Genomic DNA, 57,072 nt, shown 5'->3' on the forward strand with positions numbered 1-57,072 from the left:
TCAAGCAATCCAGAGACCGAATAACCGGACATATATTTCTCATCGGCATCGTCCTGCTCGCCCTCGCGCTCGCCTCCCCGCCGGCGGCGGCGGCGGAGGTGCCGGTCACCCCCGGCGCGAGCATCCAGGACGTGGTCGACATCGCCGCCCCCGGCGACGTCATCACCGTCAACGCAGGCACCTATGACGAGGATGTAACGGTGGACAAACGCCTCACCCTCAGGGGCGAGGGAGATGTGATCGTCAACGGCGGTTTCGTCCTCACCGGTACCGCCGACGGTACGACGGTCGAGAACTTCATCGTGAATCAGGGTACGGATTCTGTGGCCATCAATGTCAATTCTGTCAACGACGCCGTGGTGCGGGGGTGCACGGTCTCCGGCGGGATATATGGGATCTATATCCAATCTGCGACGAACTGCACGGTGGAAGGGTGCACGGTGAGTAATGTCGAAAATAACGGCATCCACCTAGAATCCGCAGGTCAGTCCCAGGTCCTGGACAACCAGGTGAGCGGATGTGGGGGGGGATTTAGTGGGTTTGGCATCTTACTCTATACCAATTCCCCAGACTGTCTTATCTCTGGGAACACCGTCCAGGGCTGCACAGATAGAGGGATTCAGATCCAGTCCGGGTGCCAGGGCGCTGTGATTGAGTCAAATATCTGTTCAGGGAATAACGGTGGTCTCCGTGTCAGTGGGTGCACCGGCACGCCCACCGTCCTGAGAGACAACACCGTCCTTGGAGACCACAACACCGCGGTCAGTCTGGAGGGGGTGGACTCTGTCATCGTCGAGAATGTGACGGCGAGGGACGGGAAAAGCGGTATTTTCCTTACCGATGCCGAGAATATCACGCTCACCAACAGCACCTTCACCGGGTTCACCGGTTATGGACTGTTTGTTTTCTCCGGCTCTTACGCGACGAACTCCCTCATCGCAAACAACCTCTTCAACAACACCCAGAATGTCTTAATCCCGGATAAATCCGTCACGACCGGCACCCGCTGGAACACCACACAGACCGCCGGTGAAAATATCCGCGGCGGTTCCTTCCTCGGCGGCAACCTCTGGCTGACGCCTGACGGCACCGGGTTCTCCCAGACCCGCGCTGACTTCGACCTCGATGGGATCTGCGACGAGGGCTACGACCTCGGGAATGGGTGCACCGACTCCCTCCCGCTCCAGAACGGCGGGCCGTCGGCGTCCTTCAGCGTCACGCCGTCGAGCGTGATGACCGGCATACCGGTCTCCTTCAACGACACCTCGGTGGGCGACCCCGCTTCATGGACATGGACCTTCGACGAGGAGGACCCCATCACCATCACCGACCCGGCCGACCGGAACGTCACCCGCACCTATGATACGGCGGACACCTACCAGGCGACCCTGACGGTCAAAAACGAGTTCGGCACCAACACCACGACCCGCACCGTCACCATCGAACCCTTCAGCATCCAGGGCGCAGTGAACGCCGCCGCCCCCGGCGACGTCGTCCTCGTCCCGTCCGGCACTTATGAGGAGGACGTGACGGTGAACAAGAACATCACCCTGCGGGGGAGCGAGAATGCGGTCCTCAACGGCAGGATCACGATCATCGGTGTCGATGGGGCGACGGTCGAGCACCTCACCGTGAACGGAGTTGAGGGCGACTCGGCCATCGAACTCTTCAGTGTCAGCGGGTGCACGGTCAGGGACAACACCGTGACCGGCGGGAGATACGGGATCAGTCTTGGCTGTGGGTCTTCGGACTGTCTGGTCTCGGGCAATCATGTCGAAGGGTATAGTAACGGCGGCATTGTCCTCTCCGGCTGCGGTTCAGGAAACGAGGTCGTTGCCAACACCTGTTCGGGTGGGAATTACGGTTTCGAGGTTAAATCTTGCACGGGACCAAACACCCTGCGGGACAACATCGCCCTCCATACAAATAGAGCGATCCAGTTGAATTATCCCGGTTCTGTCGTCATCGAGAATGTCACGTTGAAAGGAGGTACCGATGGCGTCGCCCACTATGGAGAAGACGACCTCACGCTCACCAACAGCACCATCGTCGGGTTCAACCATGGACTGTACTTTCAATCTGGGTCCTGCCAGGATCACGCCCTCATCGCAAACAACCGCTTTAACAACACAAATAACGTCAGGATCGATCCCGGCGCCGACCTCTCCAACGTCCGCTGGAACACGACAAAGACCGCCGGTGAAAATATCCGCGGCGGTTCCTTCCGCGGCGGCAACCTCTGGCTGACGCCCGAGGGCACCGGGTTCTCCCAGACCCACGCCGACTTCGACCTCGACGGGTTCTGCGACGAGGGCTACGACCTCGGGAATGGGTGCACCGACTATCTCCCGCTCCAGAACGGGGGGCCGTCGGCGTCCTTCACCGTGGCTCCGCCGACCATCATGACCGGCGTGCCGGTCTCCTTCAACGACACCTCGGTGGGCGACCCCTCCTCATGGACATGGACCTTCGACGGGGAGACAGAGACCACCCGGAACGTCACCCACACCTACGCGACCGCGGGCACCCACCAGGCGACCCTGACGGTCAAAAACGAGTTCGGCACCAACACCACGACCTGCACGCTCGACGTCACCCCCTACACCATCCAGGGCGCAGTGGACGCCGCCGCCCCCGGCGACGTCGTCCTCGTCCCGGCCGGCGAATATACCGAGAGCGTGAGGGTGGACAAGAACATCACCCTGCGGGGGAGCGAGGGTGCGGTCCTCAACGGCAGGATCACGATCACCTCCGGTGCCGACGGTGCGACCGTCGAAAACCTCACCGTGAACTGCGGAGGCATCACGTCCATCACCCTCTCCGGGGTCAGCGGGTGCACGGTCAGGAACAACACCGTGACCGGCGGCTACAGCGGGATCTGTCTTGATTCTGGGTCTTCGAACTGTCTGGTCTCAGGCAATCGCGTTGAAGGTTATAGTCAGAACGGCATCTGTATCAAAATGTGGAGTTCAGGAAACGAGATCGTCGCCAACACCTGCTCAGGTGGGTTTTATGGTTTCCATATCGAGAATTGCAGGGGACCAAACACCCTGCGGGATAACACCGTCCTCAATGCAACAAACGGAATCAATCTGCCTAATCCTGGTCCCGTCGTCATCGAGAATGTCACGATGCACATAAAACCCGGTGGCCAGGGCGTCATCTTCTCTGGGAACGATGCCCTCACGCTCACCAACAGCATCATCACCGGGGCCTCTGTGGGACTGAGTCTTTCACCCGATTCCGGCCTCGATCACATGCTCATCGCAAACAACCTCTTCAACAACACACAGAACCTCTATATCGGGTATGGTGCCGACCTGAGCGGCGCCAGGTGGAACACCACAAAGACCGCCGGTGAAAATATCCGCGGCGGTCCGTCCCTCGGCGGCAACCTCTGGCTGACGCCCGAGGGCACCGGGTTCTCAGAGACCCACCTCGACCTCGACGGCGATGGGATCTGCGACGAGCGTTACGACCTCGGGGCGGGATGCATCGATCACCTCCCGCTCCACACCTGCCTCCCGACCGCGAACTTCACCGTCACCCCCGCCGGCGGCAGCACCCCGCTCGAGGTGCAGTTCGCCGACGCCTCCTCGGGCGTCAACCCCCGCACCTATTCCTGGGACTTCGGGGACGCCACCTCCGACCAGGCCGCCCCCTCCCACACCTTCACGACCAACGGCACCTACCAGGTGAGCCTGACGGTCACCAACGACTTCGGGAGCGACACGACGACCAGGACGGTCACCGCCCTCGACCCGCCGATAGCCGTCATCTCCACGAATCTGACGGAGGGCAATGCCCCGCTGACCGTGCAGTTCACCGACGACTCGACCGGGTGCGTCTTCACCCGCCTCTGGGACTTCGACGACAGGACGAACGCCACCGCTGCCGGGGTCTCGCACACCTTCGAGAACCCCGGCACCTACAACGTCACCCTCAACGCGAGCAACCCCTACGCCTCCGCCGAGGCGGCGGTGAAGGTCGTGGTGCTCGCCCCGCCGGAGGCAAACTTCACCTTCACGCCCACGGCCGGGAACACCCCGCTGACGGTGACCTTCAACGAGACCACGACCGGCGACGTCGATACCTGGGCGTGGGACTTCGGCGACGGCACCCCGACCGTATCCGGCCGGAACGTCACCCATACCTTCAATGAGCGCGGCACGTTTCCGGTGACCCTGACCGCAAGCAATGCCTTCGGATCGAACGCCACGACCCGGACGGTGACGGTGCACGCCGCACCGGCGGCCGGTTTCGACCTGAACGTCTCTGAGGGCAACGACCCGCTGACCGTGCTCGTCACCAACACCTCGACCGGCGACTTCACGAAATGTGTCCTGGACTTCGGCGACGGTACCGGGACGGTGGTGATGTCCGGGGAGACGGCCGCCCATACCTTCGCCAGACCCGACACCTACACGATCACGCTCAACGCGAGCAACGCGTACGGGTTCAACCGCACCACCTCCACGGTGACGGTGCACGCCGCGCCAGCGGCCGGTTTCGACCTGAACGTCTCTGAGGGCAACGACCCGCTGACCGTGCTCGTCACCAACACCTCGACCGGCGACTTCACGAAATGTGTCCTGGACTTCGGCGACGGTACCGGGACGGTGGTGATGACCGGGGAGACGGCCGCCCATACCTTCGCCAGACCCGACACCTACACGATCACGCTCAACGCGAGCAACGCGTACGGGTTCAACCGCACCACCTCCACGGTGACGGTGCTCCCGCCACCGGTCGCGGCCTTCACGCAGAATATCGACGAAGGCAATGCACCATTGACCGTTGCGTTCACCGACGGATCGACGGGCAACGTGACCGCGTGGCAGTGGGACTTCGGCGACGGCAATGTCTCGACCGAAGAGAATCCATCGCACGAGTACGTGACGCCAGGGACGTATCCCGTCGTGTTGAACGCGAGCAACGTCTACGGGTTCAGTCTCTCTGACTCGACCGTGACGATCCTCGCCCCGCCGAAGGCGAACTTCACGCAGAGTGCGGACGAAGGCAACGCACCTCTTGCGGTTACCTTCACTGATGGATCGACGGGCAACGTCACCTCATGGCAGTGGGACTTCGGCGACGGCAATGTCTCGACCGAAGAGAATCCATCGCACGAGTACGTGACCGCCGGGACGTACACTGTCCAGTTGAACGCGAGCAACGCGTACGGCTTCAGCCTCTCAGAGTCCAGCGTGACAATCCTCGCCCCGCCGCTCGCCCGGTTCGGCAGCAAGGTTGGTGCCGACGGTAACCTGCGGGAGGTCGCCTTCACCGACCGGTCGACCGGGAACATCACCGCGTGGCAGTGGGAGTTCGGGGACGGCGCCTCTTCGACCAACCCGAACCCGGTCCACACCTATGCGGAGTTTGGGACCTACAACGTCACCCTGAGCGTGCGGAACGCCTACGACGCAAACGCCACCACCGCCGCCGTCACCCTCACCACTCCCTCATCTCATGGCGGTCGCTCGCCCGCATCGGCCGGTGCGGCAAGCAAGATCCCGGCCGGCGGCCACGCCTCCTTCGGGGTGCGTGAATCGGCGATCCATGAGGTGACGGTGACAGCCTCCGATGCGATCTCGCGCGTCCTGGTCACCGTCGAACCGACGACAAAGCCGAACAGTATCGAAGCTCCGGCCGACGCCGTCTACGAGTACGACCAGGTGACGCTGTACCATACCACCGAAGATGCCCTTGCCGGCGCCGCCTTCGACTTCACCGTTCCAAAAACGTGGCTCGATGAGCAGGGCGCCGGTCCCGATGACGTGGTGCTGTACCGCTACCACGACGGTGCGTGGCACGCCCTCCCGACCAGCGTGGTCTCGGAGGATGAGAGTGGATACTCCTTCACCGCCGAAAGTCCGGGCTTCGCCTTCTTTGCAATCGGAGCCGACGGCAGGGGGGTGCATCCCTCTGCAGGCACGAACGTCACCCGTCCGACACCCGACGTCGTTGAGACGGTGACGACCGCTGCCGCCACGACCGCCCCGGCCACCACCCCGCAGCAGCAGACTCCCCTGCCCTGGTGGCTGGCGGCGGTTGCCGCCGGTGCAGCCGTCGCCCTCCGGCACCGCCGATAAAGGAGAAGCATCTCACCATCATTCATTTTTTCCCTGCTACAGGAACAGATCCCCGGCAACCTTATCCTCCCTGCCGTTCACCGGTGAGGAAGACAGCATGGTCAGACCCACCCGCGTCGTTCTCATCGCAACGTTCATCGCCCTCCTTGCCCTCGCCGCAGCCTTCTTCCTTGCGGCCTCGGCCGAGGCGGAGAGCCTCACGGTCACGCACCTGCAGGTCGAAGGGGTGCCGGGTGAGATCGTCTTCGTCGCCGACCTCCACCTCAGAGAGGAGACCGCCCCGCTGATCGGGCGAGCGGTGGAGGAGGTGAATGCTCTCAGGCCCTCCCTGGTGCTCATCGGAGGAGACTGCATCTCTTCGGGGCGGCAGGACCTCCCGTACCTCGACCTCCTCGCCGGGATCGAGGCACCGGCCTATGCAGTCCTCGGCAACCACGACTACGGACGCTCCACCCGTGACCTCGACGAGACTGCCCTCGCAGCGGTGAACCTCACCATCGCGGGCTACGACCTCTCCCCCCTCGACGACGGTGAGGCCGACACCGTCCTTGCCGATGCCGTCGCCGGACGACTCGAAGCGGCCGGGGTGAAGGTGCTGCGAAACGAGTACGTCGTGGAAGAGATCGACGGTCGGACCCTCCTCATCGTCGGCCTCGACGACGCCCTTGCCGGCCGGACGGCGTATCCCGACGACCTGCCCGCCGCCGACTATACTGTCGTCCTCCTCCATGAACCAGAATACCGTGCGGCATGGGAGTGCGACCTCCTCCTCTGCGGCCACACGCATGGCGGGCAGATCGACCTCCCCATCATCGGCAAACCCGCCGCATGGCTCGGCCACTGGCCCTTTGCCGGGCGGCTGGACGAGGAGGGCCGGACACTCTATGTCGGCCGCGGCGTCGGGACCACGCCGTTCCTGGGGATGGGGTTGAGGTACAACTGCCCGCCCGAGATCACGGTCATCGAGACATAGCGGCACGTCATCACCGAAATGTCGGATGTTTGGTTTTGTGGCTCTGTAGAAACCATTTTCTTTTCATCGCCTCACCCCCCCGGTGAACTGAATCCATCGCCTTCCCTCATGCTCACGCTCGGGGGGAGAGTCCCCGAGACCCTCAGGATAGGAGTGGGAAGGCTGAGAAGTGGCGATGAAGAGGGGGTTGCCGTCCACTGCCCATCTTCGCGCGGGGGGTTGCTGGGGGCGGCAAGCCCCCCGTCGAAGAGAACCATCAAGAGGATTTACCATGAAAAATTTTTGATGCGGTATGCCTGAGGCGTGTTCTCGACTCATGCCCGATTCTATAGAACTGGTTTTGTAGAATTGCCCATGAACCCCGGGCTCGAGTATACGCGATGAAAATTTATCTCCGCTTGCTCTCTCTCTTTTCAAGACAGGAGAATCGGTGGGGATCGTGTTCCATCGCCGCCCTTCGGCTATCTTCGTCGTGGGGGCCTGAGATCGGCACCGGGCATGAGGGATCGAGCGGTTGCGATCCCGGTTCAGTCGATTTTATCTCTCATGAGAGAAGAGAGAGTGAAGTAGATATCGGGACTGGCGGTCCGGGACGCCCCGAGATGTCTCTTGCAGCAAACTCTTCTGTTTTACAGCCGTTTACAGCAGTTTGCGGAAGGTGCCGTCACTCAACGGGCGGCGTGGCGCGGATTGATCCGTTTTTTCTCTGCCAGACGTCGAGATCGTGGATCAGTTACAACATTTCGGGTTTCGCACCCACCCACCCACCCGCAGACCCATGAGTCCCCCGGCTACCGGGTGGGTGTGGGTTTTGCTGTAATATAGTACTAAGAGAGAGACGCGTCTCTCTATCTGTACTAGTACTGTACGATCGAACACCTCTCCTCGCCGTTTGATCTTCGCGGCACCTGCTGAAATTCTGCTGAAAACCTGCTGCAATGCTGTAAATGTCGTGGGTGATCCTGACCGTTGCCCCTATCGAGAGTGCGTTCCGTGCCGTCTTGCGGGATGATAAAAACGGGGGACCGCATGCCTGGATCAACGTGCCTTCCTCAACGCTCGTGCCGGGGGGGCGCTGCCCCTGATCCCGGGATGACGAGGGGGTCGGGAACCGTCCGCTTTCGTTCCCGTGGCGACCTTCTGTTCCTGACGTCCTACCGGTCGTCTTCCCGGACACAATAGAGATACTCCTGCGCCCACCCGGCGTACCGCCCGAAGTGCCGGCGGGCGAAGGAGGCGATCTCCTCGTACTCCCTGGGGCTCATCCCCCCGCTCTCGTTGAGGTGGGGGAGGTAGGCGCGGCGCATGATCCGTCTGATCCAGACGTCCACCGGGAAGGCCTCGTACTGCTGGAAGGCGAAGAGGAGAATACAGTCCGCGGCCTTGGGGCCGACGCCGGGGAAGCGGAGAAGTTCGGTCTTTGCCTCCGGGTACGGGAGGTCGGCGACCTGTGCCGCCCAGTCGGGATCGTCTGCACACATCCGTGCGGTCGTGCAGATATAAGGCGCCCGGTACCCGAGGACACATGCCCTGAGGGCATCCTCGCTGCAGGGCGCGAGGGTCACTGCGTCCGGGAAAGCATGGGCTCCACCAGGGAGGGGCGTTCCGTACCGCTCGGAGAGGAGACGGACCCGTTTTTTGACCGTCGGGATGTTGGTGTTGGTGGCGCAGATATAGGAGATGAGGGTCTCGAAGGGTTCCTGCCTGAGCAGGCGCAGGCCGGTGCAGGAGGTGACCGCCCGGTGGATTGCCGGGTCGGTGTCGATGGAGGCGAGGATCTCGTTCAGGTCAAGGTCGAGGGCGAAGTAGTCGGTGACGAACGCTTTGTCAGCACCTGAGAAGGAGAGCGTCTCTTCGTCCTGCCTGATCCTGACCGCCCGGCCCCGCGCCGTGCCCGACCAGGTGCCGTCCGCGTCCTTCTCCCACCGAAACGCCTGCCCGCACCCGAGCGTGGCGTCGAGGTCGAAGGGGGTGTCGGCATCGAGGACGATGGAATCGTTCATCAGAAAAAAAGGAGTTATTCTTTGCTCTCGCCGCAGCCACTCTCGCCGCAATAGATCCGCGACTGCACGTCGTGCCCGAGCCTCCCGATGGCGTCGGAACGGCACCGTGCGCAGTGGCGCATCTGTTTGATGAAGGGAGCGCACCGGTCCTGCATCGCCCGCTTCTCCGCCGGTGTCGGGGGGGTGATGTGGGCCAGTTTGTACTGCGGGATGAGCGGGATGAGGTTGAAGGAGAAGGCACCGAGTTCCCCGACCTTCTTTGCGATCGCCGGGATGTGCTCGTCGTTGACCCCCGGGATATAGACGCAGTTGACCTTCACGAACATCTTGCGTTCGACCGCCATCCTGATCCCCTCGAGCTGGTGTTCGAGGAGGACCTCCGCGGCCTCCCGCCCGGTATAGTGGGTGCCACGATAGTTCACATATGAATAGATCTGCTCGCCGATCGCCGGGTCGATGGCGTTGAGGGTGACCGTGACATTGCCGACATCGTATTGCTGGAGCTCGTCGATCGAGTCGGGGAGGAGGAGGCCGTTTGTCGAGAGGCACATGATCAGGTTGGGGAAGGCTTCGTGGACCAACCGGAGAGTCTCGAAGGTCTCCGGGTTTGCAAGGGGTTCGCCCGGACCCGCGATCCCGATCACCTTCACGTACGGGAACTCGTCCATCACCTGCTTCACCAGGTCCAGGGCCTCGTCCGGCTTCACCACCCTGGAGGTCACCCCCGGCCTGCTCTCGTTCACACAGTCGAAGTCCCGGATGCAGTAGTTGCACTGGATGTTGCACTTCGGTGCGACCGGCAGGTGACAGCGCCCGCAGGTGTGATGGGCCTTTTCACTGTAACAGGGATGTTCCTGCACCTTCCGGAGTTGTTCCGGGTCATAGGGCACCTCCTGCCCCTCTACATTTGCTTTCCTGTATCCTTCGTCGGCCATGTCAAACAAATCACATATCTCTCCGTCTCTATATTACAGTTCGGTTCCCGGACCCGGACAGGGGGAACGGTTATATCGTGACAGATATACCCTGAATAGTATGACGAATCGTGTATCTGTCCTTATGCTCCTCTGTCTCTGCATATCAATGCTTGGAGCCGGGTGTACCTCCCCGCAGGGGCCGCAACCCACGCCGACCCCGATGGTGACCCCGGACGCCACGACCCCGGTCCCGGCCGTCGAGAGTCCGGTCCTGATCGTCGACCCGCGGCTCGACGAGATGACGATCACCCTTGACGCCGTCGAACGGGAGGACGGTCAGGGCGTGATCCTCAAACTCAAGGTAGACCCGAAGGGCGCTGCGATCTCAAGGGACGGTGCCGACATCCTCACGACCTTCTTCGCCTACAACTCTGCAGACAAACCTGCAGGGTATGCACCTGCATCGGCCGATAATGTACGGTCTGCAATGATCCCGTACAGGAGTATATTTTTCACGGTCTATGATGCATCTGTTGAGTTTACCACAGACCTGCCGCGGGACTCGGAGATCAAAGGGCTCGACATCTCGCAGGACTATGTCTATGGGGCGGTCGTCTGGATCCGTGACTGAAAAAAGGATGGCGATAATTTCTTCAGGTTCTTTGATGGGCCTTCCATGCCCAATCGCAGCTGCGGGGGTTTGGGGGCGGATCCCCCGGCGTGAGATGGTGGGAAGGTGTGAGATCAAAAATGCCGCCCCCAGAGAAGGATGAGGGATCTGAACATGCTCTCTTCTGCCGGGTGGGGATCCCCCGAGCCCTCCCATGGCAAGGATAGGCGGGGGCGATGATGTCTGGTGTGTCCCGTCACCCGGTCCTGAGAGAGTCTGAGTGTATCCAGTGGAGTTGAAAAAAGAGGTCAGGTGTCGCAGCCCGGCACTGCCATCACCTGAAAGATTGCCCGACCCTTTGCTGTGAGTGAGATTGTGGTGAAGAGATAGGTCTCCCCGGACGTGCGGTGGTGGGCCTCCACTGCTCCCATCTCTTCGAGTTCTCCGACTGCCAGGTTGATCTCATGGGATTGAAGCCCGGTCATCCTCTCCAGATCCCTGCCGGTATACTGGCGCATCTCGCTCCCGACCAGGGCGTACAACATTTTTTCGGCATTTTTTCCCGGTTTTTTCATTTAGTTCCTCCCTTCTTCGTAGTCTGCTGTGTGTTCTCATCCACACATCTGAGAATAAAACCTTTGTATGTCAGTGGGGGCGGTTACGGGTTTCACGAATCATGGGGTAAGAGATATAATCGAGTATGGATATTATACCCTTGCCATGAAAAAGATCACCTTTATTATGCTTGTCGTGATCATGGTGGCTGCTGCCGTCATCTGCGGCTGTACAACGCCGGGAGGTGGGGAGGCGACACCGACCCCGACACCGACGGAGACGACCGCAGCACCGGGAGGGACTCAGACCCTGCTGATCGCGACGACAACCAGTCTCCAGGACACCGGCCTTCTGGATAATCTCAGACCGATCTTCGAGGAGCAGTACAACGCTGATGTGAAGATCACCGCAAAGGGGACCGGCCAGTCTCTCGAACTCGGGAGAGCGGGCGACGTGGATGTGATGATGGTCCATGACCGGGTCCGTGAGGATGAATTCGTAGACGAGGGCTATGGAGCCAACCGGCGGGTCTTTGCCTACAACTACTTCACGATCGTCGGCCCTGAGTCAGATCCGGCCGGGATCGCAAACATGACCCCTGAAGAAGCATTCACCACGTTCCGGGAGAAGGGCCTTGCCGAACCGGGAAGCATCGTCTTCGTCTCGCGGGGCGACGACTCAGGGACACACGGGAAAGAGAAGGCCATCTGGGAGGCTGCGGGCTTCAATTACACCACCGACATCCAGGGCTCGGGCGAGTGGTATGTGGAGGCAGGGACCGGGATGGGCTCCACCCTGGTGATGACCGGTGAGAAGCAGGCCTACACCCTCAGCGATATCGGAACCTATCTGGCCTACAAGACCGAGACCGGCCTGGTCCCGCTGGTCGATCAGGGAGATATTCTCCTGAACATCTACAGCGTGATGGAGATCAGTCCCGAAAAGTATCCTGACGTCAATAGCACCCTTGCGAAAGAGTGGATCAACTTCCTCATCTCGCCTGAGATCCAGGAGGAGATCGGGAACTTCGGTGTCGAGGAGTATGGTCAGCCACTCTTCAACCCGTCGCAGGGTGCCTGGGAGGTACTCGGGGTGGAGCGTGCGGAGACCGAAGAGCCGGTCACCTGAGGTGGCGAGTTCAGGGTTGTGCGGCTGTTTCAGCCTCTCATCCCCATTTATTTCTTCCCCGCGGCCGGTCCGTCCCGGTCGTGACCTCTTTCAAAAGACCGCGAGCGTGCGATATGACAGGGCTTTTTGAGGGACTCGATCCGATCGGGCAGGGACTCTTCCAGGCGATCGAGTTGATCCTCACTCTCGACCCGGCGGTGATGGAGATCACCGCCCGCAGCCTGATCATCACCTTCTCGGCCGTCCTTATCGGTTCGCTCATCTCGCTCCCCATAGGCGCTGCCATCGCTTTCAAGGAGTTCCCCGGAAGAAAGTCGGCGATCAACCTGATCCAGACGATGTATGCGGTTCCGACCGTCGTCGTCGGGCTGGTGGTCTTTCTCTTCATCCGCAGGACCGGGCCTTTCGGGTCTCTCGGCCTCCTCTTCACCCCGGGCGGGATGATCATCGGGCAGACGATCCTGGTCCTTCCCATCATCGTCGGCCTCACGATCTCGGCGCTGATCGCGGTGGACACCACCATCAGGGACACCATCATCTCCCTCGGGGCGACGAAGGTCCAGTTCTTCTTCTCGGTGCTCAAAGAAGCGAGGTTTGCGATCGTCGCCGCCGTGGCCATGGCCTTCGGGCGGGCGATCTCCGAGGTCGGGGCGGCGATCATCATCGGCGGGAACATCCAGGCCAGTTCGTTCTGGAGTTCGACCAGGATCCTGACGACCGCCATAACCCTCGAGACCGGGCGGGGGGACATCGCCCTCTCCATCGCGCTGGGGATCATCCTCCTCTCCATCGCGCTGGTCGTGAACATCCTGATGAACTTCGTACAGCAACGGTGAACCCCATGATCGAGCTCCGGCATATTGCAAAATCGTTCGACGGCACCACCGTCCTGCGCGACGTGAATGCCGTCATCCGGGACGGGGAGATCTTTGCGGTGATCGGACCCTCCGGCTCAGGCAAGTCCACCCTCCTGCGGATGATCAACCTCCTCGACAGCCCCACGAACGGCCGGATCCTCCTTGACGGCACCGACATCCATGGCGAACATTCGCAGCCCCTGGAAGTCAGGAGGAGAATGGCGATGGTCTTTCAGCGGCCGGCGGTTTTCAATATGAGTGTCTATGAGAACATCGCTTATGGTCTCAGGCTCAGGCATCTCCCTGAGGAGGAGATCAGGGAGAAGGTGGGGTGGGCGCTGGAGGTGATCGGGCTCTCCGGGTACGGGACGCGGCAGGCCCGCACTCTCTCGGGCGGCGAGATGCAGCGGGTCGCCCTGGCCCGCGCGCTGGTCACCGCCCCGGCGGTTCTATTGATGGACGAACCGACCGCGAACCTCGATCCGGTCTCGACGGCGGTGATCGAGGAACTGGTGGTAAGGATCAATCGCGAGCAGGGCCAGACGGTGGTCATCTCAACGCACGACATGCACCAGGGCCAGCGGCTTGCCCACCGGATCGGGGTCTTGATGGACGGGGTCTTCTCCCAGGTGGGGACACCGCGGGAGGTCTTTGCGACGCCGAAGAACAAGCATGTCGCCAGGTTTGTCGGGATCGAGAATGTCCTCTCAGGCGAGATCATCGCCACCTCCGAAGGGGTGGTCACCATCGATACGGGCGGGGGGGTGCGGGTCCAGGCCGTCGCCCCGCTCCAGGTGGGTGCCCGCGTCTGCGCCTGCATCAAACCCGAAGACATCACGCTGTACCTCGTGGACGGCAGTCAGGTCAGCGCCCGCAATGTCCTGAACGGCATGGTCATGGAGATGAAGGCCTATGGGCCGCTCAACCATCTCACCATCGACTGCGGGATCCCCCTCACCGCTCTGATCACCTGGAAGTCGGCGGAAGACCTGAACATCAGGGTCGGTACGAAGGTGCGTCTCTCGTTCAAGGCGAGTGCGGTTCATGTTGTTGAGGATTCAGGATGAATTGGCTTTGTTGAACCAGGTATGAGCCGAGACCACGCCTCATGTTTGATTCTACACAGTCCATCACTCTTTCTTCTTCCATGCCCGGAGTGCATAGGCAAGGAGGAGGCCCACGACAAACCCGACGGTGATGTTCACCAGAAGAGCGAGGACGGCGATGACCCCGGTGACGAGGTACGAGTCGGTCTTGAGACTGTGTTTGCCGAGTTCGACCGCGGCGAAGATGAGCAACCCGCCGAAGACGCCGAGCGGGATGAGGGCAAGGCTCTCAGGCGAGGCGAAAAAAAGGGCGAAGCCGAGGAAGATCGCCCCTGCGATCACGTTCGCCCCGCCGGTCCTGGCCCCGAAACGGTGCTGGGCGGCAAGTCCGCCGGCACCGTGGCACATCGGAAAACCGCCGAAGGGCACCGAGACCAGGTTCATGACCCCGATCGTGCGGGAGAGGCGGTCGGGGGGGACGTCGGTCTTGAAGAGGTCGAGGGTGAGGAGCGAGGTCGCCAGGATGGCGTTGGTGAGGGTGAGCGGGAACTGCGGCGGGACGAGGTAGAGTCCCGCGTAGACGAGGTCGGCGACGTCGGGGAGGACGAGGGTGGGCAGGGGTATCATCGAGATCTGGGGGATGCCGGCGGTGATGATCCCGGCGCCGATCCCGATGGCCAGGACGACGAGCGCCGAGACGTCGTTGACCTTCCAGCGCAAAGCGGCGAGGAAGAAGAGCACGACTACCGCAATCGATATTCCGGCAAAGAGCGGGTCCGACTCGAGGAAACCGAGGGACGTCCTGATCAGCACGAGTGCGAGCCCGGCCTGCACCCCCCTGATGACTGAGACCGGGATCCGATCCCTGAGCCAGGTCATGCTCCCGCAGCACCCGAGGGCGAGAAAGATGACGCCGATGATCATTCCGGCGCCAGCGATCTCCCCGGTGGTCAATCCTTCGGCGATGGCGATCGCTCCGACCGCCTTGAGGGGTTCGATCGGAATGGGGAGGCGGTAGTAGACCCCTGAAATGACATACCAGAGGGCGAAGAAGAGAAAGATCTGCGCGAGGTTCACCTCGCAGACGAGGGCGACGCCAAGGACGATCGGGAGGATGGTCCCGAAGTCGCCGACCGATCCGGCGAACTCTGCGATGGTGAATCTGAGCGGTCGAGGCCCGTTCTGTTCTTCTGCCTTCATAGGTTCTGTCATCTGCGTACGTTCCTTCCGTGACGATCGTTTCCGCCCTGATGCGGGAGAAAGGTTCCGATTGCGGAGTAAAATCAGGGGTGTTTATTTACAATGTTAATTAACGCTCTCTATATGAAGTCATTCTCGATCATTCTTGTCTTGATGCTTGTGGTCGGCGCTGCCTGCGCCGTCTGCGGATGCACCACCGAGCAGACAACGACAACACCGCAGGTGTCGGAAAAACCGACGCTGATGGTCTATTGCGGCGCCGGTATCAGGGAGCCGATGGAAGAGATCGCCGGAATATATGAGAACAAGACCGGCACCCTGATCAAGTTCACCTTCGGCAACTCCGCCGCTCTCCTGAGTCAGATGGAACTGGTGAAGCAGGGCGACCTCTACATGCCCGGCGCCACCGCCTATATCGAGAAAGCGGCTGAGAAGGGGTATGTGAACAGCACCGAGCAGGTCGTCTACCACATCCCGGTGATCGCCGTCGCCAGGGGCAACCCCAAGAATGTGACCTGCATCGAGGATCTGGCGCGCGACGACCTGACCGTCGTCGTCGGCGACCCCACCGGCCCGGCGATCGGCAAGAGCACCAAGAAGATGCTGAACAAGAGCGGTCTCTGGGATGCGGTATCTGAGAACGCCGCCGCCACGCGTGCGACCGTCAACGAACTGGTCGTCGATATCTGCATGGGCACCGCGGACGCTTCGGTCATCTGGTACGACCTCTATGTGCCCGACAAGATGGATCTCATCGAGATCCCGAAGAATCAGAACGACATCAAGGTGATCCCGATAGGGACGCTTGAATTCTCGGAGAACCCGATCGAGGCACAGAAGTTTGCCGACTTCGTCGCTTCGGACGAAGGGAAGGCGATCTTCGTGAAGCACGGCTATATCGTCTACCCTGATCCGAAGTACGAGGCCTGATCCCTCAGGGCTCCTTCCCCTTTTCCATCATCACTGACGAGGTAATTCCCATGCATTCAGAATCAATCGACCCGACAAGACAACCGGTCACCTACCGGCCCATCGGCGTCATCAGGACGCCCTTTACCGAACAGGAGAACACCCCTATCCAGGGGATATTCAACTCGGCATGCGGCACTGTAGAGTTGTTCCCCGAGTACGAGGCCGGGCTGCTGGATATCGAAACCTTCTCGCACCTGATCCTGATTTACCACTTCCACCAGGCGAACGGTGCCATGCTCCGCCAGAAACCATTCCTCGACCTCCAGAAAGAACGCGGCATCTTTGCCATCCGCCACTTCAACCGCCCTAACCCGATCGGGATCTCGATCGTGGAGTTGAAGGGCGTGCGCGGCAACGTGCTCGACGTCTGCGGCGTGGACACCCTGGACGGCACCCCGCTCCTTGACGTCAAGCCCTATGTCCACCAGTTCGACCACCGCGAGGAGGTCAGGAGCGGATGGGTGGACGACCAGCATGTGGACGATGTCAGGGATTGGAACAGCACCCCCGAGGCACTCAGGCATCGCGACCGGGTGAATCTGTGAATGCCCCCAATCCCCTGAAGGCGGTGACGATCGGCGTTGCCGCCCTCCTCACCACCTTCATCATCGTCCTGCTGCTCCTGGTCGTCACCCATCCATCCCCCGCCGCACTCCTCTCCTCCATCGCCTCGCGCGAGATCCAGTTTGCCGTCTATCTATCGATCGTCACCTCGGTCGCATCGACCGCGATCTGCGTTCTGATCGCCGTGCCCTCGGCCTACGCCCTGGCGAGATATGACTTCTTCGGCAAAAATGTGGTGAATACCATCGTCGACATGCCACTCGCCCTCCCGCCGCTCGTCGCGGGTGTGGGACTTCTCCTCTTCTTCGGAACCACCCCGATCGGGAAGGCGCTCGCCGAGGCGGGACTGGTCTTCATCTTCACGCCCCTCGGGATCGTGGTGGCGCAGGTCTTCGTGAACTTCCCGTTCATGCTCAGGATCATGCGCTCGACCTTCGAGTCGATCAGTCCGCGCTACGAGTACGTGGCAAAGACCCTCGGGTGCACCGACGTCCAGGCCCTCTGGCGGGTCACCCTGCCGATGGCGACGAGCGGTCTCATCGCCGGCGGGGTGATCACCTGGGCGAAGGGGATCGGTGAGTTTGGGGCCGCGCTCATGCTCGCCGGTGCGACGCGGATGAAGACCGAGACGTTGCCGATATCCCTCTTCCTCAACATGTCCTGCGGCGAACTGGACCTGGCCATCTCGGCGGCGACGATCCTGATCGTCATCTCGATCGCCTCGCTCTACGTCTTTGAACGCTATGGCGGGAGCGTCAGGTTATAGGAGGCGGATGAATGTTACAAATTGAACACGTATCCAAGGACATGGGGGAGTTTGTCCTCAAAGACGCCACCCTCCAGGTGAACGACGGCGAATACCTGGTGATCATCGGGCCGACCGGTGCCGGTAAGACGATCCTCCTTGAGACGCTGGCAGGGATCTATCCCCCGGATAGCGGCAGGATGATCCTCGACGGCCGGGACATCACCGATGCGCCCCCGCGGGAGCGGCGGATCAGCATGGTCTACCAGGACTACATGCTCTTCCCCCACCTCACGGTCGCGGAGAACATCGGTTTCGGGTTGAAGAACCAGAAGGTGGAGCGATCGGAGATCGAAGAAAAAGTGCGAGAAGCCGCTCAGTTTCTCGGCATCGATCATCTCCTCCACCGTTATCCAGAGACACTTTCCGGCGGCGAACAGCAACGGGCGGCCATCGCCCGGGCGATCGTGATGGAGCCCGCGCTCCTCCTCCTCGACGAACCGCTGAGCGCACTGGACGGGCGGACACGGGAAAAACTCAGGAGAGAACTGCGTCACCTCCACGACCTCTACGGGATCACGGTGATCCATGTCACCCATAACTTCGAGGAGGTCTTCTCGCTCGCGGACCGCGTGGCCGTGATCCGGGGCGGCGAGATCGTGCAGGTCGGCGAACCGCACGAGGTCTTCAGAAAACCGAACTGCGAGTTTGTGGCGAATTTTGTGGGTGTGGAGAACCTCTTCAAGGGCACCTGTGTCAGGAAGGATGGGATCTCCGAGGTCACTGTCGATGGCGTCCGGATGATCTCGACGGCCTCTGTTGACGTCGATGAGGTCTGTGTCTCGATACGGCCAGAAGAGATCCTGATCTCGCCGCGGCCGATCGATTCCAGTGCACGAAACCGGTATTCCGGGACGGTTCAAGAGATCGCCGATAATGGGGCGACCGTCAGGATCACGGTCGACTGCGGGATCCCCCTGGCGGTGCTGATTACCCGGCAGGGATATCTTGAAATGGGTCTGGTTGAGGGAGGCACTGTTTCTGTGGCCTTTAAAGCCTCGTCTGTCCAGATCTTCTGATAGGTCTCAGGCGGGTGCGTGTCACCTGCCAAAGATCCTTCCCTTGATCGCATCGAGGAGGTCAGGCCCGAGGATCTGCTCGACTTCTTCTGGATAGTCCTCCATGATCCTGGAAAAGAGAATTGCCGTCCCCTTTGTATTGGTCGAGACCCCGACCCGCTCGGTGCGGGTGACCAATCCCTCCTCTTCCATGGCGGCGAGGACCGGGATGACATAGTAATGGGGGACCGAAAGATAGGCGGCGAGGCGTCTGGTCTTGGGGAACCTGATGCTGATCTCGTCCTTGGTGCAGAGAAATGTGATGGCACCGTCCTCAAAGATGAGAATCCGTGCAACTGCTGTGAGAATCTCACCTGAGGTCAGTGCAGACATAACACAGGTAAAGAGATTATTCGTCTTTCTTATTATGATGGTGCTCGCCCTCTGGCATCGGTTCGAGCCAGACGATCTCGGCACCGAGGTCTGCGGCGATGACCTCAACCTCGTTCTTTCTGAAGTGCTTGGACTCCAACCAGAGTCTCCTGGAGTTGTTGTCTCCGGTTACGGCGACGATACGGAACTTCGGCTGCTTGACACCGCTGCCGACCTTCTGGCGTTCACGAACATAGATCTTCATGGAAATCACCTGATATCCAGTTGATATACCAACTGGTATACGCTCTGTTATATCTCCCTACGTATAAATATTCTCTTCATAGGTGATACCATCACAGCAAAACGGTTTGAATTGAATTCAGGGCTCCGCGGTGAGACGATGGTCAGAAAAGGGCTGATGCGGCAGATCGAAGAGATCCCGCAGATCCGGATCATGCCCGAACTGAATGTGATCAAGATTGGTGGTCATGGGACCATCGATTTCGGACGCGAGGTCGTCTTCCCGATCGTGGATGAGATCGGGGCCCTCAAGGAGGCCGGGGAGAAGGTGCTCCTGGTGACCGGCGGTGGCGTCCGGGTCAGACACATCATGGACATCGGGATCAACCTGGGGATGCCGACCGGTGTGCTCGCCGAACTCGCCAGCAAGATCAGCGAGCAGAACGCCCTGATGATGTCCCTCCTTCTCTCGCCATATGGCGGGACACAGGTGGCGTCGGGCGACCTCCTCGAACTTCCGACCCTCGCATCGCTCGGCCTTCTCCCGGTGACCCATGGGACTCCTCCGTACGGTCTCTATGAACAACCCTCTGAGATCGGGTCCATCCCACCGAACCGGACCGATACCGGTGCGGTGCTCATCGCCGAGGTGATGGGGGCGAAGAACTGTATCCTTGCGAAAAATGTCGACGGCCTCTTCACCGAAGATCCGCGCCTCAACCCTGAGGCCGACCTCATCTCTGAGATAACGGCGGAAGAACTTCTTGCGATGGACATGGAGGACATGGTCCTCGAGAAGAAGGCAGTCGAACTCCTCCTTCACACCAAGCATGTGAGAGAGATCAGAGTGGTCAACGGGCATGTGCCCGGCAACATCACGAAAGCGGTAAAAGGAGAGGAGATCGGGACCCTGATCCGGGCCTGACCTCCTTATCTCATTCTTTTATCTGGCGGCGGTTTTCATCTCGCCGCGTTTTTCCTCGGGCATCGCTTCGAGCCAGATGATCTCGGCCCCCACATCCGCGGCGATCTGCTCGATCTCGGTCTTCCTGAAATGGGTCGCCTCGACCTTGAGGTGTCCGGCATCACCCTTCCCCCCGGTAACGGCAACGACGCGGTACTTCGGTTGCTTGACGCCGCTGCCGACCTTCTGCCTCTCTCTCGCATAAACCTTCAACATCTTCTCTTCCCCTCTGGCCACTCGGGGCCATGGTGGCGCCACTATAAATCTCATGATATATAGTATTCGTCAGGTGACGGTATGAAATCTGGTCGATATGAACTGGAGTCCGGGTTGCAGGGCGAGACGCTGGTACGGAAAGGACTAATGCGGCGGACCGGGGATATCCCGCAGATCAGGATCATGCCCGACCTGAACGTGATCAAGTTCGGCGGGCACGGGACGATCGATTATGGCAGGGAAGTGGTCTTCCCGATCGTGGATGAGATCGGGGCCCTCAAAGAGGCCGGGGAGAAGGTGCTCGTGGTGACTGGCGGCGGCGGACGGGTGCGGCATATCATGGACATCGGCATCGACCTCGGGATGCCGACCGGCGTGCTTGCCGAACTCGCTGGCAAGATCAGCGAGCAGAACGCGATCATGATGACTGTTCTTCTTTCTTCATATGGGGGGGTGCGGGTCCACACCGCCGATCTCCTCGAACTCCCGACGATCATCGCCCTCGGCCTTCTCCCGGTGACCCACGGCACCCCACCGTACGGGCTGTACGAGCAACCCCCCTCGGTGGGATCGATCCCGCCGAACCGGACTGACACCGGTGCGGTGCTCATCGCCGAGGTGATGGGGGCGAAGAACTGTATCCTTGCGAAGAATGTTGACGGGCAGTTCACCGAGGATCCGAGGGTCAACCCCGGCGCCGAATTGATCGCCGAGATCTCGGCAGAGGATCTTCTTGCCATGGACCTGGAAGACCTGGTGCTGGAGCGCCGGGCGGTTGAACTCCTTCTCAATACCAAACATGTGAAAGAGATCAAGGTGGTCAACGGGCATGTGCCCGGCAATATCACGAAGGCGGTGAAGGGGGAGCGGATCGGGACGGTGATCAGGGGATGAACCCTGGCCCCTTCTCTTTAAGAATGATCTTCGGAACACATGCCTGCCGCCCCGCCTCGGTCACATAGGGAACGGCGACATCGATCCCATAGGCCTCTCCGAGATTTTGTGGGGTGAGCACCTCTTCCGGCGGTCCGACCGCGATAAAGTTCCCGCCTTTCATGATCGCGACGGTCTGTCGGACCACAAAACTGTGGTCAGGGAAGTGAGAGGTCATGATCACTCCTATCCCATTCCTCGCGAGGCGATCGATAAGTTGCAAGACCCTGATCTGGTTGCCGAAGTCGAGGTGGGAGGTTGGCTCGTCGAGGATCAGGATCTCAGGTTGCTGGGCGACGGCCCGGGCGATGAGGGCAAGTTGGAGTTCGCCACCGCTGATATCAGAGACCGGCCGTTCGGCGAGGTGTGCGATCCCGACGGTCTCCAGCGCGGCCTGAACAGTCGTGCTGTCACTCTTCCCCGGTCCTGCAAAAGCCGGGAGATGAGGAGTTCTGCCCATGAGTACCAGTTCGCCCACCGTGAAAGGGAAAACGATCTGGTGGCTCTGTGGGACATAAGCAATTTTTTTGGCGATCTCAGTTCTGGAAAGGTCAGCGATCTCCTCTCCTGCGAGTTGGATGCATCCCTGTCCGAGAGGAAGGAGGTTAAGGAGACACTTGATCAGCGTCGATTTGCCGGTGCCGTTCGGACCGAGGATACAGAGACACTCGCCTGTGTCCAGGGAGAAGGAGATGCCTTCAAAGATCGATCTTCTCCCGTCATAGGAGAACCCCGCATCGCTGACCTGGAGGATCATGACCACCCCACCTTCTTGGTCTTGAGGAGCCAGGCGAAGACCGGCGCCCCGATAATCGCAGTGAGTATGCCGAGCGGGATCTCGGCCGCGGTCAGAGTTCTGGCGAGGTCGTCGATGATGAGAAGGTACGATGCGCCTATCGCAGCTGAAAGGGGCAGTAATTTCCGATAATCCGGGCCGACGATCATCCTGGCGATATGGGGGACGACCAACCCAACCCATCCGATGACCCCTGAAAAACAGACCGCAGTCGCTGTGATAAGGGTGGCACAGAGGATGATCGCCCGGGCCATTCTGGCCGTGTCCACACCGAGGGTGCGCGCCTCGTCCTCGCCCATGGCAAGGACATTGATCCGCCATCGAATGAGCAGGAGAACCGTGGTGCCGAGAACGATCGGGACGAGGAGAAACATGAGGTCGCCGGCTTTCACACTGGAAAGACTGCCCATCAGCCAGAAGACAATTGCCGGGAGTTTCTCATAAGGGTCGGCCATATACTTCAGGAGCGAAATGAGGGCCGAGAAGAAGGAACCGACAACGATCCCGGCGAGGACCAGAACCAGCGTAGGGGTGGTCTTGTAGATCTTGGCAAGGGTATATGTTAGTCCGACGGCCAGGACACCAAAAGAAAAGGCGAAAGTCTGAATGACCCAGGTCTCGCCTGAGAGAATGATCCCGAGGGCGGCACCGAACCCGGCTCCAGATGCGACACCAAGTATATGGGGGGAAACGAGTGGGTTCCTGAAGAGCCCCTGAAATGAGGCGCCGGAGACCGCAAGTCCGGTCCCGATAAGCAGGGCGGCGATGACCCTGGGGAACCGTACTTTGAGGATGACGGTATCCACGACGTCCGGCCAGGTGTGGGGGATCGAGAGAGGGAAATTGGGGATGCTCTCAAGGGCCGCTGCAGCGAGAACCTGCGGGACCGTGAGGGGATCGACGCTGAACCTCCCGAGGAAGAGAGAGACGAAGAAAAGAATGATAGGAAGGCCGCAGAGTGTTCCTGCGACGATGGAGTCTCTACTCTTCACGCTCGGTGCCGTTCTATTCACCTTGTTCATCCCCTCTCTTTTTCTGTTCCCTGACGACGGCAAGGGTACCGAAATTGTACAGGTTGCGAGCATAACACTCCAGAGCGATATCGGCGCCGGTGGTCAGATGGGTGAGGGTACTCCTGCTCCCGACTGCCACGCTCTTCCCCGACCAGTCGCCCCCGAGAGTCCTCTCAGGGAGTGCGGTGAAGTAACCTGAAAAGGGATAGGGCTTATTCTCGTCATCTTCCCGGAAGTGGAAGTATGCAGGAGGATGGGGCTGACGATTGAGGTGTTCGCCGGTCATGGCCGCGAGGTACTGCTCGCCCCCCTGGGGATAGATGAATTCCCCGAAGGTGTTGTCGCACCGCGTCCACGGGAGGAGAAAATTGTCGGTCCCTACTCCTTCGATGATAATGAAGGCGACTTTGTCCCCTTCTTCAAGTCTCCTGAGGACAGTCGGTTTGATCTCTGGGAGTGTTCGGATCGTGCCGGCGTCACTGTGGATCGGGATCTCTCGGTCCAGCCCGGGAATTGCATGGACCGGTCTGGTGACACTCCCGAAACCGCGGAAGATCCATCCTTGCTCTGCAGCGAGGAGGAGGTCGGGGAGACGGTGTGCCTGCTCTTTGCAGGGACGGAATTGCCTGACGACTTCGTCCTTCGTCATGGCCCACCTGATGCCGTCCATCTCTTCGATCTCCTTGAGATCCCGGGTGGAAGGGCGATCAACGGCTGCGTAGGTGGGGACAGGGCCGGTCACATTCTCGATCCCGTCGATCGTCGAGAGGTCGACCCGTCCCATCACCGGCGTCAGCGATCCGGTCCCGAGGACGACCGGGCAGAAGCCGCTCTCCTCAATGAAACGTCCGGCCTCAACGAAGGCGGTGGCGACGGCTCCGAGCCATGCCTCCCGACTGAGACCCGAGAAGGTGCGCAGGAAGAAGGGGTTTGCATAGTTCAGGAGAACTAGTTCGGGGCTATATCGCCGGGTGAGGCCCAGGGCGGTATCGGTAACCCAGGCCATCGCCCCCGCTTCCTGATCTCCGGGGTAAGGATGGTCCTGCTGGATCTTTCTGGCAATGCTGCAGAGTGGCCCATCGGCTTCTCTCTCCTGCCCACTCTCAAGGTCGAAGACGGTCTGCCAGCCGACGGCATCAAGGATCCCGAGGGCGGTCATGCCGTGCCCTCCTGATCCCAGGGACGATGCCCGCCGAGGACTGGAATCTTCGTCCCACAGGTGGGACACCGGTCGCCGTCGAGATGGTAACCGGTCAACTTCGCTCCGCACCCTCCCGGACTGATCCTGGTGATCACCGCCCTGCCGCAGGAAGGACAGCGGGTATCAGTCCACTGCGACCCTGCGAAGTTGGAGAAGTAGATATAGGGCAGGTGTTTGCAGGCCCCGGTGAGGAGGGAGGTGATCTCTTCAATGTCGGGGTAGCGTTCGTCTTTCATCTCATACTCCGGAAGAAGCCTGAAAACGTGCCAGGGGATATTCGAGTCTATCGAACGGATGAAGGCGGCGATCTCCGGGATCTCGATGTCGTTGACACTCTGGATGATCGGGGTCGTCACCTCCACATGACAGCCGGCGGCAAGAGTCTTCAGGTTCCGGAGGACGGTCTTTGCGGCATCGATCCCGATGTAATCCCGATAAAACTCTTCTGAGAGCGACTTGACACTGAGGTTCACAAAATCGCAGACCTGCGCCATCTCTTCAGCGACCGTCCCGGTCATGCAGCCGTTGGTGAGGCAGCCTGCCTGGAGGCCGGCGGCATGCGCGGCGAGAGCGAGATCTCTGAAAGAAGGAAAAGAGACGGTCGGTTCATTGATCCCGAATATGATCGAGTGACAACTCGCAAGTCGGGCCTTTCGTACCAGTGCCTCGGGTTCCATCTGGAAGTATCTGAAGGTGGCCGGGTCGGTCCTGGCCACATATGCATTGGAACAGTATCGGCAGGAGGCGTTGCACCCTGCCGTGCCCACCAGCAGAGCGCGGGATCCCGGATACGCATGAAAGAACGGGAGGGACTCGATGTGGCTGGCAAAATAGGACGACCAGCGGTACGGGAAGCGTTCCAGAACGCGTCCCTCAGAAAGGTGATACGTCCCGCAGATCCCGGTTTTTCCTTCGTCAAGGTTACAACCTTGATCACAATAGTGGCATCTCATGGTGTGCATCTCATAAAGAGGAGGGCGCCGGGGGCGCCCCTGGATCTGGCTCAGGCCTCTGCACCTGTTTCAGTCGAAACTGTGGTGGGGACAGGAGTCGTGGTCTTCAGGCCCGGGAAGGTGGTGCCGGGGACGGTCCCACCAAGTTCAGTGAAGGACGTCCCATAGAACTGCTCATAGAAGGAGTCTGCATCCGCAGTCACGTCGGTGTCTTTGAAGAGGTCGGGGTGAAGGGTCTTTGCGGTCCACTCCAGACCGAGGGCGGTCTGCGGCGAGGGCGAGTCCCACTCGCAGATGTTGGAGGGGAACCAGTAGACCTGGCCGTTCTTGACGGCGGTGATGCTATGGAGGTCAGGGTCGCTCATCACGCTCTCGGGTGTGGAGACGCTCTGATACTGAACGAGGAAGATGATGTCAGGGTCCCATGCGAGGAGTTGCTCGGTATTGACATCAGCCCAACGGGTTCCTGCGAGTTCCGACGCGACATTTTCGCCGCCTGCGGCCTCGATGAGGCTGCTCTGGAACATCTCGCCGCCGGCGGAGGAGGAGATCCCGTTCCACCCGCCGAGATAGACCTTCGGCCGCTGCTCCTCAGGGAGGTCTCCGGTCTGCGACGTCACGGCGTCAAGGGTGTTCTGATAAATCTCGGTGAAATCAGTGGCGGCGTCATCAGACCCGAGAGCTTTTCCAAGCTGGCTCATGGTGCTCTTCATCTGGTCATGGTTCTCAGCGACGACACCAAAGACGGTCAGGCCCTTGTCTTCGAGATCTTCAAGGGATTCCTTGTTCCATCCTGCGACCAGCACGAGGTCGGGCTGCAGTTCGAGGACAGTCTCGACGTTAAGATCTCTCGGGTTGCCGACACAGGTAAGGTCGGCGATCCCTGGGTTGAGGAGACAGACGAACTGGTCGGTCTGCGACTGAGTGATGGAGTCGACGCCCACGAACCGGTCCGCAGCTCCGAGCGTGGTCACCATCCGGACAGCCGGGGGATAGTTGGTCACGATCCGTTCCACCGGGAGACGGATCTCGACGTCTCTCCCTGCACCATCGGTGACGGTGACGGTCCTGACGTGGGGAGCAGGTATCGGACCCATGATCTCGCGGGCCTCCTCTTCAGAGAGATCGTAGTCGTAGAAGAGGCTGTAGAAGTCCTGGGCCTCGGCGACCATATCGAGGTCGACGGTCTCGGGGTAGGTGCCGTTTGCAAGCCATTCCATACCGAGGACCGCCTCGGGAACCGGGCTGCCCCAGTCGCCGACAAAGCGCGGGATGCGGTAGACCTTGCCGTGCTTTACGGCCTTGATCTCCTGCCAGGCAGGGTCGGTGAGGAGGGCCTGCGGGTCACCATTGTTGCTGAGGATGATCACGTCGGGGCTCCAGGTGGCGACCTGCTCGAAGTTCACTTCCTGGCGGTGGCCGACGAGTTCTTCGGAGGCGAAGCGGCATCCCGCGTCATGTGCCCACTGGGAGTGGAACTCGCCGCCGGCGAAGGTGTGGAGCGGCGACCTCCAGGTGATGTAGGCGTTGTCCTGGTCGGCCTCCGGGATCTCGCCGGTCATCTCGACAAGGGCCGAGCGTCTGTCACCGAGGTATGAGACAAGGTCTTCGGCGCGTTCTTTCTTGTTCAGGACATCCCCGATGACGGTGAGGGCACCGGTGACATCGTCGAAACCGTTCGTGTTGAGGTAGACGACCGGTACACCGACCTCATCGAGTCCTCCCTTCGACCAGGAACCGGCGATGATCACGTCGGGGTGGACAGCGAGGATCGCTTCCTTGTTCACCTCGATGCCGGTCCCGCTGACGACCGGGATATCCGAGATGGATGGGTCGATGGTCTGAAAGCCTTCGTCGATGGAGGCAAAGCGATCGATGCCCGCCAGGCGTTTTGCATCCCCGTCGATCGCCATGACCATAGCGGCCGCAGGGGTGTAGAGGGTCACGACATGGTGGGTGGTGTACGGTATCCTGACGGTGTCGCCGTTCATATCGGTGACTGTCCTGTATGATGGCGTCGAACTGTCGCTCCCGGAATCCTCCCAGTCTGATGACGATGCAGGGGTGGTTTCGGTGACATTGGCCGTCACTTCAGGTGCGGTGGTATTTTCCGGCGTTGGGGTCGGGACCGGCGTCTCGTTTGTCGGAGAGATGGTGGGTACGATGGTGAGGGTGGGGTGCGACTCCGGGGCGGCCGTAATGCCCTGATGGGGGTTTGTACTCTCCGGAGTCGGCGTCTGCGGTTGATCCGGTTGCTGCCCGGCAGGTGCAAAGATGGCCGCACCTGCAACTACAGCGGCAACGATGGTTGCTACCAGTAAAATGGCGGTTAGCGTTCTATCCATGGTTCATCTCCACATTAATTTAATTTAAACCGATGAAACTCACAATGAGGTTCAAAAATAGAATTTTTCCGGCCCATGGAAATAGATTGTCATCTGATTACCCCTGTTAATTAATTTAACATCATTAACTTAACCCTCCTTCCGGGCATATGATCTCCCGGAATTTCTGGAAGAATACCTATCAGAGAATAAAATGGATTTCAAAACAGAATTCACACGATTCGTACAGAGATTATGAGAACGTGTCATGTGCGTCGTCACGCGCCGCCAGGCCTCCCTCCATCTGCCGGATCAGGGCCTGCAGGTGCTCTCGATAGGTCTCCCTGAATCTTTCTGGATGAATCATGTCGGCCCGGTGTCCCCGCAGCACCAGGATCCGGTCGGCCTGGGCGATGAGGGGGTCGAGGGAGGAGGAGGCGATGACCAGCGCCGCGTCGCCGAGGGCCGCACGGTTCCCCGCGAGGAGACCGGCAAGCGGGGTGACGTCCTCTTCCTGGAGGCAACTTGTGACCAGGAGGTTGGCTGCCGCCCGATCCTCGTCCACGACGATGAGCGGCGCTTCTTCCCGTATCGCCGCCGCGAACTGCATGGCCATCGTCATCGACCCGCTCCCCTGGCCGAAGGCGGCCTTCGGCGTCCCTGTCATGCCGGGCGGGAGGCGGTGGAAGAAGAGACTCACATCGGCGCCATTGAGGTCGAGCCCTCCCGCCTCTGCGGTTCTGATTCCCCTTACGGTGACGACCAGTTCTCGCCCGTCTCCGGGGGCGTGATCGTCCTCGCCGGCCCGGATCGCCTGGATGAGCGTGGTCTTCCCCTGGGCATTCGATCCTGCGATGACCAGCGCCTCTCTGCGCCTCACCCCAAGGCCGGTGACGACCCGTCCGCTTGCCGGGAGTTCGACCTCCACCGGCTCCAGTGCCTCAGGGCACTGGAAGGGGATATGCACCCCATCCTTGGGTCCGGCGATCCGGTGGTGCTGACGGAAGGGGGTGTAGACCCGCGCCGGTCTGGTGCCGTCGCCGAGAAAGGCGACCAGTCCCATCGCCGGCAGGCGGTCTCTGAGACCTTTCTGGTCCAGGGAGAGGAGGACCGCGTCCATGAGCGCACTCCGGGGGACACGCTCGGTTACCGTACGGATCCCGTCAGCCAGGTCAGCCACGCGCTCGCCGAGGCTCCGGATGGTCTGCCGGTCGGGGGGCCCGGGGTATGCGAGCGCCCCCCTGACCGTGCAATGGAACCCGTCCTCGGCCAGGACGTTCTCCAGGTCGGACTTCCAGAGCCCTGAGCCCATCGCCGATTCAGAGTGGACGAGGGTGACCGGTTCGGTCCACCCGGCGTACCGTTGCGGCCGCGGCGTGTCCAGTCCGCCGAGAGGGTGGAGGCGGGGGTCGTCGGGTGCGCCGTTCTTGACCGCTTCGATCACGGCCCAGGCCGCGCCGTCCGCACCGCCGGCATCGATCTCCGGGGGGAGCGGGAAAGGTATGAGAAGGGGAACCGAGAACTGGAGGGCCCCGCCGTCGGGCGAGCGGATGACAAAGGTGTTCGTCCCTTCCCGCACCCGCGGCAGGTCGACCACCCCGCCCGCCGCCCCGACCACCTCTAAGGTCGCCGCCATCCATCCGTCCCGGCCCATCATGATGATCTTGGATAGAAGGGCATCAAAGAGTTTCCTCTGCGAGGTGCCGGAGAGACTCTCGAGTGTCGGCCCTGGAGAATTCGGCTCTGAGAATCCATGCATGAACCCCGAGCTCATGCATACACGATTGAATGTTATTCCGGCTTTGTAGAATCGGGCATGAACCTTGGGCTCAAGCATACGAAATGAAAATGATCGTGGGTCTCCAGAGTGTTTAGATCCGTGCTCCGCCTTCAGAGCAGGACACCACGGGGGAACACCGCCTTATTGCCGCCCCGCCCCTATCTTCGTCGTGGGGGGTCCGGGGGTGAAACCCCCGGCGCGAGATTGGGATGAAGATTCTGCGATGAGGGCGGCACGCCTGATCACCACGCCTTCCCACACCTTCACGCCGGGGGCGCTGCCCCCGGACCCCCGGGATGAAGATAGGGGCGGGAAGGCAAAAGGTCGATCATTCAGAAGGTCTCTCTGTCATCTGCGTATCACTCACGAAGGAGTCTAGAGAATTTAATCCATCATGCAAACCCGGAGAGATGATCCTCAGGATCATTTTCATGGTAATCCCTTACCTTTCTTCTGAGTGCAAGCGCGACTCGAACGCCTCCCTCAATGCTCACGCCAGGGGCTCCGCCCCCACCCTCACGCGAGATGACAGATAAGATTGGTGATGAGGGGCGGCCGGTCTGATCATGACGCCTCCCTGTCGGCATGATCCACGAAGATTGAGGCGGAGAGAGGGCTGATCTATTCTCAGCAGGAACACGCGCCATGCCGTCCCCCCGGCCCTATCTTCTCGTGAGACAGCAGAGAATATTCGGTGAAAGGAGGCGGCAGGTTCGGATCAAGGAGGTGTTCAAGCCTCAGATCATTTCTGGATATGGGGTCCACCACCACTCTTTGAAAATCACTAATACCGCCCGGCGCCCAGTACACAGCAATGAAGGTCACCATCCTTGCAAGTGGGAGCAAGGGCAATGCCATCTATGTGGAGGGAGAGGAAGGCTCCCTTCTCATCGACGCCGGGCTTTCCGCCCGGGAGATCAGGAAGCGGATCGGCGATGCCGGGGGGGACGAGAGCGACCTGCGAGGGATCCTGGTCACCCATGAGCATACTGACCATATCAAGGGGGCCGACGTCCTTGCCAGAAAGTTCGAGGTGCCGGTGGTCGGAACCGGGGGGACACTGGCTGGATTTCTGGATGCGCGGACCTCCACAAAACCGGTGGCGACGCGGAGGGTATCGGTAGGAGATCCATTCAGAATCTCTGGATTTTCGGTGATCCCCTTTTCCACGGCCCACGACGCCGCCGAGCCCTGTGGCTACCGTCTGGAAGCCGACGGAGTCCGCGTCGGGTGCTGCCTGGACACCGGGATCGTCACCCCGCGGATCGAACGGGCCCTCGGATGCTGTGACGTCGTCGTCCTGGAGAGCAACCACTGTCCCAGGATGCTTGACGAAGGGCCCTATCCTGCATTCCTCAAGGCGAGGATCAGGTCGAAACTCGGTCACCTCTCCAACAATGCCGCGGCGACCTGCCTCTCCGACATCGGAGAGGATCTCTCGGCAGTGATGCTTGCTCACCTCTCCGAGGTGAACAACACTCCTGAAAAGGCGGAAGAGACCGCGAGAGATGTTTCCCATGACGGGATCGAGCACCTGATCGTCGGCGACCAGCACGCGGTATCGGAAACGGTGAGGATCTGAACATGGAGTTTGCAGCATTTTCGCGGGTTTGCGAGCAACTCGAAGGGATGAGCGGGAGGCTTGAGATGATCGACCTCGTCGCCTCCATCCTCCCGTCCCTCTCAGACGAGGAACTTCCCATATTTGTCAGGTTTGTGATGGGGCGGGTCTTCCCTGACTGGAGCCCCCAGAAACTCGGCATCGGTCCGAACCTCCTGTACGAGGCGATCGGCTATGTCGCAGGGAGGAAGAAGGCCGACGTCGTCGCCGCGGTCAATGAGACCGGGGACGTCGGGTGTGCCGTCGAGCGGCTCCTCGCCACCAAGTCCCAGACCTCGTTCTTTGTCGAACCCCCCACCCTCGGTGGAGTCTATGGCGACCTCACCAGGATCGCAATGACCGACGGGAACCGTTCGCAGCGGGAGAAGGTCAGGATCATCAAGGGGCTCCTTGGCAATGTGGGAGCCCTTGAAGGGCGGTATCTCTCCCGTCTCCTCCTTGAAGAACTGCGGATCGGTGTCGGTGAAGGAAATGTGCGGGATGCGATCGCCGGGGCCTTCGGCGTCGATGCCGCCCTCGTCGCCCATGCACACCAGGCCCTCAACGACCTCGGAGAGGTCGCTCTTCTGGCGCGCACCGGCGCCCCGGCCCTGCAGGACGTGCACATCGCACCCTTCAGACCGGTGAAGATGATGCTTGCTCAGCAGGGGACGATCGCCGGGATGGTCGAGGACCATGGCGCGGTCGCGGTGGAGTACAAGTACGACGGCACCAGGTTCCAGTTTCACAAAGTCGGGGATGAGTGCAGGATGTACTCGCGCAGGCTTGAAGAGGTCACCGGGGCGGTACCCGATGTGATCGAGAGACTCTGCGCCGCGACGACCCACGACGTGATCCTTGACGGCGAGGTGATTGCGGTCAGAGATGGTCGTCCCCGCCCCTTCCAGTTCGTGCTCAGACGCTTCAGGCGGAAGCACGAGGTCGAGGCGGCGATGGAGGAGGTCGAACTCGTCCCGAATGTTTTCGACATCCTGTACCTCGACGGAGAGACGCTCATCGATCGCCCTCTCTCTGACCGGCGTGCGGTGCTGGAGGAGATGCTTTCCGGGTATGTCGCCCCGCAGTGGGTGAACGACGATACCGATGCCCTCGAGACGATCTATCAGGAGGCTCTGGACGCGGGGCACGAGGGCGTGATGGTCAAGACGCGCGGGGCCGCCTACACCCCGGGCGTACGCGGCAAGAACTGGATCAAGGTCAAACCTGCGGTCGACACCATCGACCTTGCGGTGGTCGGTGCGGAGTGGGGGGAAGGGCGGCGCGCCCATCTCTTCGGTTCGTTCCTTCTTGCCTGCCAGGACGAAGGCGGCGATCTCCTCCCGGTCGGGAAGGTGGCGACCGGGTTGTCGGACGAGGATCTTGCCTTCATCTTCAGGCATCTCAAGGAGTTTGTCATCGCAGAAAAGGGCAAGGAGATCGTTCTTGAGCCGAAGGCCGTCTTCGAGGTCGGGTATGCCGAGGTCCAGGAGAGCCAGAACTATGCGAGCGGTTATGCCCTCAGGTTCCCGCGCTTTGTCAGGTTGCGTGAGGACAAGAGTGTGGACGAGATCGAGACGGTGGGCGGGGTGGCCGCCCGGTACGAGCAGCAGTTCAAGTCCTTATGACCCGGTAGATCTCCCGGTTCTCGTCCCCTTCCACATAGGCGTAATAGTCAGAACCGAAGCCCTCCACATTGGTGAAAGAGACCTCTCCGTTGAAGTCGGTGTATTTGCTCCTGACATTGAGACCGTTTCTATGTCTGAGGACTACCTTCATGTCGGCTGCCGGCTCATCGGTCCTTCGAATGTCGACTTTGAATGAGAGGATCGGGTTGAGGGGTTCTGATATTTTGTCGACTCCTCCCTGCACGTTCTTACCGCTCCCTGTCGGAGTCGCCACCTCTGAAAAGATCTCTTCGCCGCCATAGCGTACGATGAGCATCGCCCCAAGAAGGAAGATGAGAACGCCTGCCGCTCCGAGGATGAGGAGGGCAATGGTCATCGAGGGGATGACCACCCCGATTGCCGCCGGGATCATGTCGGTGATGAGGTACGCGAGAAAGTCCCAGGTCCAGGCAAAGAGGGTGATGTCGGCAAAACGACCGAGGACAACCAGAACAGTGGAGATCATAAATATACTGCCGGCGGCGACGGAAAGGATGCCGAACGAGACCCCCATGATCCGCGCGATGGTCGACCGCCCTTTCACCTTCTTGCCTCGCCGCAGGATATGGACCATGACCACCGCAAGGATGTTGAGGTAGAGCACCCCCGCGATGAAGAGGGTGAATAGATCCTGGGTGGATGACTCGGCGACCCTGGAAGCCATATTGGTTGCCGTAACCGCCGGGGTGAGGTACGCAAAGAGGAGGAGAGTGGAGAAAATGCAGGACATTTTCCTGACAGAAATATCGGTGATTTTCCCGGATATCCGTACGTTGCGCATGCTCTGATATGTGTGCTGAAAAATAGATATATTTGTCTATTTGTCTCTGCGCAAAATGCTAAAATTCAAATAGGGTTTTCTGAGATAAGAGCTCAATGAGGAGTTTACTCCTCTCTCGCCAGTGTGAGTATCCGAGGGTGGCATCCATCTGCGCGGCTGCGCCCTGCAGGTTGTCGCACCTGGTCGGAGTGCCCTGCATGGCCGCCCGCGTCGCCTCCCTGATCACCCAGGAACCGAGGGGCGCCCAATATTCGCTGTTGACATGCCTGACCACGATGGCGCGGGCCGAACGGTGTTTTTTCGCGAGATACTCGGCCACGGCCAGACGGGCCGCGTAGTAGGCTCCTCCGATGGGGGAATATCGTCCCTGTTTTCTGCCCTCGATGTCGCAGATGATGGTCTCCTCCTCGCCTGCCCAGAGAGAACGGCGCCCCCAGATCTCGATCATCTCGAACTTCCAGTCGCCCGGCACCAGGATGACGGCCATCGTGTTCCCATGGAGTGTCGCCGCAAAGAACTCCACCCCCTCCAGGGGTGCGAAGCGGAAGATCTCCTTTTTCAGGCCGCTGCCGACGGTGTCGTCCACGGCGGTGATCGCCCACCTGGTCGGGACGACCCGCCGCCGCTTTCCCAGGAGACCGGAACTCATCAACTGTGCGATCTGGTAGACATCCACTCCCTCGGCCCCGAGGTTCTCGCAGGCCTCGGTTGCCGGGAGGTCGTTATCAGAGGTGATCCGGTCGACGACGCGGCTGACCTTCGCATTGTCGATCACTTCGAGCCGTCTGATACTCGCGGAGAGCCCGACCGGCGTGACGGTCCCGTCGAACCTGAGGTCAAATCTCACCGGCCGTTCAAAGGCGGCCTCGACGTCGAGCGGGCTTGAAGAGAGTGCGATCTCCTGAATCTGTCCGGTCACCGTTGCGGTGGGCGCCGAACCCCTGATGGTCCTCGCCCTGATCCCGACGATATCCTCGATGGAGAGGCCCTGCGCCACCCAGGTCGGCGGGGCGTCGGCGTCGGTGGTCATGAGCGGCCCGGCCGAGACCGCGGGGTAACCGTAACTCCCGACAAAGACCGACGGTGCGGTGCCCATGTAACTGGTGCCGCGCGCGGCGGTGGTGACTTGGGCATGGAACCTGCTCATGATCGGGCACCGCGGCAACCCGCAGAGGAGTCGGCCCTTGCACTCGGCGCAGCGCATCATCACTCGCCTCTCAGGTCGATGGTTACCTGTGTCCGGTCCTCTACGCCTGCGATCGCCTCGGAGAGCCAGGTATGCCATGAGACTGGACCATCAGGGATGCTCATTGCGATCTTGAGTCCGAGATCGTCGTCCCGTCCTTCGGTCACCTGGAGGACCACCGAACCCGCCGGGAAGGTCCGTCCGATCACGCCGTCAAGGTCACCGTCGGTGATGCCGAGGAGCGGTATGCCAAGGTGGAGGGCGATGTGCCCGGCGACCGCCGTCGTGTCGTCCCCGATGGCGAGCACCCCGCAGGTGTCAGGGGTGACCAGGTCGTAGAAGTGGTGGCCGCAGTGGTCGATGAGCACAACCCGTCCCCTTTCCGGGCAGCATCTCCGGTCGATGGCCCCCTGCCCTCTCCTGATCTCGCCGCTCTTGCACCAGGCGTCCCCCAGGGAGAATGGGCCGTTCCGGTGCAGTTTTTCAAGCCCGTGGGGTTTGGGGCGAAGCCCCGCCACCGGAACGACCTGGCCGTCCTGCTCTTCCAGGACCACCGTCTCGGCCGTCGCTTCACCGATGACGGTCCCGTTTACGCAGACCGGTTCGCCCGGAAGACAGCCTTTTATGGTCCTGGTCGTCCCGTTCTCAGGTACCCTTGGTGCTGCGCGCTCGACATGATATCCAAAGACGGCGGAAAGCCGTCCGGCAAGGTCGGCATCCCCGTTGTTCCAGAGGTACACCGTATCTGAGGCGCACTCCACATGGACCAGATCGCCGCGCATGACTCTGCCCGCGACGATCTCGCCGAAGGTCCGGCCTGACTCAGGGGTCTTCCCGTGGTTGAGGAGGAAGACCGGCCCCTCCTGGGCGTTGAGCACCGCGCTCGGCGGGGCGCTGCAGCACTCGACCGGCAGCCCCGACTCCTCTGCGGCGGTCCGGCCCATCACCCCGGCTACGAGGATTCTGACCTGGCCCAGGGTCGAGAGAACGGCCCTGACGTCCCCACGGTCGAAGGGCTCAGGCCCGTGGACGACCATGGTGAGCGGAACTCTTGGACTCATCTGATCACATTCTTGCCCTCTCTCCCCAAAAAGGCACGGGCATGGGCACTGGTTCTGGATCTACGCCGGCCGTCGATCAGATGGGCCGCTCCACCAGGCCGATCCGAACCTGCCGTCTCGCGCCGGGGGGTGGCGATTGAGTGGTGCCCTCTCGCCACCCTCCGGGTCATGAGGAGAGGAATCGAGGGTTTCAAAAGGGCCAAAAAAGTGTGTGCAGGGCCTTCATCGTCTCCGGGCCGGCCATTGTTTTCGGTCGGTCCGCTCGTTCCCGCGCTGAGGCCTGACCAGGCACGCCCACCCGGTTCCGATGAGGTCCTCTCTGCCGGCGGTCCGGAGTCCCTCATCCACGAGTCGCCTGTTCTTTGGGTCTTTGTACTGGAGGAGGGCCCGCTGGATCTGTTTCTCCTGACCCCTCGGCACATGGACTGGCTCCATGGTCATGGGGTCGATCCCGGTGGCGTACATGCAGGTGGACCTGGTCATCGGGGTAGGAGTGAAGTCCTGGACCTGCTCGGTGTACAGGTGGTGGTCCCTGATATATTCGGCAAGTTCGACGGCGTCCCGGAGCGTGGCGCCCGGGTGACCTGACATGAAGTACGGGAGGATGTACTGCTTTTTCCCGGCGGCCCTGCTCGCTCCGGCGAAGCGTTCCCTGAACCGGTCGAAGACCTCGCACCCTGGTTTGTTCATCCGCTCGGTGACCTGGCGGACGATATGTTCGGGGGCGACCTTGAGGTGGCCGGAGACATGGTGGGCAGTGAGTTCCCGGATATACCCCTCGTCGGCCAGGGCGAGGTCGAACCTGATCCCCGAGGAGATGTGGACATGTCGCACACCGTTGATCGCCCGTAGACTTCTGAGGAGTTCGACCTGCGCCGCATGGGAGGTCTGCAAGTTCGGGCAGTCAGGGCTGCACCGCCGGTCCGGGCATGCCCCGTACGTCTCCCACTGCGGGCAGGTGAGCCCGTACATGTTTGCCGTCGGCCCTCCGACGTCCTGGATCACCCCCTTGAACCCGGTCATCTTCGTGAAGTGCTCTGCCTCTGCGAGGATCGATGCCTGGCTTCTGCTCTGCACGATCCGTCCCTGGTGATGGGTGAGGGCGCAGAAGGCGCAGGAACCAAAGCAGCCGCGATGGGTGGTGATCGAGAACCTGACCGGTTCGAGGGCCGGGACCGGTTCTGTGTATGAAGGATGGGCGGCGCGGGCATAGGGGAGGTCGTAGACCCGGTCGAGTTCGGACGTGGAGAGGGGGCGGGCAGGGGGGTACTGGACGATCACGGTCTTCGGGTGGGGCTGGACGACCGTCCGGCCACGCACCGGATCCTGCTCGCGGGCATGGAGGCCGAAGGCCCTGGCATATGCCCCTGGGTCGTCTTTCACCTCCGGGAAACCGGGGATGGCGACGACGTCGTCTCCAGGTTTGGCCTCCCGCCACTCCGCCACCGTCATGGTTGCGGCGGTCCCCCTGATCCCGTGCAGGTCTTTCCCGGCCGCGCACCGTGCGGCGGCCTCGACGACCTGCCGCTCTCCCATCCCATAGACGAGGAGGTCTGCCGGAGCATCGGCCAGGACCGACTGACGGACCCGGTCGGACCAGTAGTCATAGTGGGCGAAGCGCCTGAGGCTTGCCTCGATCCCACCGATGAGGATCGGGGTGTCGGGAAAGAGGGATCGGACCATATTTGCATAGACGATCACTGCCCGGTCAGGCCGGTGCGGTTTCCCGCCCGGTGAGTAGACGTCTGTGCTCCGCCTCTTTTTGTTCGGGGTGAAGGCGTTGACCATCGAGTCGACGTTCCCTGAAGAGATGCTGAAGAAGAGTCGGGGACGGCCGAGGCTGAGGAAGTCGTCGGGTCGTTTCCAGTCGGGCTGGGCGATGACCCCGACGGTATAACCTGCGTCCCAGAGCACCCTCCCGATGAGGGCGGTCCCGAAAGAAGGGTGGTCGACGTAGGCGTCGCCGGTGATGAGAATGACATCGAACCTCTCGATGCCGAGGTGCTCTGCCTCCCTCACGGTCATCGGGAGGAAGGGGGGTTGCGGGGTCATGAAAGCATATCTGGCCTTACTCTGGATATAGATGTGTCATGGGGCACGGGTGTAGAAGACCATCCCGTCCTGACCATGACGCCTGAGATTATCTTCTTTTTCGTTGAAGAAGAGCAGTTCAACCTCTGCGTCTTCGACGGTAAGATGGTAGGCGCGCATCCTCTGCCCGGTCCTGCCAGGGTCATAGGTCCAGGTGATGTTCCGTGGGCTCGAGGCGTTCACCGATGTGGGGTAGGTCGTGACCAGTCTCCCGCTTCCGTCGGTTTCAAGAAGAAGTTCCTCGGTGTAGGTCTGGTCGAATATCCATCTCCCGACGACCGGATCGGTCTCGGTCCCGGTTGTCACCGGTGTCGTCTCGACGATATCGAGTGTCTGGATCGGTGCCGGCCCCGTGGTCTCTACCGGGCCTGCAGGGGCGGGGGCTGTCTGTTCATCGCCGCATGCCCCGTTGAAGGTAAGAAGAAAGACGGAGATGAAGAGGAAGGCCGCGACTGCGATGATCGCGAAAGCTGTCTCTCCTTTCATGATGAGAGATCATCTACATTTTCTTTTATTTCATTGTATTGAATTAAACGCAAATTTCTCATTATATATTGATCAAAAGAGAATTTGGGGATTAATACGCTACTATATCTTATTTTTGACAATTTTCCTCTTGATGTCTGAGATAAAGATGAAAATTTTCCTCATTCAGAGGCGTTCCCGTAGTCTGCGCAGGTCGATCGTCATTCCTATCACCTCGGCCTTTCCGAGGGCATTGGTGATGAGGGGCACGAGGACCGGTACGGCACCGCGGACTCTCCCTCTGATCCCGCTGCCGGGCGAGAAACCCCGTGCCGCCTGTGCCTCCTGGATCTTTTTCCCCTCGTTCTGGAGATGCGGGATGAACCGCAGGGCGACCAGGGTCATCAACGCATAGTCTGCCGGGAACCTGATCTTCCTGAGGGCGCGGACGAGGGCGGTCGGCATCGTCGTGGAGACCAGGAACTGGAAGGCGAAGACCATGGCGCAGAAACGGAGCGTAAGCGTAAGGCCAAAGAAGATGCCTGTCTCCGGGATGGTGAGCCAGGTGACGACGACCAGGAACCCTCCGAGAGAGAGGAGGAGCGGGATCTGCTGCATCAACGCTCTCCCCATACCTGCGAAGGCACCGACTGCCGCAATGGCGAGCACCATCCCGCCGAGGACGATCGGATCGCTGGTGAGGACGGCGATGACGACGACTGCTGCGACCGCCGCGATCTTTGCGAGCGGGTTCATGCGGTGGAAGACGCTGTTGCCACTCCTGTACTGGAAGATCTCTTGCATATCTCCTCTCCTCCTGGTGTCAGTTCTCCGACGATCTTCCCCTCCTCCATCCTGATGATCCGGTCGGCATATCGCCGGGCAAGTCCGTGGTCGTGAGTGACCATGACCACGGCCTTCCCTCTCCTGCTGAGGCTCCGCAGCAGGTTCATGACAGGGCCGGCCTCGTCTGGTGCAAGTCCGGTGGTCGGTTCGTCAAGGACGATCACCGCCGGATCCATGGCAAGGGCACAGGCGATGGCAAGTCGCTGCCGTTCCCCTCTGCTCAGGTGGCGGGGATAGATGGTTTTCTTTTCGATGAGTCCGACGGCAGAGAGTGCGGCGTCTGCCGCGCCTTCAGGGTCGGTTGCCCCGGTGTTCCTCGCCCCGAAGAGCACCTCTTCTTCGACAGTCTCCTCAAAGAGCATGGTGTCGGGGTTCTGGAAGACAAGCCCCACCTTCCTGGCAAGGGCCGGGACCGGGTGGCGGCGAGTGTCCATGCCACAGACCTCGACGCTTCCCTGCTGTGGACGCAAGAGGCCGTTGAGGTGCTTGATGAGGGTGGTCTTCCCTGATCCGTTCTCGCCGGTGAATGCCGCGCATTCCCCTGCTCTGATATGAAGGTCGATCCCCCTGAGAGCGAACCCTCCTTCATAGGCATGGGTAAGTCCCCGGATCTTGATCACCGGTTCGCCTGTATCCGTCTCTCCGGGGGGGGTTGCGGCTGGTTCGGAGATTTCGGCCGGCCGTTCGGTGATCCTCCCCTCGGCGAGTCTGACGACCCGGTCGGCGATGGCGGCGAAGGGGCCGGGGGTGTTCTCCACGATGAGAATCGCCTTCCCCTCCTTCTTTTGAGTTGTGAGGATTTCGGCGACCCTGACAGCATGGCCGGGGTCGAGTTCCGCGGCCGGTTCGTCGAGGATAAGTACCGGTTGGTCACCGGCGATCACGGTGCCGAGGACGGTCCGCTGTTTCTCCCCGCCTGAGAGGGTATGCGGGGCGCGGTCCCTGAGGTGCAGAAGTCCCATCATCTCAAGCACATTCTCCACTCCTCCTTCATCGGCAGAGGCCGTCCTGATCTCCTCCTCGACGGTCGAGAAGATGAGTTGGGCATCGGCGTCGTCGAAGGCGATCCCCGCGACCCGGGCGATCTCTGTCATGCCGTCGTAGTCCTCGATCATCCGCCCTCCAAGCCCGACCGAGCCTTCAAGGGTGCCGCCGTATTCGTGGGCGAGGACGCCGCCGGCCGCCCTGCAGAGGGTGGTCTTGCCCGCACCGGTCGGCCCGGTGACGAGCACGATCTCCCCCGCGGCGACGGAGAGATCGATCCCTCTCAGGGCCGGGATCTCTGCGCCCGGATAGGTGTAGACGAGGCCTTCGATTCTGATCATCTCTCCCTCCCCCGTGTCAGGGCTCGTGATGCCGGGACATAGAGGGCCTGGGCGATCACGGCGTTCACGGCTGCGGTGATGACGACGATCGGTATCGTTGTCATGGCGAAGACTCCGATGGATGCGTACTTCGTGAGGATCATGGGGGCAATGCCGAGGATGGCGATGAGGATGAAGGTCGTCCCTGAGGCGAGGGTCGCGACGAGGGTGGCAGCCCCGGGCGCGATGCCGATTCGCCCTCTCAGCACGGTATACGCGAGGAGACAGACGGCCGCGCCGACCGGTTCGGAGATCAGGTTTGCGGGTGGGAAGACCGAGTGGCTGATGAGGGCGCAGAGGATCCCGGCGACGACTCCGATGCCGACGGCCTCGCCGAAGGTCGGGACGACGAGGATGATCGCAAGACAGTAGAAGGCGATGACCAGGTTCGAGACGATCGGACCCGGGATCACCAGGGAGATATAACGCACGATGGCGCCGGTGGCGAGCAGGATACCTGCAATGGCAATGTCGCGTGACTTCATGATATCGGTTTTTTATGAAATGATATTCTGAGGGCGGTGCTGGTGTGAGAAAAAAGCGGTCACCAGCGCCAGGATATGATGGAGTGGGTGGTCGGCCGTATGCCATGCAGGGGTGTTAGTTGATGTTCACATATGTTCATTGCAGTACAAAGGTGGACTTTACGGTATATAATACCTGTGGGAGTGGGGGGGGTCTGTCAAAAAGAGGACGAAAGTTATTGGTCGGGGGACCGGTTGCGCATCCGGAGATCCCGGTGAATCGACTTATCTTCTCTTTCTCTTCCTCTCGACGTGATCGTACGGATCGAACTCGTCATCATAGTCTTCGTAGTCGTAGTGTCTATTCATGGTGTCCAAATCCAGATTTTTCATCTGTTTCCTGATCGTCTTTTCCCGCGACCTGGACATAATTTCCGGTGATATCTCCGGATTTATAAACCTGATCCCTCGACATGAGGGTGTTTATATCCTGGTCGAAGGATAGTGTGTCCGGGGATTGTATCGCGGATCCGGTTGAGGATGTTTTGCGCCGGAGAGACTGAGAAGTGTGTGGTGGAATGATGTATCCTGGAGGATTGAAGTTTTGATCGCGCCGGGGCATCATTTTTCAGCAGGATCCCCCGAGAGGGTCTATCTTTCAGAAGATAGACCGGGGAAAAATATTGTGAGTAATTATGGGATCTTTGCCGCGGCGCGTTGCGCGAGATCCTTGAGGAGTTCATAGTCAGGGAACGGCCCGGTGGTGATGAATCTCTCATAGACGTTGCCCTTCGCAAATGAGATCATATAACCGTCATATGCCTCGGCATCGCCAATGCGCATATCTAATAGTTTGTAACTGATACAGAGATCCCCCAGTGCTGGAGCCTGGAGTTTCTCGGCTTTTTCCAGTGACACCATCCTCTCATGGACCTCATCGTCATGCTGCACCATCTCCATGGCATTGCCAGGGGGGAAAACCATTACAAAATGGCTGATCCTCCAGGATTTGGTCGAAGACGTTTTCTCCTCAGCATAGAGCTCTGTATACTCCTTCAGGCACCCGAGGTCTCTGGCATTCCGCATGATCATTTCCTCATCGACTTCGTGTGCATACATAAGGGTGATCTCCTCAGGCAGGTCTGACTGGTTCAGGAGGTATGGGCAGTCAGGGACCACCGGCGCCCCGGTTCCGGTCGACAGGGAGGAGAGCATCGGGGGCGGCGCAACGAGTATCATGACGATGATCGCAACAAGAGCGACGACCGAGAGAAATACCGCGACGCAGACGGCACTCTTTGCCCGGCGCGGTGGGAGATGGTGGAGTTCCCTGATGCCGACCACCTGGGGATACAGGGTCGAGACCGCCCCGGCGAAGAGGCCGAGGATCGGGATCCAGACGAGGACGAGGAAAGGGGTGTACGAATACAGCGCCGTCTTCAGCGTCTGTCCGATCCCCCCGCGCCCGCCAAGAAGAAAGGCCCAGACATGCAGCCATATCCCGACGAGCAAAGGCCCGACGATCAGGATGACGGCCAAGAACGCGAAGAAGTCCAGGGGCTGGAAGACCTGGGATGCCATCGCCCATTTCCGCGTCGTGGGCACACCGGGGAGGGTGTAGAGCGTGAGGGTCATGAGTGCGGAGAAGAGGACTGAGAGTTTGAGATAATGAACCAGGGCAGTCCAGAGAGATTCGTCTTCCAGGTCGCGGAAAGTCTGTGCCGGCCTGAAAAGGATGCCCGTGATTTTCTGGATGAATGAATATGACATCACGCATACTTGGATACAGATGATAAATGGTTGCCGTTTTGGTCTTGTAAAATATTTTTAGTTATTCTTGGGGGCGATTTAGATGATCTAAGTGGTATTTGTCGGAGTGATTCTGCGTGGACCATTCAGTCGAGACGCCAACGCCCTCTTCTTCGGGACTATTTCCCTCCTTCCCCTTTCCAATCTCGCACCCGGAGATCACATCTCCATCGAAAGTTCTTATCAAGGCACGACCTCCGAGACCACGGGCCTCCTCACCATACCCGACGCACCGGCCGGCACGCGGCAGGTCAAGGTCGTCAAGAACGACTATGCACCCTACATCGCCACCGTAACGATCGTGGCCGACCGGACGACCACCCTCTCCGCCACCCTGAACAACGACGACCTGAAGAGGACGGGCTGCTCGACGACGAAGAGGAGAATAGGTTTACCGACGGGTTCGGCAACCGCCACACCACCGATCCCGACCTCATCAACACCGACGGCGACGGCCTCTCCACCTACAATGGGTATGATCCCCCAGAAATAGGCCATGAATATCCCCCAGATGAGTGTTAGTACTTATGGGACAGTTAACCACCAAAGGAAATCCCAAAGGAATTATGAAAAGTACGTCCAGATCAGAATGAGAGTAAGACACTTTGATCGCCTATGATCGCAACGCTAACGAATTCGTGAGCGTAACGAAGGACAGGCTGATCACGACGTTCTTCAAACCGAAAGAAGATTATGTCGATGAAAAGATCGCTAATAGACTGATCCAGTTGAACTAGACCCATGGAGACAGCATACAATGGATGAAAAACTCCTCGATAGAATAAAAAAAGGCCTTCTTCGCTATGAAATAAAGATTGAGGAGACCAACGAACATTATGACGAATTGAAAAGACTTGGGAGGTATACCCCCAGTGCACCGTATCGGTTAAAACACCTTCTCCCTTTTTGGATACATCTGCTCGAAAAAGAAGGAGTCAACTGTGAAGGCCTTCGACAAGAGTATGAGAGAATAACCCAAAAGTTGGAAGCACTGGAGCAGAAAAGAGGGCGAGATTATCGCGAAAAATTGTTCACTCTGCTGAAAGATGAGGTTTACTATTATCCTGCGACAATCGATAGTTTTGCAGATCTGGAACCTTTCGAACTTGAAATTCCGAATGATCTACTCGCCCGCAGTGGTATCGAGATACTATTGATAGAATTAGAACGGGATCATGATCTCACCGAGATAAAAAAGAAAGTCTCTCTTCTCGACGAGGAATTCAAATCCAAATACCTGCAGCATATCGATGAGGTAATCGAATGTTGTGCTGATGTCTTCGATCCGTATGCTCCTGACAGTTTCTGGTGGGAGCACCCCCAGAAGATCTTAAAAGAAAAACAGGCGATACAGAGCAATTCCTGAATTCTTTTTTCCGACGGGTTCGGCAACGAGCACGCAACCGATCCCGATCATGTCCTTGCACATAAAGAACACTCACACCCCACCAGAGACAGGCCGTAACCTCCTTCGGAACGCCACGGGCAAGGGCACCGTTCTGAAAGATAGCTCCTGAAGAGAACCTCGAAAGGCATGACAAATACAGGTTCTGGATCAGAAAGAGTGAGGATACGACACTACTGTCGTCTGTGATGGCGGTGCCGACGAATGTGTTAGTATGTTTTTCCAACGCCGAACACCGGCGCCTATGCTCTTCGAAAAAAATTTTCAAAAAGAAGACAATGGGCCCGCTGAGATTCGAACTCAGGACCTCCGCCATGTCAAGGCGACGTCATACCGGCTAGACCACGAGCCCTTTGATGCCTGAACAATCAGACTCTCTATAGATTGGATATAGTCTGATATAAACTTTGTTGGGGGACGGGCATTTGAGATGAGAGAGTCAGGGGGGTGGGATGCCCCCGCGCGATCCCCTCTCACTCAGAGCTTTGCAAACTTCGCCGAGAAGATCCCGACCTTTGCCCTGATCTCTTCCATGACCGGAGCAGGGACATCGGCATCGACGTTCAGGACCATGATCGCTTCCTCGCCCGGCTTGACCCGGCCGACCTGCATGCCGGCGATGTTGATCTCGGCCTCGCCAAGGATAGTGGAAGCCCGACCGATCACGCCCGGCTTGTCGAGGTGGCGCGAGATGATCACCGAGCCCTCGGGGACCATGTCCATGGTGTAGCCACCGATGGAGACGATCCTGATCCGGTCTTTGGAGAAGACCGTGCCACTGACCGTCTCTTCCATCCGGTCGGTCGTGACCTTGAGGGTGATCAGGTTCTTGAAGCCCGAGTCTGCCTTGGTGACCGTCTCGGCCACCCGGATCCCGCGCTCCTTCGTGACATACTCGGCATTGACAAAGTTCACCGGCTCGCGGAGGATCGGGTCGAGCAGACCCTTGAGGATGCTTCTGGAAATAAACCGGTTGGTGCGGCTCTCGGAGAGTTCCCCGCCATAGGTGATCTCGATCCCCTCGATCCGGCCGTCGACGAGTTGACCGATGAGCTTACCCATCTTCTCACCGAGGAAGGCGAAGGGCTGGATCTGTTCCTGCCGGTCCGGCGGAACCATCGGAACATTCACCGCGTACTTTGCCGGTGCGCCGCCAAAGACCGCGAGGCACTGCTTTGCGACCGAGGTCGCGACATTCTTCTGCGCCTCGACCGTGCTCGCCCCCAGGTGCGGGGTGACGATCACGTTGTCAAGGGTGAGGAGCGGCGACTCGAAAGGCGGTTCGTTCTCGAAGACGTCCAGAGCAGCGCCGGCGATCTTCCCTGAGACCAGACCGTCGTACATCGCCTGCTCGTCGATGATCCCACCGCGGGCGCAGTTGATCAGCCTGACCCCGTCCTTCATGGTGGCGATGCGCTCGGCATTGATCAGGTGCGTCGTCTCGGGCGTCAGCGGGGTGTGCACCGTGATGAAGTCGGCAACCTTCACCAGGTCGTCGATCCCCAGCAACTCGACCCCGATCTGGGCGGCGTGCTCCTTGGTGACGAACGGATCGAACCCGACGATCTTCATCTCCATTGCCTGCGCACGCTTTGCGATCTCCCGGCCGATCCGGCCGAGTCCGACTATCCCGAGCGTCTTCTCGTTCAGTTCGACCCCCATGAACTTCGAACGCTTCCATTCCTTCTTCTTCAGGGACGCCGTCGCCTGCGGGATGTTCCGTGCAAGAGAGCACATCATGGCGATGGTGTGCTCGGTCGCCGCAAGGGTGTTGCCTGACGGTGCGTTGGCCACCGGGATTCCACGACGGGTCGCCGCCTCGGTATCGATATTGTCGACACCCGCTCCCGCCCTGCCGATGAACTTCAACTTCTCACCGGCCTCGATCACCTCGGCCGTGACCTGGGTGCCGCTCCGGACAAGGATGGCGTCGTAGTCTTTGATCGCTTCGATCAACTGTTCTTCAGTGAGATCGGTGCGGACATCGACGTCACACGTCTCCCGCAATATCTCTATGCCTTCTTCAGCCAGCGAATCACTGACAAGAACCTTGAATTGCAATGTAAACCCCAGAATATATACCTCTCTACAGGTATTCATGCTTTTTTATCGTCTGGAACCCTGCCGCCGCGCCTGATCCGGGTCCCGGTCGGCACGCCCTGATCCACACGTCTTATCCCCCGGAGAGCAGGAATGGATCCCCCCTTCTGTCTATATTTAGGTATCTCAAAAAAGGGCAGAGCCGTACAGGGAGAATCTATAATATTCGTTACGCCTACCATATAGGTGGTGCGATAATGACCGAAATGCCCAACGTTTTGTGGCTCGAAGAGATTTCAAAGGATGATATCCCATCCGTAGGGGGAAAAGGGGCCTCCCTCGGTGAAATGACTTCGGTAGGGCTGCCTGTCCCGAAAGCATTCGTTGTAACCGCTCAAGCCTTCAGAAAATTCCTTGTTGAGACCGGGCTTGAGGATTCTATCTTTACCCTCCTCTCAGACCTTGATGTCGATGACAACGAAGCGCTTGAAGAGGTTTCTCAGAGTGTCAAAGGACTTGTTCTTGGCGCCAAGATGCCTGAAGGAATAAAAGAGGAGATTCTTGCTGCCTATGGATCTATGGGTGATGGAGAACTGGTGGTCGCCGTCCGTTCCAGTGCTACGGCCGAAGACCTCCCTGACGCCAGTTTTGCCGGGCAGCAGGAGACCTACCTGAATATCAAGGGCGAAACCGATGTGATCGAAGCCGTCCAGATGTGCTGGGCATCCCTGTATGGCGCCCGTGCCGTCTACTATCGTGCGAAGCAGGGCTTCGACGACCGGACCGTGAACATCGCTGTCGTGATCCAGCAACTCATCGGTTCTGAAAAGTCTGGCGTGATGTTCTCATCACATCCTGTGAGCGGCGAACCCCTCACCATCATCGAAGGTTCCTGGGGCCTTGGAGAGGCGGTCGTCTCGGGCAGCGTTTCCCCCGACAAGTATGTCTACGACCGCCGGCTCAAGCGGGTCGTCGACCGACTGATTTCGAACAAGGAGTACATGATCGTCCCGGTCGGGGACCATGGCACCGAACTGGTGGAGATCCCGAAGGACCGCCAGGACGAACCGGTCCTCTCCAACACCGAGGTAGAACGCCTCGCGGAGTACGGCCGGATCTCTGAGGAGCACTATGGCGTACCCCAGGACCTCGAGTGGGGGACTGTCGGGGATACCATCTATATCCTCCAGTCCAGGCCGATCACCACCATCGGAGTGAACAACCACGCGGCCACGGCTGCGGCGGCGCCGGCCAGTGAGCGGGGTGCAGTCATCCTGGAGGGCAACGGTGCGTCTCCGGGTGTGGCAAGCGGCCCGGTGATCATTGTCCATGACGTCAAGGCCCTCGGCAAAGTCAAAGACGGCGACATCCTCGTGGCGAAGATGACAAACCCCGACATGGTCCCTGCGATGCGCAAGGTCTCCGGCATTGTCACCGACGAGGGCGGGATGACCTGCCACGCAGCGATCGTATCGAGGGAACTCGGCACCCCTGCAGTCGTCGGGACGAAAACGGCTACAAAGACGCTGAAGAACGGACAGATGGTCACGATCGATGGTGAGAAGGGTCTTGTCTTCGAAGGCGCATCAGCGGTCCCTGCCGCCGCCCAGGCGATGCCTGCCGGCCAGATGGCCGGTGCAGCCGTTGTTCCGGCCCCGATCATCACCGCAACGAGCATCAAGGTGAATGTGTCCATGCCTGAGGCCGCCATGCGGGCCGCAGCCACCGGCGCAGACGGCGTCGGGCTTCTGCGGATCGAACACCTCATCCTCGGCCTGAACAAGACCCCCGGCTGGTTCATCAAGAACGGCAAGGAAGAGGAGTTCATCTCCGAACTCTATACCGGGATCAAGACCGTTCTCGACGCCTTCCCTGGCAAGCCCGTCTGGGTCAGGACCCTCGACGCTCCCACCGACGAGTTCAGGAACATGCTCGGCGGCGAAGAAGAGCCTGATGAGCACAACCCGATGCTCGGCTGGCGCGGGATCCGCCGTGACCTCCAGAGCGAGGCCCAGTTCAGGATGCAGGTCGAGACCTTCAAGCGGCTCTGGGACCAGGGCTATGACAACCTCGGTCTGATGTTCCCACTCGTCTCCCACCCCGATCAGTTCATCAGGGCAAAAGAGCTCATCGCCAGTTGGGGCGTGAACGTCGACGCCGTCGACCTCGGCATCATGATCGAGATCCCGGCGTGCGCCATCCTCATCGAGGACTTCTGCAAGGCCGGCATCTCGTTTGCCTCCTTCGGGACCAACGATCTCATCCAGTACACCATTGCCATCGACCGGAACAACCAGTTGATCTCCTCCATGTACTGGCCCAAGCACCCGGCGGTGCTCAAACTGATCCACGACGCCATCGCCGTCTGCCGGAAGTACGATGTCGAGTGCTCGATCTGCGGCCAGGCCGGTTCAGATCCGAAGATGGTCGAGTGGTTGATCGGGAACGGGATCACCAGCGTATCTGCAAACATCGATGCCGTCCCCAAGATCAGGGAGACAGCAGCAAGGACGGAGAAGCGGCTGATCCTTGACGCAGTGAGATCCAAGAATGCAGGCGAATGGAATATCTGAAGAGGAACTTTTTTCCTTCCTCTCTTTGAAGAAAGGAGAGGATTCGAACTATCATCATGTGCTGAGTTCGATGTGTACGATTCCCCACCCGGTCGCGGTGCGGGCACATCAGATGTTTATTGAGGCAAACCTCGGGGATCCCGGTCTCTTTGCAGGGACGGCTTCGATCGAGGAACTTCTTATCGAGCGGCTGGGCACGCTCTTCCATCATCCGAAGGCCGGAGGGTATGCCACCTCGGGCGGGACCGAATCGAACCTCCAGGCGCTGCGGATCTTTGCAAAAATGAAGAGTTCGAGGCGTCCGAATGTGGTGGTCCCGGAGTCCGCGCACTTTTCGTTTGAGAAGGCCTGCGATATTCTCTCCCTTGAGATGCGGACCGTCCCGTCCGACGAGACCTTCAGGATGGATGTCGACGCCCTCCAGGATCGGATCGACGAGAACACCTGCTGTGTCGTTGCCGTCGCCGGGACGACCGAGTATGGGGTCGTCGACCCGATCAGGGTGGTCTCCGAGATCACCCATGACGCTGGTGTCCCTCTCCATGTGGACGCCGCCTTCGGCGGACTGGTGATCCCCTTCCTGGATCCTGAGATCCCCTTCGACTTCGCCCTCCCCGGCGTCTCGTCCATTGCGGTGGATCCGCACAAGATGGGAATGAGCACCATCCCGTGCGGGAGTCTGCTGGTCCGCGAGCCCTCGTGGTTCGGCCTCCTCAATGTGGAGACCCCGTACCTGACGGTGAAGCAGGAGTGCACTCTGGCCGGGACGAGGTCGGGTGGAGCGGTCGTCGGTGCCTTTGCCGTCCTTGAGTATCTCGGGATGAGCGGGATGAAGGCGGTCGTCGAAGGATGTATGAAGAATACCCGTCGGCTCATCGAAGGTATGGAGACCCATGGGTACCGACGTGCGGTCACGCCCGACCTGAACGTGGCGACCTTCGAGGCCGGCGCCGTCCCGCCCGGATGGCGGGTCTCATGGACCAGACGCGGTCATATGCGCACGGTTATGATGCCCCATGTGACCCGGGACGTGATCGAGGAGTTTGTACGAGATATTGGCGAGATGGATGCTTGAACGTCTGATTGAATCACTGGAAGCCGCGCCGATGGTGCGGCGGGGAGAATACAACTACTTTATCCACCCGATCACCGATGGGGTGCCGCTCCTCGACCCGGCCCTCTTGCGCGACGTGGCGTGTGCGATGGTTACGGTGATGGACCTTCACGGCGTGGACAAGATCGTCACCGCCGAGGCGATGGGAATCCATATCGGAACCGCGCTCTCGCTGATGACCGACATCCCGCTGAACATCCTGCGCAAGCGTTCGTATTCCCTGCCCGGCGAGATCGCCGTCCATCAGTCGACCGGGTACTCGACCGGACAACTTTACCTGAACGGGATCGAGAAGGGAGACCGGGTGGTCGTGATCGACGACGTGATCTCCACCGGAGGAACACTGAAGGCGGTCCTTGCCGCCCTCGAGAACGCAGGGGCCGAGATCGCCGATGTTTGCGTGGTGATCCAGCGCGGCGAGCCCGAACTCGGACGGGCGTACACGCCCTTAGTCACGATTGATGTGGATGCCGATGGAGTCAGGGTCATTGATACCTGCCGCTGAACTGGCGGCCAGGGTGCGCGCGGCGGGAGCGCGGCGGGTCGTTCTCCAGCTTCCCGACGGGCTGAAGCGCCGGGCGCCCTCTTTGGTCCGGGCGTTCGGAGCGGAGGGGATCGAGGTTGCAGCCGTCGCCGGCGATCCGTGTTACGGGGCCTGCGACCTGGCCCTGGACACCGTCGCCCTGACCGGGGCCGACCTCCTGGTCCATGTCGGGCATGCGCCGGTCGAGGAACGGGAGGGGGTGCTGTACGAGCACCTCTCCTTCGACTTCGACCCCGCGGCCGTGGCCGCGGCCCTCCCCCTCCTCCACGGTACCGAGGTGGGTCTGGTCACCACGGTCCAGCACGTTCATCTCCTCAAGGAGGTCGCCGAGGTGCTGGCCGCACACGGGGTCAGGGCCGAGGTCGGCCCAGGCGAGGGACGGACCCCGCTCCCCGGCCAGGTGCTCGGGTGCAGTTATGCGAATGCCCGCGCCCTCTCGGCCCCCGAGATCCTGTATGTCGGGACTGGCGTCTTTCATGCCATCGGGGTTGCCCTTGCCACCGGCAAGCATGTCATCGCCCTCGATCCGTACTCTGGCGAGGTGCGCGAGGTCTCGGGGGACGCCGACCGCCTGCTCAGACGGCGTTTCGCCCTCATCGAGAAGGCGCGGTCGGCCGAGTGCGTCGGGATCATCCTCTCCACCAAGAGCGGGCAGGCCCGACCTGCACTCGCGGCGCGCCTGGCCGCGCTCTCCGAGAAGGCGATGGTGATCACGATGCGCGAGGTCTCGGCGGCCGAGATGATCAACTTCGGGTGCGGGGCCTATGTGAACACCGCCTGCCCGCGCCTGGCCTATGACGACCAGGTCCGCTTCCCGGTCCCTCTCCTCACCCCACAGGAGTTCGAGGTTCTGGTCGGGGCGCGGGCCTGGGAGGAGTACGAGGTCGACGAGATCGTGTGATCTCTGTGGGTGACAGGGCTGCTATGTCCCCCCCTGTCCCCTCGTGAGGGGGTGATCAAGAACTTCGGCACAGCCGAAGATTGATTAACCCTGAGGTGGAGGCTGAGGGTATGTGGCCTCCCGGCGGACGCGCCCTCCCTCTCCTTGGTCTGGTCGTCGTATTTTTCGTCGTGCTGTTTGCTCTTCTTCTGTATCCGCACTATGGCGGGTACGATCTTGCCCTCCCGGCCGAACCCGGTGTTGACCATGCGGTCATTCACCTCTCAGAGGATGACATTCTTGCCCATCCTGCGCTGTATGACCTGTTGGTAAAGGGGGAGAAGGTCGGCCGCCCCTCTCCGTTCCCCTACTCGAGGATCATGTGGCGGCACGAGAATATGATGGAGGGCTGGAGCCCCCGTGTCCTCTCCTGTCTCGAAGACCGAGAGTTCCTTGAAAATGTCCCTCCAACGGTCCTTGAGTATGGGGGGTCATATTTCTCCATCGCTGTCGTCAGGGGGTGAGGTGTCGGGGTATCGTCCGGCAACTTCATCCACTTTCCTCACCAACGCGTACACCAACGTATGAGGCTGAAACACCTGGAGATGAGGCTCCAGCGGCTCAAGGGCTTCCCTGCCCCAAGGCCGGTACTGGAGCAGTACGCGACGCCCGCCGACGTCGCCGCCCGCCTCCTGTACCATGCCTCGACCGAGGGTGCGATTGCGGGCCGGCGAGTGCTCGACCTCGGGTGCGGGACCGGGGTCCTCGCCTGCGGCGCGGCCCTCCTCGGTGCCGGCGAGGTCGTCGGGATCGATCTGGACCAGGGGGCCTTGCGGACCGCCCGGAGAAATGCAGATGATCTCGGGGTGGACTTCGCCCTCGTCCGCGGCGAGGTCGGCACCGCCTTTCCTATCCGCCCCGACACCTTCGAGACTGTCGTGATGAACCCCCCCTTCGGGGCGCAGAAAAAACATGCCGACCGACCCTTCATCGACTGCGCCCTCGTGGCCGCGCCGGTCGTCTATGGGATCTTCAATGCGGGTTCGCTGCGCTTTGTCGAGGAGTATGTGAGGGGTAGGGGGGAGGTCACCGGTGCGGTCGAGGGCTCGTTCGCCATTCCACGGACCTTCGCCTTTCACCGGAAGGACCGGATGGAGATCCCGGTCGAGGTGCTCAGGATCGAGAGGACCGGAGGATGCTGAAGGAACTCCGATCGGTCCTCGCTCTCTCGTGGGGCCACTTCGTCATCGACGTCTACTCGCCGGTCATCCCGGCGGTCCTTCCCCTCCTCATCGCGACGCACGGGTGGTCGTATGTCGTCGCCGGCCTTCTGGTTGCCGGGTTCAACATCACCTCCTCGCTCCTCCAGCCCTTTGTCGGGTGGCTTGCCGATCGGCGCGGCGTCGCCGTCCCCTTCCCGGTCCCCTTTCTCATCGCCTCGATCTGCATCGGAGTCTTCGGGTTCATCGGGAGTTATCCGGTCCTGCTGATCTGCGCTTGTCTTGCAGCCTTCGGCGCGGCGCTCTTCCACCCGTCGGCGATGGCGATGGTCAACCGCCTGACCAGGACCGAGAACCGCGGGCGGTTAACTTCGATCTTCGTCATCGGCGGCAACCTGGGTTTTGCCCTCGGCCCGGTCCTGGCAGGCCTGGCCGTCGGTGCCTTCGGTCTCCACGGCCTTCTTTTCCTTGCCATCCCCGGTCTCCTGATGGCAGGCCTCTTCGGCTTCCTCCTGCCGGCTGAAGGAACTGAGCCGGTGAAGAGGACCGAAGAGGAAGCAGAAGCAGGGGGCCCGCTCTCGCTCAGACCGATCGCGATGGTCGTGGGCGTCGGGGCGCTGAGGTCATGGGCGATCTTCGCCGCCGTCGCCTTTCTCCCGACCTATATCCACGCCACCCTCGATGTCGACCTGGTCACCGCCAACACCCTCGTCTCCCTGATGCTCGTTGCCGGCGTCGTCGGGCAGTATGTCGGCGGGTCTCTCTCCGATACCTACGGGCGAAAAGAGTACACCTTCCTCGGCCTCGTCGCCTCGGTCCCGCCATTCATTCTCTTCCTCATGACGGATGGGCCTCTCTCCTATGCCGGCCTCCTCCTCTTCGGCTTCCTCCTCTGGTCCACCTTCTCTGTGACCGTGGCGATGGGCCAGGAAGTGATGCCTGGAAGGGCCGGCCTCGCCTCAGGACTGATGCTCGGCCTGGCCGTCGGTGCCGGCGGTCTGGGGGTGATCGTGAGCGGGGTGGTTGCCGATGCCTTCTCTCTCGACGCCGCTCTCGCCACCCTCCTGGTCCCTATCATTGCCGCTGCACTCCTCACCCTCTTCGTCCCCTATCCCTGGGCTTCGTTCGGGCGGTGGTTGAGGTCAGGGGCGCAGTGATCGGGCGTTGACCGGGATGAATTTCACTCCGTGTCTTTTTTGAAGAAAAGCCGACAGTGGCAGTTGCCGTCCTCTTCGATCTCGTCCTGATGATAGATGCAGGGGCAGATGATCTTTTTGTCCTCCTCGACATCGCCGCTCCTGAGCCGGCACGGGCAATACTGTTCGCCGAACCTGAGCGTGTTGCGCGCAAGTCCCTTGATCACGGTATGCAGTTGTCGGTCGTCCGGGTTCAGGGTCCACCCGTTTTTCCGGGCATAATCTTTAGTCCAGGCAAGGATCTGTTCTTCGAGTTCTTCCTGTGTCAGGTCAGTCATATCATCACCTTGTTGGTATCGGGCTTTAGGTTTGCCCGGGTTTGTAGTAAACTTCCTGAGTGATCTTTCTGCCGTGGGGGGGGTCGGGGTTTTCTCCCCCCGGCGCGAGAGCAGAGATGAGAATTCCTCGTTTTTCTGATGGAGTGGGAAGGCAGCGGGCTGATCGTTCAGAGGGTGATCCTGTTCTTTGCCGATCCATCACGCAGGGGCAAGGGTGTGGTCAGCCCTGATGTTCACTCCAGGAGAGAAATTCTCCAGATCAAAAAAAGTATTCGTGAACCTTTCGCTCACTCGCGCTCTTCGATGCTCTTGATCATCCCGAGGAAGACCTTCTTCCCGTCGGCCGATCCGAGCACCTCCTCAGAGGCCCGCTCTGGGTGAGGCATCATGCAGAGGACATTGCGGGCAGGTCCGCCGAGGACACCGGTGATGTTCTCCGCGGCGCCGTTTGGGTTCACGGCCGGGGTCACCTCGCCCTGCTCGTCGCAGAAGCGGAATGCGATCCGTCCCTCTGCGTTGAGTCTGGCGATTTCTTCCTGGGAAGCGACGTAGCGGCCTTCCTTGTGGGCGATCGGGATCCTGACCACCTCGCCCTTCTTGAAGAGGCGGGTGAACGGCGAGGTGTTCTCCTCGACCCGCAGGCAGACCGGTTTGCAGATGAAGGTGGGGCTGGCATTCATCGTGAAGATGCCGGGCACCATCCCGCTCTCCGCCCCGATCTGTGCGCCATTGCAGATCCCGAGGACCAGTCCGCCGGCCTGCGCATGCCTGACCACGGTGTCCATGATCCCGGTCCGTGCGGCGATCGCCCCGGCCCTGAGGTAGTCGCCGTAGCTGAATCCGCCGGGGAGGACGATTGCGTCGTAGTCCTCTTTGAGTCCGTCCTTGTACCAAACAAGATCGCAATCGGCCCCGCAGACCTCTGAGATGACGTACTGGACGTCGCGGTCGCAGTTGCTCCCCCCGAACTGGACCACCGCGAATTTCATGCCAGTACCTCGACCTCGTAGCGGTGGATGACCGGGTTGGCAAGGAGGCGTTCGCACATCTGCTCGACCAGAGCCTGTGCGGCCGCCCGGTCCTCAGCATCCAGGGCGATGGTGAAGACCCTGGCCGTGGAGAGTCCTTCGGTCTCAAACCCGATGTTGGCAAGGGCGTGCTGGATGGCACGCGCCTCGGGATCGAGCATCCCTTCCTTGAGTCCAATCGTAACCTTTGCGGTGAATTTCATTCTTTATTCCTCCTCGACAAGTCTCTTTGCCACCTCAGCGTAGGTGGCCATCACGTCCCCCTTGTCGAAGCGGTAGACGTCCTTGTCCATCGAGGCATGGGTCTGTTTGTCCCACAGGCGCATCGAGTCCATCGAGATCTCGTCTCCCAGCAGAACCTCGCCGCCGTGCCGGCCGAACTCGAGTTTGAAGTCGACGAGGTCGAGCCCGATCGCATCGACCCGTGCCTTGAGGAGACTGTTGATCTTCAGGGCCGTCTGCTTCACAGCCTCGATCTCCTCAACCGTCATAAAGCCCAGCGCCACGATGATCTCGTCGTTGATCATCGGGTCGTGCCGCTCGTCGTCCTTGTAGTCCAGGACAATCACCGGGGGGTTAAGAGGTGCGCCCTCCTCGAAGGGGTAGTTGCGTACCAGTGAACCTGCGGCGATGTTGCGGACGATCACCTCGACCGGGATCATTTCCAGCGGCCTGACGATCATCGTCCGCTCGTCCTCCATCCTGACAAAGTGGCTCTTGATCCCGTTCTCCTCCAGGTACCTGAAGAGGTATGCCGAGACCCTGGCATTGTACACGCCCTTGGAAGAGAGTTCGTCTTTCTTTGCACCGTCAAAAGCGGTGATATCGTCCCTGAACTTCACGATCAGTTCGTCAGGGTTTTCGGAACGGAAGACGGACTTCGCCTTTCCGCGGTAGATGGGTTCCTGTTCAGTCACAATGACCTCTCCTCAATTTCTCTCTGGAGTTTATGGATGAGAGGGGCGATGGTATCGGAATACCAGCCCCTCTCGATGAACCTCGGATAGATGCAGAGCCGCTCGCAGAGGCTTGGGTCCCCGACCGTCTTCCTGAGCCCCTCGATCTGGGGCCAGGGGTGTTCGGGGTTGACGTAGTCGATGGTGAGCGGCGAAACCCCGCCGAGGTCGTTGACTCCGCATCTGATGAGCCTCTCTGCATCGGCAAGGTTCGGGGGGATCTGGACGGCGACCTCCGGGGGAAGGATCTCCCGGGCAAGGGAGATCGTCCCGGCCATCTCCTCGGTCGATGCCGGGGTGGCACCCCCCATGTCCGTCCCCTCCTTCGGGCAGAAGTTCTGGATGATGACCTCCTGGATGTGCCCGTACCGTCTCTGCAGGCCGGCGATCACTTCGAGCGACTCCTCGCGGTCGGCCGGTGTCTCGCCGATCCCGATGAGCAGACCGGTGGTGAACGGGATCCTGAGCCTGCCCGCCTCTTCGATCATCTCGATCCGCACCGCCGGGTCCTTGCCCGGCGAGTTGCGATGGGCCGGGATCTCTGCGGTGGTCTCAAGCATCAGTCCCATGCTCGCATTCACCTCCCTGAACCGTTCGAGTTCAGCGGGGGTGAGAATGCCTGCGTTGGTGTGCGGCAGGACGCCGGCCCGGATAGCGTACAGACAGAGGTCGTAACAATAGTCAAGAATATCGGCATAGCCGAGCGCGGCAAGGTGGTCGGAGAACCCGGGCACCTCCCCTGGCCGTTCCCCGAAGGTGAAGAGGGCCTCCGTGCAGCCGAGGCGGGCGCCGGTGTCGATGGTCCGGTGCGCCTCTTCCGGCGGCAGCACGCACCCCTCCCCCGCTGTCTGTCTGAAGCAGCAATAGCCGCAGGCGTTCTTGCAGACGTGGGTGAGGGGAAGGAAGACATTGCGTGAATAGGTGATCACCTTGCGGTGCATGCAGGTACCATTCCCCTTCCACCTTCTTGTAACCTTCGCGATTGGGTG

Annotated in this window: 52 protein-coding genes and 1 tRNA gene; 23 read left to right on the forward strand and 30 right to left on the reverse strand. The window is 60.4% G+C overall.

Features of this window, described 5'->3' with window-relative positions; translation table 11 throughout:
* Positions 1–98: 98 nt before the first annotated feature.
* Positions 99–6,095, forward strand: coding sequence for a PKD domain-containing protein (locus RJ40_RS09280; protein WP_265580577.1), 5,997 nt, complete (start codon positions 99–101; stop codon positions 6,093–6,095).
* 97 nt (positions 6,096–6,192) lie between these two features.
* Positions 6,193–7,068, forward strand: coding sequence for a metallophosphoesterase (locus tag RJ40_RS09285; RefSeq protein ID WP_265580578.1), 876 nt, complete (start codon positions 6,193–6,195; stop codon positions 7,066–7,068).
* 1,154 nt (positions 7,069–8,222) lie between these two features.
* Here RJ40_RS09285 and RJ40_RS09290 read toward each other — a convergent pair.
* Both RJ40_RS09290 and nifB read right to left on the reverse strand, forming a co-directional pair.
* Entirely contained in the window at positions 8,223–9,071 is an 849-nt protein-coding gene (locus tag RJ40_RS09290) for a DNA glycosylase (protein WP_265580579.1), read from the reverse strand.
* 14 nt (positions 9,072–9,085) lie between these two features.
* Positions 9,086–10,006 (reverse strand): nitrogenase cofactor biosynthesis protein NifB, encoded by a 921-nt coding sequence (nifB, locus tag RJ40_RS09295; protein ID WP_265580580.1) that lies wholly within the window; start codon positions 10,004–10,006, stop codon positions 9,086–9,088.
* A 100-nt stretch (positions 10,007–10,106) separates the two neighbouring features.
* On the opposite strand from nifB, the gene RJ40_RS09300 reads away from it, so the two are divergent.
* Entirely contained in the window at positions 10,107–10,619 is a 513-nt protein-coding gene (locus RJ40_RS09300; protein WP_265580581.1) for a hypothetical protein, read from the forward strand.
* Between the two features lie 287 nt (positions 10,620–10,906).
* Here the strand turns inward: RJ40_RS09300 and RJ40_RS09305 are convergent, their stop codons facing one another.
* Positions 10,907–11,173 (reverse strand): hypothetical protein, encoded by a 267-nt coding sequence (locus tag RJ40_RS09305; RefSeq protein WP_265580582.1) that lies wholly within the window; start codon positions 11,171–11,173, stop codon positions 10,907–10,909.
* 145 nt (positions 11,174–11,318) lie between these two features.
* Between RJ40_RS09305 and RJ40_RS09310 the strand changes: the two genes are divergently transcribed.
* The 3 genes from RJ40_RS09310 (at position 11,319) to RJ40_RS09320 (ending at position 14,205) form a co-directional block, all read left to right on the forward strand.
* Entirely contained in the window at positions 11,319–12,281 is a 963-nt protein-coding gene (locus RJ40_RS09310; RefSeq protein ID WP_265580583.1) for a substrate-binding domain-containing protein, read from the forward strand.
* 113 nt (positions 12,282–12,394) lie between these two features.
* Entirely contained in the window at positions 12,395–13,117 is a 723-nt protein-coding gene (locus RJ40_RS09315; RefSeq protein WP_265580584.1) for an ABC transporter permease, read from the forward strand.
* Positions 13,118–13,122: 5 nt separating this feature from the next.
* Positions 13,123–14,205, forward strand: coding sequence for an ABC transporter ATP-binding protein (locus tag RJ40_RS09320; protein WP_265580585.1), 1,083 nt, complete (start codon positions 13,123–13,125; stop codon positions 14,203–14,205).
* A gap of 63 nt (positions 14,206–14,268) precedes the next feature.
* On the opposite strand, the gene RJ40_RS09325 is transcribed toward RJ40_RS09320, so the two are convergent.
* Positions 14,269–15,396, reverse strand: a complete 1,128-nt coding sequence (locus RJ40_RS09325) for a putative sulfate/molybdate transporter (RefSeq protein WP_265580586.1) — start codon at positions 15,394–15,396, stop codon at positions 14,269–14,271.
* Between the two features lie 111 nt (positions 15,397–15,507).
* On the opposite strand from RJ40_RS09325, the gene modA reads away from it, so the two are divergent.
* From modA to wtpC, 4 genes are read left to right on the forward strand one after another with little or no spacing between them, the layout of a single operon-like run.
* Positions 15,508–16,314: a molybdate ABC transporter substrate-binding protein gene (modA, locus tag RJ40_RS09330; RefSeq protein WP_265580587.1), complete on the forward strand. Its 807-nt coding sequence runs from the start codon at positions 15,508–15,510 to the stop codon at positions 16,312–16,314.
* 50 nt (positions 16,315–16,364) lie between these two features.
* Complete coding sequence (gene tsaA, locus RJ40_RS09335; protein ID WP_265580588.1) at positions 16,365–16,901, forward strand: tRNA (N6-threonylcarbamoyladenosine(37)-N6)-methyltransferase TrmO; 537 nt, start codon at positions 16,365–16,367, stop codon at positions 16,899–16,901.
* Positions 16,850–17,686 (forward strand): ABC transporter permease, encoded by an 837-nt coding sequence (locus RJ40_RS09340; protein ID WP_265580589.1) that lies wholly within the window; start codon positions 16,850–16,852, stop codon positions 17,684–17,686. The genes tsaA and RJ40_RS09340 overlap by 52 nt, the downstream gene beginning before the upstream one ends.
* Positions 17,687–17,697: 11 nt before the next feature.
* Positions 17,698–18,744 carry a tungstate ABC transporter ATP-binding protein WtpC gene (wtpC, locus tag RJ40_RS09345; protein WP_265580590.1) on the forward strand — a complete coding sequence of 349 codons (1,047 nt, stop codon included), beginning with the start codon at positions 17,698–17,700 and terminating at the stop codon, positions 18,742–18,744.
* 21 nt (positions 18,745–18,765) lie between these two features.
* On the opposite strand, the gene RJ40_RS09350 is transcribed toward wtpC, so the two are convergent.
* Together RJ40_RS09350 and RJ40_RS09355 are read right to left on the reverse strand one after the other, a co-directional pair.
* Positions 18,766–19,116: a hypothetical protein gene (locus RJ40_RS09350; RefSeq protein WP_265580591.1), complete on the reverse strand. Its 351-nt coding sequence runs from the start codon at positions 19,114–19,116 to the stop codon at positions 18,766–18,768.
* A gap of 16 nt (positions 19,117–19,132) precedes the next feature.
* Positions 19,133–19,360 carry a hypothetical protein gene (locus tag RJ40_RS09355; protein ID WP_265580592.1) on the reverse strand — a complete coding sequence of 76 codons (228 nt, stop codon included), beginning with the start codon at positions 19,358–19,360 and terminating at the stop codon, positions 19,133–19,135.
* 138 nt (positions 19,361–19,498) lie between these two features.
* Between RJ40_RS09355 and RJ40_RS09360 the strand changes: the two genes are divergently transcribed.
* Positions 19,499–20,263 (forward strand): amino acid kinase family protein, encoded by a 765-nt coding sequence (locus RJ40_RS09360; RefSeq protein WP_265580593.1) that lies wholly within the window; start codon positions 19,499–19,501, stop codon positions 20,261–20,263.
* 18 nt (positions 20,264–20,281) lie between these two features.
* Here the strand turns inward: RJ40_RS09360 and RJ40_RS09365 are convergent, their stop codons facing one another.
* Complete coding sequence (locus RJ40_RS09365) at positions 20,282–20,515, reverse strand: hypothetical protein (protein ID WP_265582558.1); 234 nt, start codon at positions 20,513–20,515, stop codon at positions 20,282–20,284.
* Between the two features lie 84 nt (positions 20,516–20,599).
* Between RJ40_RS09365 and RJ40_RS09370 the strand changes: the two genes are divergently transcribed.
* A complete protein-coding gene (locus RJ40_RS09370; RefSeq protein ID WP_265580594.1) occupies positions 20,600–21,412 on the forward strand; it encodes an amino acid kinase family protein in 813 nt (270 codons plus the stop codon).
* Here RJ40_RS09370 and RJ40_RS09375 read toward each other — a convergent pair.
* The 6 genes from RJ40_RS09375 to RJ40_RS09400 form a co-directional block, all read right to left on the reverse strand.
* Positions 21,402–22,208, reverse strand: coding sequence for an ABC transporter ATP-binding protein (locus RJ40_RS09375; RefSeq protein ID WP_265580595.1), 807 nt, complete (start codon positions 22,206–22,208; stop codon positions 21,402–21,404). The genes RJ40_RS09370 and RJ40_RS09375 overlap by 11 nt on opposite strands.
* On the reverse strand, positions 22,205–23,239 hold the full coding sequence (locus RJ40_RS09380; RefSeq protein WP_265580596.1) for a FecCD family ABC transporter permease: 1,035 nt from the start codon (positions 23,237–23,239) through the stop codon (positions 22,205–22,207). The genes RJ40_RS09375 and RJ40_RS09380 overlap by 4 nt, the downstream gene beginning before the upstream one ends.
* Before the next feature lie 13 nt (positions 23,240–23,252).
* Positions 23,253–24,419: a hypothetical protein gene (locus tag RJ40_RS09385; protein WP_265580597.1), complete on the reverse strand. Its 1,167-nt coding sequence runs from the start codon at positions 24,417–24,419 to the stop codon at positions 23,253–23,255.
* Entirely contained in the window at positions 24,416–25,414 is a 999-nt protein-coding gene (locus tag RJ40_RS09390) for a radical SAM protein (RefSeq protein WP_265580598.1), read from the reverse strand. Before RJ40_RS09390 ends, RJ40_RS09385 begins: the two co-directional genes overlap by 4 nt.
* 50 nt (positions 25,415–25,464) lie before the next feature.
* Entirely contained in the window at positions 25,465–27,759 is a 2,295-nt protein-coding gene (locus tag RJ40_RS09395; protein WP_265580599.1) for an ABC transporter substrate-binding protein, read from the reverse strand.
* 232 nt (positions 27,760–27,991) lie between these two features.
* Positions 27,992–29,497 (reverse strand): P-loop domain-containing protein, encoded by a 1,506-nt coding sequence (locus RJ40_RS09400; protein ID WP_265580600.1) that lies wholly within the window; start codon positions 29,495–29,497, stop codon positions 27,992–27,994.
* A gap of 835 nt (positions 29,498–30,332) precedes the next feature.
* Between RJ40_RS09400 and RJ40_RS09405 the strand changes: the two genes are divergently transcribed.
* Together RJ40_RS09405 and RJ40_RS09410 are read left to right on the forward strand one after the other, a co-directional pair.
* Positions 30,333–31,100, forward strand: coding sequence for an MBL fold metallo-hydrolase (locus tag RJ40_RS09405; protein WP_265580601.1), 768 nt, complete (start codon positions 30,333–30,335; stop codon positions 31,098–31,100).
* 2 nt (positions 31,101–31,102) lie between these two features.
* Positions 31,103–32,743, forward strand: a complete 1,641-nt coding sequence (locus RJ40_RS09410; protein WP_265580602.1) for an ATP-dependent DNA ligase — start codon at positions 31,103–31,105, stop codon at positions 32,741–32,743.
* Here the strand turns inward: RJ40_RS09410 and RJ40_RS09415 are convergent.
* From RJ40_RS09415 to RJ40_RS09460, 10 genes are all read right to left on the reverse strand, one after another.
* Positions 32,730–33,512 carry a hypothetical protein gene (locus tag RJ40_RS09415; protein WP_265580603.1) on the reverse strand — a complete coding sequence of 261 codons (783 nt, stop codon included), beginning with the start codon at positions 33,510–33,512 and terminating at the stop codon, positions 32,730–32,732. The two genes, RJ40_RS09410 and RJ40_RS09415, sit on opposite strands and share 14 nt — an antisense overlap.
* Before the next feature lie 109 nt (positions 33,513–33,621).
* Positions 33,622–34,770, reverse strand: coding sequence for a hypothetical protein (locus tag RJ40_RS09420; protein WP_265580604.1), 1,149 nt, complete (start codon positions 34,768–34,770; stop codon positions 33,622–33,624).
* Positions 34,770–35,810, reverse strand: a complete 1,041-nt coding sequence (locus tag RJ40_RS09425; RefSeq protein ID WP_265580605.1) for a DUF2117 domain-containing protein — start codon at positions 35,808–35,810, stop codon at positions 34,770–34,772. The genes RJ40_RS09420 and RJ40_RS09425 overlap by 1 nt, the downstream gene beginning before the upstream one ends.
* A 222-nt stretch (positions 35,811–36,032) precedes the next feature.
* Positions 36,033–37,862 carry a YgiQ family radical SAM protein gene (locus tag RJ40_RS09430; RefSeq protein WP_265580606.1) on the reverse strand — a complete coding sequence of 610 codons (1,830 nt, stop codon included), beginning with the start codon at positions 37,860–37,862 and terminating at the stop codon, positions 36,033–36,035.
* Between the two features lie 36 nt (positions 37,863–37,898).
* Positions 37,899–38,387 (reverse strand): hypothetical protein, encoded by a 489-nt coding sequence (locus RJ40_RS09435; protein WP_265580607.1) that lies wholly within the window; start codon positions 38,385–38,387, stop codon positions 37,899–37,901.
* A 165-nt stretch (positions 38,388–38,552) separates the two neighbouring features.
* The gene (locus RJ40_RS09440) at positions 38,553–39,170 is read right to left on the reverse strand and encodes an energy-coupling factor transporter transmembrane component T family protein (RefSeq protein ID WP_265580608.1); all 618 of its coding nucleotides are present in this window, start codon (positions 39,168–39,170) and stop codon (positions 38,553–38,555) included.
* Complete coding sequence (locus RJ40_RS09445) at positions 39,119–40,537, reverse strand: ABC transporter ATP-binding protein (protein ID WP_265580609.1); 1,419 nt, start codon at positions 40,535–40,537, stop codon at positions 39,119–39,121. Before RJ40_RS09445 ends, RJ40_RS09440 begins: the two co-directional genes overlap by 52 nt.
* A complete protein-coding gene (locus tag RJ40_RS09450; protein WP_265580610.1) occupies positions 40,534–41,061 on the reverse strand; it encodes a hypothetical protein in 528 nt (175 codons plus the stop codon). The genes RJ40_RS09445 and RJ40_RS09450 overlap by 4 nt, the downstream gene beginning before the upstream one ends.
* 264 nt (positions 41,062–41,325) lie before the next feature.
* Entirely contained in the window at positions 41,326–41,469 is a 144-nt protein-coding gene (locus RJ40_RS09455; protein WP_265580611.1) for a hypothetical protein, read from the reverse strand.
* Positions 41,470–41,733: 264 nt separating this feature from the next.
* Positions 41,734–42,810, reverse strand: a complete 1,077-nt coding sequence (locus RJ40_RS09460) for a YIP1 family protein (RefSeq protein WP_265580612.1) — start codon at positions 42,808–42,810, stop codon at positions 41,734–41,736.
* 106 nt (positions 42,811–42,916) lie between these two features.
* On the opposite strand from RJ40_RS09460, the gene RJ40_RS09465 reads away from it, so the two are divergent.
* Together RJ40_RS09465 and RJ40_RS09470 are read left to right on the forward strand one after the other, a co-directional pair.
* Complete coding sequence (locus tag RJ40_RS09465; protein WP_265580613.1) at positions 42,917–43,342, forward strand: PEGA domain-containing protein; 426 nt, start codon at positions 42,917–42,919, stop codon at positions 43,340–43,342.
* Positions 43,343–43,606: 264 nt separating this feature from the next.
* The gene (locus RJ40_RS09470; RefSeq protein ID WP_265580614.1) at positions 43,607–44,215 is read left to right on the forward strand and encodes a hypothetical protein; all 609 of its coding nucleotides are present in this window, start codon (positions 43,607–43,609) and stop codon (positions 44,213–44,215) included.
* 318 nt (positions 44,216–44,533) lie between these two features.
* Here the strand turns inward: RJ40_RS09470 and RJ40_RS09475 are convergent.
* Together RJ40_RS09475 and serA are read right to left on the reverse strand one after the other, a co-directional pair.
* Positions 44,534–44,606 (reverse strand) — tRNA-Val (locus RJ40_RS09475).
* Between the two features lie 125 nt (positions 44,607–44,731).
* Positions 44,732–46,354: a phosphoglycerate dehydrogenase gene (serA, locus tag RJ40_RS09480; RefSeq protein WP_265580615.1), complete on the reverse strand. Its 1,623-nt coding sequence runs from the start codon at positions 46,352–46,354 to the stop codon at positions 44,732–44,734.
* 197 nt (positions 46,355–46,551) lie between these two features.
* Here serA and ppsA point away from each other — a divergent pair, with 197 nt between their 5' ends.
* The 7 genes from ppsA to RJ40_RS09515 all read left to right on the forward strand — a co-directional run bounded on the left by ppsA (position 46,552) and on the right by RJ40_RS09515 (position 53,782).
* Positions 46,552–48,867, forward strand: a complete 2,316-nt coding sequence (ppsA, locus tag RJ40_RS09485; protein ID WP_322743874.1) for a phosphoenolpyruvate synthase — start codon at positions 46,552–46,554, stop codon at positions 48,865–48,867.
* On the forward strand, positions 48,845–49,942 hold the full coding sequence (mfnA, locus tag RJ40_RS09490) for a tyrosine decarboxylase MfnA (RefSeq protein WP_265580616.1): 1,098 nt from the start codon (positions 48,845–48,847) through the stop codon (positions 49,940–49,942). The genes ppsA and mfnA overlap by 23 nt, the downstream gene beginning before the upstream one ends.
* The gene (gene hpt / locus RJ40_RS09495) at positions 49,935–50,486 is read left to right on the forward strand and encodes a hypoxanthine/guanine phosphoribosyltransferase (RefSeq protein ID WP_265580617.1); all 552 of its coding nucleotides are present in this window, start codon (positions 49,935–49,937) and stop codon (positions 50,484–50,486) included. The genes mfnA and hpt overlap by 8 nt, the downstream gene beginning before the upstream one ends.
* Complete coding sequence (gene dph2 / locus RJ40_RS09500; protein WP_265580618.1) at positions 50,455–51,426, forward strand: diphthamide biosynthesis enzyme Dph2; 972 nt, start codon at positions 50,455–50,457, stop codon at positions 51,424–51,426. The genes hpt and dph2 overlap by 32 nt, the downstream gene beginning before the upstream one ends.
* A 110-nt stretch (positions 51,427–51,536) precedes the next feature.
* A complete protein-coding gene (locus RJ40_RS09505; protein ID WP_265580619.1) occupies positions 51,537–51,929 on the forward strand; it encodes a hypothetical protein in 393 nt (130 codons plus the stop codon).
* A gap of 60 nt (positions 51,930–51,989) precedes the next feature.
* Positions 51,990–52,607 (forward strand): METTL5 family protein, encoded by a 618-nt coding sequence (locus tag RJ40_RS09510; RefSeq protein ID WP_265580620.1) that lies wholly within the window; start codon positions 51,990–51,992, stop codon positions 52,605–52,607.
* On the forward strand, positions 52,601–53,782 hold the full coding sequence (locus RJ40_RS09515; RefSeq protein WP_265580621.1) for an MFS transporter: 1,182 nt from the start codon (positions 52,601–52,603) through the stop codon (positions 53,780–53,782). The genes RJ40_RS09510 and RJ40_RS09515 overlap by 7 nt, the downstream gene beginning before the upstream one ends.
* Positions 53,783–53,805: 23 nt before the next feature.
* On the opposite strand, the gene RJ40_RS09520 is transcribed toward RJ40_RS09515, so the two are convergent.
* From RJ40_RS09520 to cofG, 5 genes are all read right to left on the reverse strand, one after another.
* A complete protein-coding gene (locus RJ40_RS09520; RefSeq protein ID WP_265580622.1) occupies positions 53,806–54,099 on the reverse strand; it encodes a ferredoxin-thioredoxin reductase catalytic domain-containing protein in 294 nt (97 codons plus the stop codon).
* 287 nt (positions 54,100–54,386) lie between these two features.
* Positions 54,387–55,088, reverse strand: coding sequence for a phosphoribosylformylglycinamidine synthase I (purQ, locus tag RJ40_RS09525; RefSeq protein ID WP_265580623.1), 702 nt, complete (start codon positions 55,086–55,088; stop codon positions 54,387–54,389).
* Complete coding sequence (gene purS, locus RJ40_RS09530) at positions 55,085–55,330, reverse strand: phosphoribosylformylglycinamidine synthase subunit PurS (RefSeq protein WP_265580624.1); 246 nt, start codon at positions 55,328–55,330, stop codon at positions 55,085–55,087. Before purS ends, purQ begins: the two co-directional genes overlap by 4 nt.
* 3 nt (positions 55,331–55,333) lie before the next feature.
* Positions 55,334–56,044: a phosphoribosylaminoimidazolesuccinocarboxamide synthase gene (purC, locus tag RJ40_RS09535; RefSeq protein ID WP_265580625.1), complete on the reverse strand. Its 711-nt coding sequence runs from the start codon at positions 56,042–56,044 to the stop codon at positions 55,334–55,336.
* On the reverse strand, positions 56,041–57,024 hold the full coding sequence (cofG, locus tag RJ40_RS09540) for a 7,8-didemethyl-8-hydroxy-5-deazariboflavin synthase subunit CofG (protein ID WP_265580626.1): 984 nt from the start codon (positions 57,022–57,024) through the stop codon (positions 56,041–56,043). Before cofG ends, purC begins: the two co-directional genes overlap by 4 nt.
* Positions 57,025–57,072 lie beyond the last annotated feature (48 nt).

It is taken from the genome of Methanofollis aquaemaris, assembly GCF_017357525.1.
GTDB classification, from domain to species: domain Archaea; phylum Halobacteriota; class Methanomicrobia; order Methanomicrobiales; family Methanofollaceae; genus Methanofollis; species Methanofollis aquaemaris.

Bases quoted from the DNA above. Each gene is read 5' to 3' on its own strand.
- RJ40_RS09285 (WP_265580578.1), top strand. From the start codon at position 6,193: ATGGTCAGACCCACCCGCGTCGTTCTCATCGCAACGTTCATCGCCCTC.
- RJ40_RS09290 (WP_265580579.1), bottom strand. From the start codon at position 9,071: ATGAACGATTCCATCGTCCTCGATGCCGACACCCCCTTCGACCTCGAC.
- nifB (WP_265580580.1), bottom strand. From the start codon at position 10,006: ATGGCCGACGAAGGATACAGGAAAGCAAATGTAGAGGGGCAGGAGGTG.
- RJ40_RS09300 (WP_265580581.1), top strand. From the start codon at position 10,107: ATGACGAATCGTGTATCTGTCCTTATGCTCCTCTGTCTCTGCATATCA.
- RJ40_RS09305 (WP_265580582.1), bottom strand. From the start codon at position 11,173: ATGAAAAAACCGGGAAAAAATGCCGAAAAAATGTTGTACGCCCTGGTC.
- RJ40_RS09310 (WP_265580583.1), top strand. From the start codon at position 11,319: ATGAAAAAGATCACCTTTATTATGCTTGTCGTGATCATGGTGGCTGCT.
- RJ40_RS09315 (WP_265580584.1), top strand. From the start codon at position 12,395: ATGACAGGGCTTTTTGAGGGACTCGATCCGATCGGGCAGGGACTCTTC.
- RJ40_RS09320 (WP_265580585.1), top strand. From the start codon at position 13,123: ATGATCGAGCTCCGGCATATTGCAAAATCGTTCGACGGCACCACCGTC.
- RJ40_RS09325 (WP_265580586.1), bottom strand. From the start codon at position 15,396: ATGACAGAACCTATGAAGGCAGAAGAACAGAACGGGCCTCGACCGCTC.
- modA (WP_265580587.1), top strand. From the start codon at position 15,508: ATGAAGTCATTCTCGATCATTCTTGTCTTGATGCTTGTGGTCGGCGCT.
- tsaA (WP_265580588.1), top strand. From the start codon at position 16,365: ATGCATTCAGAATCAATCGACCCGACAAGACAACCGGTCACCTACCGG.
- wtpC (WP_265580590.1), top strand. From the start codon at position 17,698: ATGTTACAAATTGAACACGTATCCAAGGACATGGGGGAGTTTGTCCTC.
- RJ40_RS09350 (WP_265580591.1), bottom strand. From the start codon at position 19,116: ATGTCTGCACTGACCTCAGGTGAGATTCTCACAGCAGTTGCACGGATT.
- RJ40_RS09355 (WP_265580592.1), bottom strand. From the start codon at position 19,360: ATGAAGATCTATGTTCGTGAACGCCAGAAGGTCGGCAGCGGTGTCAAG.
- RJ40_RS09360 (WP_265580593.1), top strand. From the start codon at position 19,499: ATGGTCAGAAAAGGGCTGATGCGGCAGATCGAAGAGATCCCGCAGATC.
- RJ40_RS09370 (WP_265580594.1), top strand. From the start codon at position 20,600: ATGAAATCTGGTCGATATGAACTGGAGTCCGGGTTGCAGGGCGAGACG.
- RJ40_RS09375 (WP_265580595.1), bottom strand. From the start codon at position 22,208: ATGATCCTCCAGGTCAGCGATGCGGGGTTCTCCTATGACGGGAGAAGA.
- RJ40_RS09385 (WP_265580597.1), bottom strand. From the start codon at position 24,419: ATGACCGCCCTCGGGATCCTTGATGCCGTCGGCTGGCAGACCGTCTTC.
- RJ40_RS09390 (WP_265580598.1), bottom strand. From the start codon at position 25,414: ATGAGATGCCACTATTGTGATCAAGGTTGTAACCTTGACGAAGGAAAA.
- RJ40_RS09395 (WP_265580599.1), bottom strand. From the start codon at position 27,759: ATGGATAGAACGCTAACCGCCATTTTACTGGTAGCAACCATCGTTGCC.
- RJ40_RS09400 (WP_265580600.1), bottom strand. From the start codon at position 29,497: ATGCATGGATTCTCAGAGCCGAATTCTCCAGGGCCGACACTCGAGAGT.
- RJ40_RS09405 (WP_265580601.1), top strand. From the start codon at position 30,333: ATGAAGGTCACCATCCTTGCAAGTGGGAGCAAGGGCAATGCCATCTAT.
- RJ40_RS09410 (WP_265580602.1), top strand. From the start codon at position 31,103: ATGGAGTTTGCAGCATTTTCGCGGGTTTGCGAGCAACTCGAAGGGATG.
- RJ40_RS09415 (WP_265580603.1), bottom strand. From the start codon at position 33,512: ATGTCCTGCATTTTCTCCACTCTCCTCCTCTTTGCGTACCTCACCCCG.
- RJ40_RS09420 (WP_265580604.1), bottom strand. From the start codon at position 34,770: ATGATGCGCTGCGCCGAGTGCAAGGGCCGACTCCTCTGCGGGTTGCCG.
- RJ40_RS09425 (WP_265580605.1), bottom strand. From the start codon at position 35,810: ATGAGTCCAAGAGTTCCGCTCACCATGGTCGTCCACGGGCCTGAGCCC.
- RJ40_RS09430 (WP_265580606.1), bottom strand. From the start codon at position 37,862: ATGACCCCGCAACCCCCCTTCCTCCCGATGACCGTGAGGGAGGCAGAG.
- RJ40_RS09435 (WP_265580607.1), bottom strand. From the start codon at position 38,387: ATGAAAGGAGAGACAGCTTTCGCGATCATCGCAGTCGCGGCCTTCCTC.
- RJ40_RS09440 (WP_265580608.1), bottom strand. From the start codon at position 39,170: ATGCAAGAGATCTTCCAGTACAGGAGTGGCAACAGCGTCTTCCACCGC.
- RJ40_RS09445 (WP_265580609.1), bottom strand. From the start codon at position 40,537: ATGATCAGAATCGAAGGCCTCGTCTACACCTATCCGGGCGCAGAGATC.
- RJ40_RS09450 (WP_265580610.1), bottom strand. From the start codon at position 41,061: ATGAAGTCACGCGACATTGCCATTGCAGGTATCCTGCTCGCCACCGGC.
- RJ40_RS09455 (WP_265580611.1), bottom strand. From the start codon at position 41,469: ATGTCCAGGTCGCGGGAAAAGACGATCAGGAAACAGATGAAAAATCTG.
- RJ40_RS09460 (WP_265580612.1), bottom strand. From the start codon at position 42,810: ATGTCATATTCATTCATCCAGAAAATCACGGGCATCCTTTTCAGGCCG.
- RJ40_RS09470 (WP_265580614.1), top strand. From the start codon at position 43,607: ATGGATGAAAAACTCCTCGATAGAATAAAAAAAGGCCTTCTTCGCTAT.
- serA (WP_265580615.1), bottom strand. From the start codon at position 46,354: ATGAATACCTGTAGAGAGGTATATATTCTGGGGTTTACATTGCAATTC.
- ppsA (WP_322743874.1), top strand. From the start codon at position 46,552: ATGACCGAAATGCCCAACGTTTTGTGGCTCGAAGAGATTTCAAAGGAT.
- mfnA (WP_265580616.1), top strand. From the start codon at position 48,845: ATGCAGGCGAATGGAATATCTGAAGAGGAACTTTTTTCCTTCCTCTCT.
- hpt (WP_265580617.1), top strand. From the start codon at position 49,935: ATGCTTGAACGTCTGATTGAATCACTGGAAGCCGCGCCGATGGTGCGG.
- dph2 (WP_265580618.1), top strand. From the start codon at position 50,455: ATGGAGTCAGGGTCATTGATACCTGCCGCTGAACTGGCGGCCAGGGTG.
- RJ40_RS09505 (WP_265580619.1), top strand. From the start codon at position 51,537: ATGTGGCCTCCCGGCGGACGCGCCCTCCCTCTCCTTGGTCTGGTCGTC.
- RJ40_RS09510 (WP_265580620.1), top strand. From the start codon at position 51,990: ATGAGGCTGAAACACCTGGAGATGAGGCTCCAGCGGCTCAAGGGCTTC.
- RJ40_RS09515 (WP_265580621.1), top strand. From the start codon at position 52,601: ATGCTGAAGGAACTCCGATCGGTCCTCGCTCTCTCGTGGGGCCACTTC.
- RJ40_RS09520 (WP_265580622.1), bottom strand. From the start codon at position 54,099: ATGACTGACCTGACACAGGAAGAACTCGAAGAACAGATCCTTGCCTGG.
- purQ (WP_265580623.1), bottom strand. From the start codon at position 55,088: ATGAAATTCGCGGTGGTCCAGTTCGGGGGGAGCAACTGCGACCGCGAC.
- purS (WP_265580624.1), bottom strand. From the start codon at position 55,330: ATGAAATTCACCGCAAAGGTTACGATTGGACTCAAGGAAGGGATGCTC.
- cofG (WP_265580626.1), bottom strand. From the start codon at position 57,024: ATGCACCGCAAGGTGATCACCTATTCACGCAATGTCTTCCTTCCCCTC.